The sequence below is a fragment of the Gillisella vitis genome, from assembly GCF_001541345.2.
Lineage (GTDB): Bacteria > Pseudomonadota > Alphaproteobacteria > Rhizobiales > Rhizobiaceae > Allorhizobium > Allorhizobium vitis.
This window is the reverse complement of sequence record NZ_LMVL02000003.1, coordinates 514,127-571,797: the sequence shown is the minus strand read 5'-3', so window position 1 is coordinate 571,797 and position 57,671 is coordinate 514,127. Positions and strand designations below refer to the sequence as shown.

General features: G+C 58.1%; 52 protein-coding genes (2 of these 52 running past the window's edge). 16 read left to right on the top strand and 36 right to left on the bottom strand.

What is annotated here, in order from left to right:
• The 4 genes from ASB66_RS12840 to dusB form a co-directional block, all read right to left on the bottom strand.
• Nucleotides 1-377, bottom strand: the start of a protein-coding gene (locus ASB66_RS12840; protein ID WP_060715578.1) for a sensor histidine kinase NtrY-like. 1,903 nt of this gene lie to the left of the window's left edge; only the first 377 of its 2,280 coding nucleotides appear in the window; it begins with the start codon at nt 375-377; its stop codon lies off the left edge, out of view.
• A gap of 206 nt (nt 378-583) precedes the next feature.
• A complete protein-coding gene (gene ntrC, locus ASB66_RS12835; protein ID WP_060715579.1) occupies nt 584-2,035 on the bottom strand; it encodes a nitrogen regulation protein NR(I) in 1,452 nt (483 codons plus the stop codon).
• Complete coding sequence (locus tag ASB66_RS12830) at nt 2,032-3,201, bottom strand: two-component system sensor histidine kinase NtrB (RefSeq protein ID WP_060715580.1); 1,170 nt, start codon at nt 3,199-3,201, stop codon at nt 2,032-2,034. Before ASB66_RS12830 ends, ntrC begins: the two co-directional genes overlap by 4 nt.
• Nucleotides 3,198-4,196 carry a tRNA dihydrouridine synthase DusB gene (gene dusB, locus ASB66_RS12825; protein ID WP_060715581.1) on the bottom strand — a complete coding sequence of 333 codons (999 nt, stop codon included), beginning with the start codon at nt 4,194-4,196 and terminating at the stop codon, nt 3,198-3,200. Before dusB ends, ASB66_RS12830 begins: the two co-directional genes overlap by 4 nt.
• Nucleotides 4,197-4,361: 165 nt before the next feature.
• On the opposite strand from dusB, the gene ASB66_RS12820 reads away from it, so the two are divergent.
• Together ASB66_RS12820 and ASB66_RS12815 are read left to right on the top strand one after the other, a co-directional pair.
• Nucleotides 4,362-5,585, top strand: coding sequence for a bifunctional 2-C-methyl-D-erythritol 4-phosphate cytidylyltransferase/2-C-methyl-D-erythritol 2,4-cyclodiphosphate synthase (locus ASB66_RS12820; protein WP_060715582.1), 1,224 nt, complete (start codon nt 4,362-4,364; stop codon nt 5,583-5,585).
• Nucleotides 5,582-6,076 (top strand): CinA family protein, encoded by a 495-nt coding sequence (locus ASB66_RS12815; RefSeq protein WP_060715583.1) that lies wholly within the window; start codon nt 5,582-5,584, stop codon nt 6,074-6,076. The genes ASB66_RS12820 and ASB66_RS12815 overlap by 4 nt, the downstream gene beginning before the upstream one ends.
• A 12-nt stretch (nt 6,077-6,088) precedes the next feature.
• On the opposite strand, the gene ASB66_RS12810 is transcribed toward ASB66_RS12815, so the two are convergent.
• A complete protein-coding gene (locus ASB66_RS12810) occupies nt 6,089-6,541 on the bottom strand; it encodes a type II toxin-antitoxin system RatA family toxin (protein ID WP_060715584.1) in 453 nt (150 codons plus the stop codon).
• 242 nt (nt 6,542-6,783) lie between these two features.
• Between ASB66_RS12810 and ASB66_RS12805 the strand changes: the two genes are divergently transcribed.
• Complete coding sequence (locus ASB66_RS12805; RefSeq protein WP_060715585.1) at nt 6,784-8,109, top strand: MFS transporter; 1,326 nt, start codon at nt 6,784-6,786, stop codon at nt 8,107-8,109.
• Between the two features lie 14 nt (nt 8,110-8,123).
• On the opposite strand, the gene ASB66_RS12800 is transcribed toward ASB66_RS12805, so the two are convergent.
• The 17 genes from ASB66_RS12800 to ASB66_RS12720 form a co-directional block, all read right to left on the bottom strand.
• Entirely contained in the window at nt 8,124-8,693 is a 570-nt protein-coding gene (locus ASB66_RS12800; protein ID WP_060715586.1) for a P-loop NTPase family protein, read from the bottom strand.
• Between the two features lie 2 nt (nt 8,694-8,695).
• The gene (locus ASB66_RS12795) at nt 8,696-9,271 is read right to left on the bottom strand and encodes a P-loop NTPase family protein (protein ID WP_060715587.1); all 576 of its coding nucleotides are present in this window, start codon (nt 9,269-9,271) and stop codon (nt 8,696-8,698) included.
• A gap of 78 nt (nt 9,272-9,349) precedes the next feature.
• Complete coding sequence (lipA, locus tag ASB66_RS12790) at nt 9,350-10,321, bottom strand: lipoyl synthase (protein ID WP_060715588.1); 972 nt, start codon at nt 10,319-10,321, stop codon at nt 9,350-9,352.
• 38 nt (nt 10,322-10,359) lie between these two features.
• Nucleotides 10,360-10,608 carry a GlsB/YeaQ/YmgE family stress response membrane protein gene (locus ASB66_RS12785; RefSeq protein ID WP_015915932.1) on the bottom strand — a complete coding sequence of 83 codons (249 nt, stop codon included), beginning with the start codon at nt 10,606-10,608 and terminating at the stop codon, nt 10,360-10,362.
• Nucleotides 10,609-10,700: 92 nt separating this feature from the next.
• Nucleotides 10,701-12,146: a dihydrolipoyl dehydrogenase gene (gene lpdA, locus ASB66_RS12780; RefSeq protein ID WP_060715993.1), complete on the bottom strand. Its 1,446-nt coding sequence runs from the start codon at nt 12,144-12,146 to the stop codon at nt 10,701-10,703.
• A 78-nt stretch (nt 12,147-12,224) separates the two neighbouring features.
• Nucleotides 12,225-12,491 carry an HP1242/YdcH family protein gene (locus ASB66_RS12775; RefSeq protein WP_060715589.1) on the bottom strand — a complete coding sequence of 89 codons (267 nt, stop codon included), beginning with the start codon at nt 12,489-12,491 and terminating at the stop codon, nt 12,225-12,227.
• A 96-nt stretch (nt 12,492-12,587) separates the two neighbouring features.
• Nucleotides 12,588-13,226, bottom strand: a complete 639-nt coding sequence (locus ASB66_RS12770; protein ID WP_060715590.1) for an SGNH/GDSL hydrolase family protein — start codon at nt 13,224-13,226, stop codon at nt 12,588-12,590.
• 63 nt (nt 13,227-13,289) lie between these two features.
• The gene (locus ASB66_RS12765; protein WP_060715591.1) at nt 13,290-14,624 is read right to left on the bottom strand and encodes a pyruvate dehydrogenase complex dihydrolipoamide acetyltransferase; all 1,335 of its coding nucleotides are present in this window, start codon (nt 14,622-14,624) and stop codon (nt 13,290-13,292) included.
• A 15-nt stretch (nt 14,625-14,639) separates the two neighbouring features.
• A complete protein-coding gene (locus tag ASB66_RS12760; RefSeq protein WP_060715592.1) occupies nt 14,640-16,025 on the bottom strand; it encodes a pyruvate dehydrogenase complex E1 component subunit beta in 1,386 nt (461 codons plus the stop codon).
• 20 nt (nt 16,026-16,045) lie between these two features.
• A complete protein-coding gene (pdhA, locus tag ASB66_RS12755) occupies nt 16,046-17,092 on the bottom strand; it encodes a pyruvate dehydrogenase (acetyl-transferring) E1 component subunit alpha (RefSeq protein WP_060715593.1) in 1,047 nt (348 codons plus the stop codon).
• Between the two features lie 367 nt (nt 17,093-17,459).
• Nucleotides 17,460-17,771, bottom strand: a complete 312-nt coding sequence (locus ASB66_RS12750) for an FtsB family cell division protein (protein WP_060715594.1) — start codon at nt 17,769-17,771, stop codon at nt 17,460-17,462.
• A gap of 181 nt (nt 17,772-17,952) precedes the next feature.
• Entirely contained in the window at nt 17,953-19,227 is a 1,275-nt protein-coding gene (gene eno / locus ASB66_RS12745; protein WP_060715595.1) for a phosphopyruvate hydratase, read from the bottom strand.
• A gap of 86 nt (nt 19,228-19,313) precedes the next feature.
• A complete protein-coding gene (gene kdsA, locus ASB66_RS12740; RefSeq protein WP_060715596.1) occupies nt 19,314-20,168 on the bottom strand; it encodes a 3-deoxy-8-phosphooctulonate synthase in 855 nt (284 codons plus the stop codon).
• Nucleotides 20,165-21,016, bottom strand: a complete 852-nt coding sequence (locus tag ASB66_RS12735; RefSeq protein ID WP_060715597.1) for a VOC family protein — start codon at nt 21,014-21,016, stop codon at nt 20,165-20,167. The genes kdsA and ASB66_RS12735 overlap by 4 nt, the downstream gene beginning before the upstream one ends.
• A gap of 252 nt (nt 21,017-21,268) precedes the next feature.
• Nucleotides 21,269-21,949: a hypothetical protein gene (locus ASB66_RS12730; protein ID WP_060715598.1), complete on the bottom strand. Its 681-nt coding sequence runs from the start codon at nt 21,947-21,949 to the stop codon at nt 21,269-21,271.
• A gap of 99 nt (nt 21,950-22,048) precedes the next feature.
• Nucleotides 22,049-23,269, bottom strand: a complete 1,221-nt coding sequence (locus tag ASB66_RS12725) for an amidohydrolase family protein (protein ID WP_060715599.1) — start codon at nt 23,267-23,269, stop codon at nt 22,049-22,051.
• Between the two features lie 117 nt (nt 23,270-23,386).
• Nucleotides 23,387-24,586 (bottom strand): amidohydrolase, encoded by a 1,200-nt coding sequence (locus tag ASB66_RS12720; protein ID WP_060715600.1) that lies wholly within the window; start codon nt 24,584-24,586, stop codon nt 23,387-23,389.
• A gap of 235 nt (nt 24,587-24,821) precedes the next feature.
• On the opposite strand from ASB66_RS12720, the gene ASB66_RS12715 reads away from it, so the two are divergent.
• Nucleotides 24,822-26,375 (top strand): gamma-glutamyltransferase family protein, encoded by a 1,554-nt coding sequence (locus ASB66_RS12715; protein WP_060715601.1) that lies wholly within the window; start codon nt 24,822-24,824, stop codon nt 26,373-26,375.
• 287 nt (nt 26,376-26,662) lie between these two features.
• Here the strand turns inward: ASB66_RS12715 and uvrB are convergent, their stop codons facing one another.
• Together uvrB and ASB66_RS12705 are read right to left on the bottom strand one after the other, a co-directional pair.
• The gene (gene uvrB / locus ASB66_RS12710) at nt 26,663-29,665 is read right to left on the bottom strand and encodes an excinuclease ABC subunit UvrB (protein WP_114386586.1); all 3,003 of its coding nucleotides are present in this window, start codon (nt 29,663-29,665) and stop codon (nt 26,663-26,665) included.
• 140 nt (nt 29,666-29,805) lie between these two features.
• Nucleotides 29,806-31,743 (bottom strand): putative bifunctional diguanylate cyclase/phosphodiesterase, encoded by a 1,938-nt coding sequence (locus ASB66_RS12705; protein ID WP_147274037.1) that lies wholly within the window; start codon nt 31,741-31,743, stop codon nt 29,806-29,808.
• A 346-nt stretch (nt 31,744-32,089) separates the two neighbouring features.
• Between ASB66_RS12705 and ASB66_RS12700 the strand changes: the two genes are divergently transcribed.
• Nucleotides 32,090-32,443 carry a VOC family protein gene (locus ASB66_RS12700; protein ID WP_060715604.1) on the top strand — a complete coding sequence of 118 codons (354 nt, stop codon included), beginning with the start codon at nt 32,090-32,092 and terminating at the stop codon, nt 32,441-32,443.
• A gap of 117 nt (nt 32,444-32,560) precedes the next feature.
• Here ASB66_RS12700 and ccoP read toward each other — a convergent pair whose 3' ends face one another.
• The 4 genes from ccoP to ccoN are packed head-to-tail and all read right to left on the bottom strand — an operon-like array spanning nt 32,561 to nt 35,981.
• Nucleotides 32,561-33,424: a cytochrome-c oxidase, cbb3-type subunit III gene (gene ccoP, locus ASB66_RS12695; protein WP_015915914.1), complete on the bottom strand. Its 864-nt coding sequence runs from the start codon at nt 33,422-33,424 to the stop codon at nt 32,561-32,563.
• 2 nt (nt 33,425-33,426) lie between these two features.
• Nucleotides 33,427-33,588, bottom strand: a complete 162-nt coding sequence (locus tag ASB66_RS12690) for a cbb3-type cytochrome c oxidase subunit 3 (RefSeq protein ID WP_049777167.1) — start codon at nt 33,586-33,588, stop codon at nt 33,427-33,429.
• A 10-nt stretch (nt 33,589-33,598) separates the two neighbouring features.
• Entirely contained in the window at nt 33,599-34,330 is a 732-nt protein-coding gene (ccoO, locus tag ASB66_RS12685) for a cytochrome-c oxidase, cbb3-type subunit II (RefSeq protein WP_060715605.1), read from the bottom strand.
• Between the two features lie 10 nt (nt 34,331-34,340).
• Nucleotides 34,341-35,981: a cytochrome-c oxidase, cbb3-type subunit I gene (ccoN, locus tag ASB66_RS12680; protein ID WP_114386665.1), complete on the bottom strand. Its 1,641-nt coding sequence runs from the start codon at nt 35,979-35,981 to the stop codon at nt 34,341-34,343.
• A gap of 88 nt (nt 35,982-36,069) precedes the next feature.
• On the opposite strand from ccoN, the gene ASB66_RS26235 reads away from it, so the two are divergent.
• On the top strand, nt 36,070-36,219 hold the full coding sequence (locus ASB66_RS26235) for a hypothetical protein (RefSeq protein WP_156541621.1): 150 nt from the start codon (nt 36,070-36,072) through the stop codon (nt 36,217-36,219).
• A gap of 493 nt (nt 36,220-36,712) precedes the next feature.
• On the top strand, nt 36,713-37,219 hold the full coding sequence (locus tag ASB66_RS12675; RefSeq protein WP_060715606.1) for a hemerythrin domain-containing protein: 507 nt from the start codon (nt 36,713-36,715) through the stop codon (nt 37,217-37,219).
• A 151-nt stretch (nt 37,220-37,370) separates the two neighbouring features.
• Here the strand turns inward: ASB66_RS12675 and ASB66_RS12670 are convergent, their stop codons facing one another.
• The 4 genes from ASB66_RS12670 to rpiA form a co-directional block, all read right to left on the bottom strand.
• Nucleotides 37,371-38,747 (bottom strand): class II 3-deoxy-7-phosphoheptulonate synthase, encoded by a 1,377-nt coding sequence (locus ASB66_RS12670; RefSeq protein WP_060715607.1) that lies wholly within the window; start codon nt 38,745-38,747, stop codon nt 37,371-37,373.
• A gap of 197 nt (nt 38,748-38,944) precedes the next feature.
• Nucleotides 38,945-40,333 (bottom strand): glutathione-disulfide reductase, encoded by a 1,389-nt coding sequence (gor, locus tag ASB66_RS12665; protein ID WP_060715608.1) that lies wholly within the window; start codon nt 40,331-40,333, stop codon nt 38,945-38,947.
• Nucleotides 40,334-40,558: 225 nt separating this feature from the next.
• Nucleotides 40,559-41,152 carry a DUF2059 domain-containing protein gene (locus ASB66_RS12660; RefSeq protein ID WP_060715609.1) on the bottom strand — a complete coding sequence of 198 codons (594 nt, stop codon included), beginning with the start codon at nt 41,150-41,152 and terminating at the stop codon, nt 40,559-40,561.
• A 138-nt stretch (nt 41,153-41,290) separates the two neighbouring features.
• Entirely contained in the window at nt 41,291-41,989 is a 699-nt protein-coding gene (gene rpiA, locus ASB66_RS12655) for a ribose-5-phosphate isomerase RpiA (RefSeq protein ID WP_060715610.1), read from the bottom strand.
• Nucleotides 41,990-42,210: 221 nt separating this feature from the next.
• Between rpiA and ASB66_RS12650 the strand changes: the two genes are divergently transcribed.
• The gene (locus ASB66_RS12650; RefSeq protein ID WP_156545211.1) at nt 42,211-42,924 is read left to right on the top strand and encodes an HAD family hydrolase; all 714 of its coding nucleotides are present in this window, start codon (nt 42,211-42,213) and stop codon (nt 42,922-42,924) included.
• A gap of 66 nt (nt 42,925-42,990) precedes the next feature.
• Here the strand turns inward: ASB66_RS12650 and ASB66_RS12645 are convergent, their stop codons facing one another.
• The gene (locus tag ASB66_RS12645) at nt 42,991-44,835 is read right to left on the bottom strand and encodes a L,D-transpeptidase family protein (RefSeq protein ID WP_015915904.1); all 1,845 of its coding nucleotides are present in this window, start codon (nt 44,833-44,835) and stop codon (nt 42,991-42,993) included.
• Between the two features lie 396 nt (nt 44,836-45,231).
• Here ASB66_RS12645 and fumC point away from each other — a divergent pair, with 396 nt between their 5' ends.
• Nucleotides 45,232-46,623 carry a class II fumarate hydratase gene (gene fumC, locus ASB66_RS12640; RefSeq protein WP_060715612.1) on the top strand — a complete coding sequence of 464 codons (1,392 nt, stop codon included), beginning with the start codon at nt 45,232-45,234 and terminating at the stop codon, nt 46,621-46,623.
• A 136-nt stretch (nt 46,624-46,759) separates the two neighbouring features.
• Here fumC and ASB66_RS12635 read toward each other — a convergent pair whose 3' ends face one another.
• Nucleotides 46,760-47,206, bottom strand: coding sequence for a hypothetical protein (locus ASB66_RS12635; RefSeq protein WP_060715613.1), 447 nt, complete (start codon nt 47,204-47,206; stop codon nt 46,760-46,762).
• A gap of 187 nt (nt 47,207-47,393) precedes the next feature.
• On the opposite strand from ASB66_RS12635, the gene ASB66_RS12630 reads away from it, so the two are divergent.
• Both ASB66_RS12630 and ASB66_RS12625 read left to right on the top strand, forming a co-directional pair.
• Nucleotides 47,394-48,998, top strand: a complete 1,605-nt coding sequence (locus ASB66_RS12630; protein WP_060715614.1) for a fumarate hydratase — start codon at nt 47,394-47,396, stop codon at nt 48,996-48,998.
• Nucleotides 48,999-49,181: 183 nt separating this feature from the next.
• Nucleotides 49,182-50,249 carry a GGDEF domain-containing protein gene (locus ASB66_RS12625; protein ID WP_060715615.1) on the top strand — a complete coding sequence of 356 codons (1,068 nt, stop codon included), beginning with the start codon at nt 49,182-49,184 and terminating at the stop codon, nt 50,247-50,249.
• Between the two features lie 18 nt (nt 50,250-50,267).
• Here ASB66_RS12625 and ASB66_RS12620 read toward each other — a convergent pair whose 3' ends face one another.
• Nucleotides 50,268-50,633, bottom strand: coding sequence for a gamma-butyrobetaine hydroxylase family protein (locus ASB66_RS12620; protein WP_060715616.1), 366 nt, complete (start codon nt 50,631-50,633; stop codon nt 50,268-50,270).
• Between the two features lie 276 nt (nt 50,634-50,909).
• On the opposite strand from ASB66_RS12620, the gene moaA reads away from it, so the two are divergent.
• The 4 genes from moaA to mobB all read left to right on the top strand — a co-directional run bounded on the left by moaA (nt 50,910) and on the right by mobB (nt 54,078).
• A complete protein-coding gene (gene moaA / locus ASB66_RS12615; RefSeq protein ID WP_060715996.1) occupies nt 50,910-51,911 on the top strand; it encodes a GTP 3',8-cyclase MoaA in 1,002 nt (333 codons plus the stop codon).
• 102 nt (nt 51,912-52,013) lie between these two features.
• Nucleotides 52,014-52,907 carry a DMT family transporter gene (locus tag ASB66_RS12610; RefSeq protein WP_060715617.1) on the top strand — a complete coding sequence of 298 codons (894 nt, stop codon included), beginning with the start codon at nt 52,014-52,016 and terminating at the stop codon, nt 52,905-52,907.
• A 15-nt stretch (nt 52,908-52,922) separates the two neighbouring features.
• Entirely contained in the window at nt 52,923-53,564 is a 642-nt protein-coding gene (gene mobA, locus ASB66_RS12605) for a molybdenum cofactor guanylyltransferase MobA (RefSeq protein WP_060715618.1), read from the top strand.
• Nucleotides 53,551-54,078: a molybdopterin-guanine dinucleotide biosynthesis protein B gene (mobB, locus tag ASB66_RS12600; protein ID WP_060715619.1), complete on the top strand. Its 528-nt coding sequence runs from the start codon at nt 53,551-53,553 to the stop codon at nt 54,076-54,078. The genes mobA and mobB overlap by 14 nt, the downstream gene beginning before the upstream one ends.
• A gap of 47 nt (nt 54,079-54,125) precedes the next feature.
• On the opposite strand, the gene ASB66_RS12595 is transcribed toward mobB, so the two are convergent.
• The gene (locus tag ASB66_RS12595) at nt 54,126-56,675 is read right to left on the bottom strand and encodes an OmpA family protein (RefSeq protein WP_114386582.1); all 2,550 of its coding nucleotides are present in this window, start codon (nt 56,673-56,675) and stop codon (nt 54,126-54,128) included.
• A 289-nt stretch (nt 56,676-56,964) separates the two neighbouring features.
• On the opposite strand from ASB66_RS12595, the gene ASB66_RS12590 reads away from it, so the two are divergent.
• Nucleotides 56,965-57,671, top strand: partial view of an ABC transporter substrate-binding protein gene (locus ASB66_RS12590; protein WP_060715621.1) — the 5' portion only. It continues 70 nt past the right edge of the window; 707 of the gene's 777 nt are visible here — the first part of the coding sequence; its start codon is at nt 56,965-56,967; its stop codon lies beyond the right edge, outside the window.

Below are 57,671 nucleotides of genomic sequence, written 5' to 3'. Positions count from 1 at the left end.
AGGGTAATACTGGCGAAAATCGCCACCAGGATTGCTGGCGTAATCGCCACAATCGAAAACAGCACGACGATGCGAACATGCAGCCTGGCCGCCGCCCGCCCCCGACGTCGTGCTTTGACGAGGCGACTGACCTCCCGACCAATCAGGAACAGCAGACCAAGCACGAAAAGCGTATTGATGACGACAGAGCCGATCAGCACATTCGAGGTCGGCGCAATCGGAGTGAGACCGAGAAGGACCGGCAGGGTGAACATGGCACAGGCTAGCGCGCCCCCGGCCAGAATCAGGCCTGGCAAGGCAAAGGAGGACTTGCGCTCCTGCAGCAGTGTCAGTGCTGCTTCCTCTTCGGTCTGCCCCGCAGGCCGCCGCGTTTTCATCCAGTCTCGTCTCCGCAAACGGAAAGATGAGATGCCTTATCGGCAAACTAAGTCTCTGCTGCACCCTGATGATACGGGATGCAGACAGAACCGCGTCCCACGACCGAAGACGCAGGATCACGAAACGAAGCCTTACCGTTAAAGCTCTCCACCGTTGCTATTGAGCAACGCATTGTGGCGAAATTGCAACGCTTGTCAGGCGAATGTCAAGCACTCCGCGAGCTTCTGTAAACCGAAACACCCAATTCGCGGATTTTCTTGCGCAGCGTATTTCGGTTCAAACCCAAAAGATCGGCGGCCTTGATCTGGTTTCCACGGGTGGCGGTCAGGGCCGCCAGGATCAGTGGATATTCCATTTCGGTCAAAACCCGGTCGTAAAGGCCGGGCGGCGGCAGGTTATCGCCAAAGGACGCGAAGTAGCTGCGCATATTTTCCTCGACCGCCTGGGCAATGGTCATATGACCGCCGCCCGAACCGGCTTTGGAAAGCGGGCTGTCGGTAATGTCCGAGCGCAGTTCCTGCTCGATGATTTCGCGGGTGATAACATCCTGTGGATAAAGCGCCATCAACCGGCGCACCAGGTTCTCCAGCTCACGAACATTGCCGGGCCAGGCATAGGATTTCATCACTTCGAGCGCTTCCTGCTCGAATCGCTTGGCGTCCAGACCTTCCTTCTCACCCTGCTGGATGAAATGGCGCACCAGATCGGCAATATCCTCCGCCCGGTCGCGCAACGGCGGCAGGCGCAGCGGCACGACGTTCAGGCGATAGTAGAGGTCTTCGCGAAACAGGCCCTGGTTGATCGACTGTTTCAGATCCTTGTTGGTGGCTGCAACGATGCGCACATCGGTACGGATCGGCGTGCGCCCGCCGACCGTGGTATATTCACCCTGCTGTAAAACGCGCAGGAGCCGGGTCTGGGCATCCATCGGCATGTCGCCAATTTCGTCCAGAAACAGCGTGCCGCCCTCGGCCTGCTCGAAACGTCCGGTGGAGCGGTTCTGCGCCCCGGTAAACGCACCCTTTTCGTGGCCAAACAGCTCTGATTCGATCAGGTCACGCGGAATAGCCGCCATATTGATCGCCACGAAGGGACCGTTACGGCGCTTGCCGTAATCATGCAGCGCCTTGGCGACCAATTCCTTGCCCGTGCCGGATTCGCCCGTGATCATCAGCGTCAGATCGGTCTGCATCAGCCGGGCCAGAACCCGGTAGATTTCCTGCATGGCGGCGGAACGACCGACCAGCGGCATACCGTCCTGCATGTCATCGCCCAGCCGTGCCGGCTTTTTCTTCGGCTCGGCCAGAGCTCTGCCGATAATGGCGATCAGTTCCGTCAGGTCGAAGGGCTTGGGTAGATAGTCATAGGCGCCCTTTTCCGAAGCGCGGATGGCGGTCATAAAGGTGTTCTGGGCGCTCATCACCAAAACCGGCAGGTCAGGCCTGGCCTTCTTGATGCGCGGCAGGAGATCGAAGGCGTTTTCATCCGGCATGACCACATCGGTAACCACAAGATCGCCCTCACCGGCTGAAATCCAGCGCCACAGGGTTGCGGCATTCGACGTGATGCGGACATCGTAACCAGCACGGCTCAGCGCCTGGTTCAAAACGGTGCGGATCGCAGCATCGTCATCGGCAACAAGGATAGTGGCTGTCATCTTGATCTTCCCACGGATTTCGCAAAGGGAGCGTCGTCATCAACCGTTTCCTTGGAAACCGGCATCAACACGCGGAATAGTGTCCGGTTGCCCTGACTGTCGCATTCAACAATACCGCCGTGGCCGCCGATGATCTTCGCCACCAGGGCAAGGCCCAGCCCGGACCCGTTGGTCTTGGTGGTGATGAACGGATCAAACAGATGCGGCAGAAGGTCGGATGGCACACCCGGCCCGTTATCGGCGACGCAGAATTCCAGCGGCAGCGAGATCTTTTCCCGCGATCCGGCAACCGACAGCCGTATGCCGGGGCGATAGGCCGTGGTCAGCTGGATTTCGCCATCGGCCCGGTCGCCCACCGCCTCGGCGGCATTCTTGATCAGATTCAAAAACACCTGGACCAGTTGATCCCGGTTGGCAAACACCGGCGGCAGCGACGGATCGTAGCTCTCGGTGATCTTCAAATGCCGGGCAAAGCCTGCTTGGGCGATGGCCTTCACATGGTCCAGCACCGAATGGATATTGATCGAGGTGCGGTCCACGGGCCGCTCGTCGGAGAAGATCTCCATACGGTCGACCAGCGAGACGATCCGGTCGGTCTCGTCGCAGATCAGCCGGGTCAGGCTGCGATCCTCGGGAGGCACGGAGCTTTCCAGCAATTGCGCCGCCCCGCGAATGCCGGACAGCGGGTTCTTGATTTCATGGGCAAGCATCGAGGCAAGACCGGTAACAGACCGGGCTGCGGCGCGGTGGGTGAGCTGACGATCGATCTTGTCGGCCATCGAGCGTTCCTGAAACACCACGACGACAGCGCCCGGCTCGACAGTGACCGGGGCAACGTAGAGATCGACCAGCTTGTCCTGGCCAAGCCGGGGGGAACTGAGATCGACACGGTATTCATTGACCGGTGCCCGCCGCTCCCGCACCTGATCGATCAATTCCAGCAACGGGCTGCCAAACGGAATGAAGGTGGAAATCTTGTGACGGGCGAGATGGCTGGCACTGGCGCCGAAAAACGCCTCGGCCTCCCAATTTGCAAAAACGATATGTCCCTCGCCATTGACCATGACCACCGGGTTCTGGATGGCGTTGAGCACAGCCATTGCCAATACATTTCCAGCGGCTGGACCAGCCCCTGAGCCATCGCCGGGTTTCGTATCACTGCTCATGCGGCCTCCTCAAGCGGGTTTGGTGCCGCGCCAGCCAGCGCCGCAAACAGGCGGTCGGCGACATGGTCGGGATCTTTCGATGTCATCAGCGCAGTCTTTTCGGCAGGATCAAGCTGCACACCATGCCGCTCCAGATACCAGCCGACATGCTTTCGCGCATGGCGAACGCCGACATGCGCGCCGTAATGATCCAGCATGGCACGGTAATGGGCGACGGCAATCGCCGGAATTTCATCCGCGCTTGGTGGCGCGTGGCCAGCCAGCACACCCGCATGCCAGGGACGACCCTGGCAGGCACGCCCCAGCATAATCGCATCGGCACCAGACCGGCGCAGAATCTCCTGCGCATCATCAAGGGTGTCGATATCGCCGTTGGCAATCAAAGGAATGGAAATCGCATCACGCACGGCAGCAATCGCATCCCAATCGGCCCGGCCTTCGTAAAACTGCATGCGGGTGCGGCCATGCACGGTGATTGCCTGCACACCGGCATCCTGCGCACGGCGCGACAGGTATGGCGCGTTGATCGAATCGGAATCCCAGCCAAGCCGCATCTTGACGGTGACGGGGACTGAAACGGCCTTCACCGTCGCCTCGATCATCGCCAGCGCAATCTCCGGCTCGCGCATCAGCGCCGATCCCGCATAGCCGCCAATGACTTTCTTGGCCGGACAACCCATATTGATGTCGATAATATCGGCGCCATTGGCCTCGGCAATTTTCGCGGCCTCCGCCATCCAATGCGGATCACGCCCGGCCAATTGCACCATATGCGGGGTAAGGCCTGCCCCTTTCAGCCGCGACCAGCTTTCCGCCGCGTTGAACACAAGTTCGCGGCTGGCAACCATTTCCGTTACCACCAGCCCTGCCCCATGGCGAAAGGCCAATTGCCGAAACGGCAGGTCGGTGACGCCGGACATCGGCGCAAGCACGACGCGGTTGCGAATGGCAACCGAGGCAATGCTAAACCCTGTCTGGAGATCCGGCTGCGGCAAATGTCTATCTTTCGGGCAAGATACTAATTTGCCCGATTTTTAGACATAAAAAAGATCATTGCCAAGCTCTTTCCAAGCGATACCGACAATTTTTCGGGCAAATGCTGGAAAACTTTTGACCGCACCGATAGACAGGCGGAAATCTGTTTCAAACACTGGAATGACATGGTGCATATTCAAGCGGACGGGGCAAGGTCAACAGCGGTGATATTGGTCGCGGCAGGCCGAGGAGAGCGCGCTGGCGCCTCCAGCGAAGGACCGAAGCAATATCGGAAGATTGGCGGAAAACCGGTAATTGTCCATAGCCTATTGGGCTTCAAAGATCTTCTCCCGCAGGCGCGCCTGATCGTCGTCATTCATCCCGACGACGAGGCTTTGCTGGCCAAGGCTCTCGCCCCCCATCCGCAGCTCGCTGCCTCGCTGACCATCACCCATGGCGGCAAAACCCGGCAGCAATCGGTTCTGGCTGGCTTGAAAGCCTTGCGGGATCAAAAGCCGGATTATGTGCTGATCCATGACGCGGTTCGTCCGTTTTTCGATCAGCCGATGCTGCAACGGATTATCGCCAGGCTTGACGATGGCGCCGAAGCTGTCTTGCCCGCCATCCCAGTGACCGATACGCTCAAACGTGGTGATGAGAATGCCCGAGTCGTCGATACCGTGGGGCGCGCCGGGCTTTTTGCGGCCCAGACACCGCAGAGCTTCGTCTACGCGAAGATAGCGACTGCCCATGAAGACGCAGCAACCGCCGGGCGGGACGATTTTACCGACGATGCGGCCATCGCCGAATGGGCGGGACTGACCGTGCATCTGGTGGAAGGCTCGCCCGACAACATGAAACTGACCGTGAAACGGGATCTTGAAATGGCCGATGCCCGCCTCTCCCATGCTGCCCTTCCCGATGTGCGCACCGGCAATGGCTATGATGTCCACCAACTGGTGCCGGGCGACGGCGTAACGCTTTGCGGCATTTTCATTGCCCATGACCAGGCCTTGAGCGGTCATTCCGATGCCGATGTCGCCTTGCATGCGCTGACCGATGCGCTGCTGGCCACCTGCGGCGCTGGCGATATCGGCGACCACTTCCCGCCGTCAGACCCGCAATGGCGCGGTGCCGCCTCCCGGATCTTTCTGGAGCATGCCGCCAACATCGTGCGCGACGCGGGCGGCACGATTATGAATGCCGATATTTCGCTGATCGCCGAAGCCCCGAAAATCGGCCCGCATCGCCAGATCATGCGCGAAAAACTCTCCGAGATTCTCGGCATTGCGCTGGAGCGCTGCTCGGTCAAAGCCACGACCAATGAGAAAATCGGCTTTGTCGGCCGGGGCGAAGGCATCGCGGCTATCGCCACTGCGACCGTGGTTTTTCAAGGAAAGCCGCAATGAGCCTGTTTCCCGACGATCTGGAAAAGGCCGCCCGGACCATCATTGAAGACTTCACCAGACGCGGCTTGACCATTGCCACCGCCGAATCCTGCACCGGCGGATTGATCGCTGGCCTGCTGACCGAAATTGCCGGATCATCCGCCGTAGTGGATCGCGGCTACGTCACCTATTCCAACCAGGCCAAGATGGACATGCTCGGCGTGCCATCGCTGACGCTGGAAACCTATGGCGCCGTATCGCGCGAAACGGCGCTGGCCATGGCCCACGGCGCCCTCTACCGCTCCGGCGCCTCCGTTTCGGTTGCGGTGACCGGTATCGCCGGGCCGGGCGGTGGGAGTGACGAGAAGCCGGTGGGGCTGGTGCATCTGGCATCGGCCAGCCGATCCGGCGCAATCCTGCATCACGCAATGCGTTATGGCGACCTTGGACGTGAAGGCATACGGTTGGAAACCATGCGCACTGCGCTCACCATGCTGACCGAAATTGCTTAACTGCACGGCGCTTTAAGCGGTCCCATAAACCTTATTGGCCCTGGTCTCGAACGCCTCGGAAAACATCCGGAATGCCCGGTCGAACATCGAGCCCATCAGGGCACCGAGAATCATGCTTTTGAACTCGTAATCGATGTAGAAATTCACCGCGCAGGTGCCATCCTCGAGGTCTTCGAAACGCCAGCGATTGTCGAGATATTTGAACGGGCCTTCTAGATATTTGACATCGATGGCCCGCTCGTCCGGCTTCAACAGCACTTGAGAAACGAAGGTCTCGCGGATCGCCTTGTAGCCCACGGTCATATTGGCGATCAGCAAAGTCTTGCCGTCGCGCTCCTTGCGCGATTGCACGGCAAGTTCCTCACAAAGCGGCACGAATTCGGGATAGCGCTCGACATCGGCGACGAGCTCATACATGCGATCGGCTGAGTGCTGGACAATACGGCGGGTTTCAAACTTCGGCATAAGCCGCACTTAATCCTGCGCAACGGCAAGATCAAGAAGTCGCGTCTGTGGTTTGGGAAATTTACAGGGAAATTCCTCAAAACAGCACCTGAAATATCGTCCTGATAAAAATTCACAGCAAAGTGAAACCGAAATTTCCGGTTGCTGGCAACGCCTCATCTGAGATGCTAGCCTTCCCTCATTCAAAGTCACGAAGTCGCTAAGCTGTTTTAGAATCGAATTATTTTAGCAAGGAACCGCCAATGGCCGCTCCCAAGACCAACGACAATATAGCCACACCTAAACCTCTCCAGGGCAAGGACCTCCGCAAGATCATGCTGGCCAGCGTGATCGGCACCACAATCGAGTGGTACGACCTGTTCATTTTTGCCACCGCCTCGGCGCTGGTGTTCAACAAGGTGTTCTTTCCCAGCGTCGATCCGCTGGTCGGCACCCTGCTGGCGTTCAGCACCTTCGCCTCCGCCTACCTGTCACGCATGGTGGGCGCAGCGCTTTTCGGCCATTTCGGCGACAGGCTGGGGCGAAAATCGACATTGATGCTATCACTGAGTCTGATGGGTATTGCCACTTTCGCCATCGGCCTTTTGCCCGGCTATGAAACACTCGGGGTATGGGCTCCTATCCTCCTCGTCGTGCTGCGGCTTTTGCAGGGGCTGGCGCTGGGCGGAGAATGGGGTGGAGCAGTGCTTCTGGCGGTGGAACACGCACCGCAAAACAAGCGCGGGCTTTACGGGTCCTGGGTGCAGATCGGCGTTCCCGCCGGTACGTTTCTGGCCAATTCTGCCTTTCTGATCTTATCCTCGGTCCTCTCGGAACAGAGCTTCCTGCTCTGGGGTTGGCGGGTGGCGTTTCTGATCAGCATCGTGCTCGTCGCCATCGGGTTCTATGTCCGCCTGTCAGTGAGCGAAACCCCAGCATTCGCCCGCCACAGACAACAGGCAGAGACGCAGCGCCTGCCGCTCGCCGATCTCATGCGGCGGCATTGGGCAAAGGTTCTGCTTGGTGGCTTTGCTACCCTGTCTATCGGCTCATCTTTCAATCTGATCGCGGTATTCGGGCTGTCCTACGGCACACAGACGCTGCATTTTCCCAAGCAGGAGGTATTGGCGATGATCCTGATCGCCTGCGCGGTCTGTGTTGTGCTTCTGCCGGTGTTTGGCGCACTTTCAGACCGGGTCGGTCGCCGAAACGTTATTCTCGCCGGGATTTTTGCGGAAATCCTGTTTGCCTTCCCGATGTTCTGGCTGATGGATCACGGCGGATTGCCGGGCGTACTTCTTGGATTCCTGCTGATGATGAGCGCCTTTGCCGCCAATTTCGGACCGATTGCCACGTTTCTGTCAGAACTGTTCGAGACCGGCGTGCGCTATACCGGCCTATCGATCTGCTACATGCTGGCCGGCGTGCTGGGCAGTGCAATGACCCCAATCATCACCTCCTGGCTGGTGGCCACCACAGGCAGCGCTGCTTCCGTGGCATGGTATATCATGGGAGCTTCCGCCGTTTCCGCCGTGACGCTGCTGGTGCTTTCCAGCCGCAGGCAACCGGCGGCAGCGTTTGCAGCGTAAAGCGGAAGAAGCCCCTACCCTGAAGCGCCGGCGAGGTCGAGAAACCGCGCGACCTCTCGGCGGGATTTCAGCACCAGAACCGGAACGTCCTGGCCGTGAAGGTCGAAATTGCGGATGAAGATCGGGGCGTGCTTGCGCTCAAAATTCCAGATGTAAGAAAGGAATTCGCGATCAGGCAACGGCTCCTTACAGCCTTCGGCCATGGCAACGCGCACTTTTCCATAGTTACGCAACACGCGTCCGGCGATACCCCGAAGGCAAGCCATCCGAGACATTTTTACCCAGATCACCAGATCTGTCCGAGGTAATCGCAAATCGAACGTCGAAGGGCCACTCCCGTCCATGACCCAACGATCATGTGAGACCAATTCAGCAATAATGTCTCGCTGAGCGTGCCTATCTCTTTGCTGCCAGCCGGGAAGCCAACGGACATCCCGATCAATCGATTGATAGTCGAGATTAAAGCGAGACGCGAGCTTTTGCGACAAGGTGGTTTTGCCACCTCCCGAACAACCGACAACCATGATCCTGTTGCTGCGACCAAGAAGATCGGCGGCGGCAGGTGTATCTACGTAGCGAACCATATCTACCTCCGCTCGCTAGCACCAAAAGCCGTTAGAAACTCGTTGGTCTGCCGATGCGACCTGAGAACGACGATGGGAAGATCGGCCCGCGCATTGTCAAACTGCGCCTGAAACTGCGGCACTTCTTTCGCCTCGAAATTCCAGACGTATTGGAGAAACGGCCAATCGATCTTTTCAGGACATCCCGGTGCCATCTCTGGCCTTACCTTTCCGCGATGTTTCAGCCAACGCTTCAATACACCGTAGATCGATCGGTGGCGCGGCGGACGCATCCAAATGACCATGTCGGCGCGCGCCAGCCTGGCTGGCAGGCTGCCGGGGCTGTTGCCGTCGATAATCCACCGCTCACCGGCCACGAACTGCTGCATCCGCTCAAGCGCTTCCGGCCTGGGCCGCAGCTTCCAACCGGGCAACCAGAAAACGTCGCGATCCAAGGAGATGTAGTCGAGGCCCAGCCGCTCGCACAGAATTTGCGATAGTGTACTCTTGCCGCTGCCGGAGCAGCCGACAACGCAGATGCGCTTGGCCGAGGTCAACAGTGCTGCCGCATCGTCAAGCTTGTCGATATATCGGGCCATGCATCACCCCGCAAACGTGAAAGCCCGACGCTTATAGGCGACGGGCTCCAATCTCGGCAAGCATCATGTAGCGGAAATCTACTCCGCAGCAGCAAGCAATTTCTTTTCGCGGTTGGCCTTCAGCCGGGCAAAATCGTCACCGGCGTGGTGAGAGGAGCGGGTGAGCGGGCTGGAGGCAACCATCAGGAAGCCCTTGCTATAGGCGATATCCTCATAGGACTTGAACTCTTCCGGCGTCACAAAGCGTTCCACCTTGTGGTGCTTGCGGGTCGGCTGGAGATATTGGCCAATGGTCAGAAAATCCACGTCCGCAGTGCGCAGGTCATCCATCAATTGCAGCACTTCGTTGCGCTCTTCGCCAAGACCGACCATAATGCCGGATTTGGTGAATATCGTCGGGTCGAGTTCCTTGACCCGCTGCAACAGCCGAACAGAGTGGAAGTAGCGGGCGCCCGGACGGACCGTGAGGTAATTGCCTGGAACGGTTTCCATATTGTGGTTGAAGACGTCAGGCTTGGCAGCAACGACGCGCTCCAGCGCACTAGGCTTTTTCAAAAAGTCTGGCGTCAGGATTTCGATGGTCGTGGCTGGCGAAGCTTCGCGGATGGCCCAGATCACCTGTTCGAAATGCTCGGCACCACCATCGGCCAGGTCGTCGCGGTCTACAGACGTGATGACCACATGAGAAAGGCCCATCTGCTTGACAGCCTTGGCCACATTGGCAGGCTCTTCGCGGTCAAGCGCATTCGGCTTGCCGGTTGCCACATTGCAGAAGGCGCAGGCGCGGGTACAGATCTCACCCATGATCATGAAGGTGGCGTGCTTCTTTTCCCAGCACTCGCCGATATTCGGGCAGCCGGCTTCTTCGCAGACGGTGACCAGCTTGTGGGAACGCACCAGTTCGCGGGTTTCCTGATAGCCCTTGGAGGTCGGAGCTTTCACCCTGATCCATTCCGGCTTGCGCAACACTTCCGTATCGGGCTTGTGAGCCTTTTCCGGGTGGCGGATGCGCTTGTCGTCCGGCTTGGTTCTATCGAGGATGGTAACCATCGTGTTTCCTTTGCCGCCGATGAGCGGGTTTTAAGTATTTATTTCCGCACCAGCTTGGCGACGAACAAAAGAATGCAGGCGCCGATAAAGCTGGTAATCAGGTAGCCCACCCAGTCGCTGGCGACGAAAATGTCAAAGCGCCGGAAGATGGCATTGGCGATGACCGAGCCGATAATGCCGATGACGATGTTCATGAAAATGCCGAAGCGCATGTCCATCAACTTGCCTGCCAGCCATCCGGCCAGACCACCCACGAAGATCGCCGTCAACCAGCCCACATTTTCCATCGTCTACCCTTTGTTGCCCGCCCCGTTGGCGGGCTCGCCCGGCCCCTATATAGCGAGCCGGGCAATGTCTCGCAACGTCACTGTCCAAAGGGTCAGGCGTTCAGGACTTTGCCGTAGGCATCAAGCACGCTTTCCTTCATCATTTCCGACAGTGTCGGATGCGGGAAGATGGTGTGCATCAGCTCTTCTTCTGTGGTCTCCAGGTTCATGGCAACCACGAAGCCCTGGATCAGCTCGGTCACTTCCGCGCCGACCATATGCGCGCCGATCAACTCGCCGGTCTTCTTGTCGAAGATCGTCTTGATCATGCCATTGTCTTCGCCCAGCGCGATGGCCTTGCCATTGGCGTTGAAATTGTAGCGACCAACACGAATCTCGCGACCCTGTTCTTTTGCCTTGGCTTCGGTAAGACCGACCGAGGCGACCTGTGGGTTGCAATAGGTGCAGCCAGGGATCAGAGACTTGTTCATGGGATGAACATGCGGCAGACCGGCAATCTTCTCGATGCAGACCACGCCTTCATGCTCAGCCTTATGGGCCAACATTGGCGGACCGGCAACATCGCCGATGGCATAGAGGCCCGGAACATTGGTCTTGCCATAGCCGTCGATGACGATGCAGCCGCGATCCGTCTTGACGCCCAGCGCTTCCAGACCGAGATTTTCGATATTGCCCTGCACACCGACAGCCGAGATCAGCCGGTCAGCCGTAATCTGCTGTACCTTGCCATCCTTGGTCTCGACATGAGCCGTGATGGAGTTGGCACCCTTTTCGACCTTGGAAACCTTGGCCTCGGTGATGATCTTCAGGCCGCGCTTTTCCAGTGCCTTGCGGGCGATGGTGGAGATTTCCACGTCTTCCACTGGCATAATATTGGCCATCAGCTCGACCACAGTGACATCGACACCCATCGAGCGATAGAAGGACGCAAATTCGATGCCGATGGCGCCAGAACCCATAACGACGATGGATTTCGGCATGAAATCCGGCTTCATCGCTTCAAAATAGGTCCAGATCAGCTTGCCATCTGGCTCAATCCCCGGCAGAGCGCGCGGACGCGCGCCGGTGGCGACGATGATATGCTTGGCGGTATAGGTCCCCTCGCCCAGCACGCCCTTCGGAACCGGGTTCTGCGGCTGTACGGCCGGTTTCGACGATGCGCCGACGACGATCTCGTTTGGCTTGGTGAGCTTGGCCTCACCCCAGATCACATCGATCTTGTTCTTCTTCATCAGATAGGCAACGCCGCCGTTAAGGCGGGCCGATACGCCGCGAGACCGGGCAACAACGTCTTTCACATCGGCGGTCATGGTGCCGTTCAGCGTCAGGCCGTAGCTCTTGGCGTGATTGGCGTGATCGAGAATTTCCGCTGACCGCAGCAGCGCCTTGGTGGGGATACAGCCCCAGTTGAGGCAGATGCCGCCAAGATGCTCGCGCTCGACAATCGCGATTTTCAGGCCAAGCTGGGCGGCACGGATCGCAGTCACATAGCCGCCAGGGCCGGACCCGATGATGATGACGTCATAAGCATTCGACATGGGCGCTTCCATTCCTCGGTTTCCTTGGGGCCAGGCCCTAAAGCCCAACCCGTGACGGGACTGGAAGCGCAACCGGCTTTATAGCACCGGCGTCTCGGCCTCCGGTTCATGACGAACCAGCATCCCGTAGATTTCGTCCTTGAGCCGCATCCGCTTCTTCCTGAGGTCTTCCATATGGAAGTCGTCGAGCGGCTCTATATCGGTTTCAGCGCGGTGAACCTGCCGGTTGATCTCGTGATAGGCATCGAACAGCCGGACGAAATGGCCGTCCGTTTCCTTCAAATGCCGCATCAGAGTCACAAATTCCGGAAATTCCTCTGCCAGTTCATGCGGAGTGTTGGACATGATCTTTCCCCCTTCAAGGTTGCAAGATCACTTTAAACCCGCCACATGGTCATTCCTTGATTCCAATCAACCCGCGTTACCGTCGATGCTTTCCCTTCACAGGCCCAGCATCATCCGCACCACCGGCTCCAAACCGCGCCCGATGGCGCGGGTATTGTCAGCATCGAGATGAATGCCATCCAGCGGCGTGGTCTTGGCCACCGAACCGGCATCGAAAAACCCGCAGCCCAATTCATCCGCCGCATCGCGGTACATGCTGGCCAGCATTCCGCCTTCCTCGATCGAATGATTGAACATTGCTCCGAACATCACATTGGCGGTCTCGCGGATCGGCGGCGGCGACACAATCAGCACATCCGGGCCTTCGAAATCGAAGCCCCAGTCATGCTGATGAACCAGCTTCACCAACCGCTTGATACCGCTCGTCGCGCCAATCGCCGTACCCTGAATGCCGCGCTTCAAATCATTGGTACCCAGCATCAGGATCACCAGATCCAAAGGCTTGTGGGTTTCAAGAATGCTCGGCAACAGCCTCACGCCATTGCGGTCGCAATCCGCCAGATGATCGTCATAAGCAGTCGTGCGCCCGTTCAAACCTTCGGCAACGATCCTCACGCCATGACCAAGCGCCTTTTGCAACACGCTGGTCCAGCGGTCCTCATGGGCGTGACGGCCAAGGGCGACTGGGTCATATCCCCAGGTCAGACTGTCGCCGTATGCGAGAACGGTTCTCATTCGTGGCCCACCTTGCAGAAACGAGAGGGGAAAGGTGAATAAAGCCACCCCTCCCCAATTTCATCAGACCAGCATGCCCATCGGGTTTTCGATGTAGCGTTTGAACGCACCGAGAAGTTCGGCACCCAAGGCTCCATCAACCGCACGGTGGTCGGTGGACAGCGTCACCGTCATGACATTGGCGATTTTCATTTCGCCCTTCTTCACGACAACGCGCTCTTCACCAGCACCGACTGCCAGAATGGTGGCATGCGGCGGGTTGACCACGGCGGCAAAGTTCTTGACGCCCATCATGCCCATATTGGAGACCGCTGTTGTGCCGCCCTGATATTCTTCAGGCTTCAGCTTGCGGCCCTTGGCGCGTGCGCCCAGATCCTTCATTTCGTTGGAAATGGCGGACAGGCTCTTCAACTCGGCCTGGCGGATGATCGGGGTGATCAGGCCGCCGGGGATCGACACAGCCACGCCGACATCGGCATGCTTGTGCTTGACCATGTTGGTGTCGGTCCAGGAAACGTTGGCATCCGGCACATCGCGCAGCGCCAGAGCCATGGCCTTGATGACCATGTCGTTGACCGAGAGCTTGTAGACCGGCTTGCCGTCCTTTTCGGGAGCGGCGGTGTTGAGCTGGGCGCGAAGCGCCAGCAGGGCATCCAGTTCGCAATCCACGGAGACGTAGAAATGCGGAATGGTCTGCTTCGATTCCAGCAAGCGCTTGGCGATGGTCTTGCGCATGCCGTCATGTGGCACAAGCTCGTAGGAACCTTCGGCAAACAGCTTGAGCACGGCATCGTCAGACATGCCCTTGGCCAGCGCCGGAGCAGGTGCCGCGCCAGACGCCGCAGGAGCGGCAGCAGGCTTTGCACCACCGGTGCTGACAGCCTTTTCGACGTCGCTCTTTACCACTCGGCCCTTCGGACCAGTGCCGGAAATCGCCTTGAGATCAAGACCGGCTTCCTTGGCGAGACGACGGGCAAGCGGTGACGAGAAGACACGGTCGCCGGAGGCGGCTGCCGGAGCAGCGGCCTGAGGGGCAGCAGCAGGAGCATCTGCCTTGGCAGCAGGAGTTTCGGCCTTTGGAGCTTCGGCCTTGGGTGCCTCAGCTTTTGCTGGAGCGGCTGCACCGCCACCAGCCGCAGCAGCCGAGACATCCTCGCCTTCAGCGGCGAGAATGGCGATCAGCGCATTGACCTTGACGCCTTCGGTACCAGCGGGAACAACGATCTTGGCAACGACGCCTTCATCGACCGCTTCCACTTCCATGGTTGCCTTGTCGGTTTCAATCTCGGCGATCACGTCGCCAGACTTGACGGTATCGCCTTCCTTGACCAGCCACTTGGCCAGATTGCCCTCTTCCATCGTGGGAGAGAGGGCCGGCATGGTGATATTGATCGGCATATGCCTCGCCTCCCCTTATTTGTAGCAGACGGATTTAACGGCCTGGACCACTTCGCCGACATTCGGCAGAGCGAGCTTTTCAAGGTTGGCCGCGTAAGGCATCGGCACGTCCTTGCCAGCCACGGTCAGAACAGGTGCATCGAGGTAATCGAAGGCTTCGCGCTGAATGCGGTTGGCCACGAAATCGCCCACGGACGACTGCGGATACCCTTCTTCCACCACGACCAGACGACCGGTCTTCTTGACCGATTCGATTACCGTCGGCAGATCCATCGGACGGATGGTGCGCAGGTCGATCAGTTCGACATCGATGCCAAGCTTGGTCAGCTCTTCCACGGCCTTGGTCGCATAGGTCATGCCAATGCTCCAAGATACGATGGTGACATCCTTGCCGGTCTTGTGAACGCGTGCCTTACCGATGGGCAGAACGAAATCATCCAGCTTCGGCACATCGAAGCTGTGACCGTAGAGAATTTCATTTTCGAGGAAGACCACCGGGTTCGGATCGCGGATCGCGGCTTTCAGCAGACCCTTGGCATCAGCTGCCGTGTAGGGCGAAATCACCTTCAGACCGGGGATCTGGCTATACCATGCGGCATAGTCCTGGCTGTGCTGGGCGCCGACGCGGGCCGCAGCGCCGTTCGGGCCACGGAACACGATGGGCGCGCCCATCTGACCGCCGGACATGTAGAGCGTCTTGGCAGCCGAGTTGATGATCTGGTCAATCGCCTGCATGGCGAAATTGAAGGTCATGAACTCAACGATTGGACGCAGGCCCGCCATGGCGGCACCCACGGCCACACCGGCAAAACCATGCTCGGTAATCGGGGTATCGACCACGCGGCGGTCGCCGAATTCAGCAAGCAGGCCCTGGGTGATCTTGTAGGCACCCTGATATTCCGCCACTTCCTCGCCGATGATGAACACATCGTCATTGGCGCGCATTTCTTCGGCCATGGCTTCGCGCAGCGCTTCACGCACGGTCATCGACACCATTTCCGTTCCGGCCGGAATGGACGGATCGCTTGCAGCACTGGAAATCGGCTGCGCCGGAACAGGCGCAGAAGCCGAACCGGTTTCTGTCGGCTTTTCTTCCTGTGCAACGGCAGGTGCTGCTGCTTCTTCAGCCTTGGGAGCCGAAACGTCGGAAGCGCTTTCGCCATCCTGCAACAGCACCGCAATCGGCGTGTTGACCTTGACGTTCTGGGTTCCGGCTTCGATCAGCAACTTGCCAATGACGCCTTCATCCACGGCTTCCACTTCCATGGTTGCCTTGTCGGTTTCGATTTCGGCGATCACATCGCCGGATTTTACGCTATCGCCTTCGGCTTTCAGCCATTTGGACAGCGTGCCTTCCTCCATTGTCGGAGACAGGGCGGGCATGAGAATATTGATTGGCATGGGCTAACCCTCCCTCTCGCTTACAACAGGATGTCGGTGTAGAGCTCGGATGCATCCGGCTCCGGATCGGCTTGGGCGAAATCGGCGCTGTCGGCGACGATATCGCGCACGTCCTTGTCGATCAGCTTGAGATCGTCTTCGTTGGCCCAACCCTTTTCCAGGAGACGCAGCCGGACCTGTTCGATCGGGTCATGCTCGGAGCGCATTTTCTGCACTTCGTCCTTGGAGCGGTATTTGGCCGGGTCAGACATGGAGTGACCGCGGTAGCGATAGGTTTCCATTTCCAGGATGACCGGGCCCTTGCCGGCGCGGCAATGCTCGACCGCCTGCACGGCAGCAGCCTTGACGGCGCGCACATCCATGCCATCCACCTTGAAGCCGGGGATGTTGAAGGACACGCCGCGCTGGGAGAAATCCGTCTGCGCCGAGGCGCGGGCAACGGATGTACCCATGGCATAACGGTTGTTCTCGATCACATAGATGACCGGCAGGTTCCACAGGCGCGCCATGTTGAAGCTCTCATAGACCTGGCCCTGGTTGGCCGCGCCATCGCCGAAATAGGCGAGAGAGACATTGTCATTGCCGCGATACTTGTTGGCGAAGGCCAGACCCGTGCCGAGCGACACCTGGGCGCCGACGATGCCGTGACCGCCGTAGAAATGCTTCTCCTTGGAGAACATATGCATGGAGCCGCCCTTGCCCTTCGACAAGCCGCCGCGACGCCCGGTCAGTTCGGCCATCACACCGCGTGCGCTCATGCCGCAGGCCAGCATATGGCCGTGGTCACGATAGCCGGTAATGACCTGATCACCAAGCTTCAGCGCCATCTGCATGCCGACAACGACAGCTTCCTGGCCGATGTAGAGGTGACAGAAACCGCCGATGAAGCCCATGCCGTAAAGCTGACCGGCCTTCTCCTCGAAGCGGCGGATCAGAAGCATTTCGCGATAGGCTTTCAGCTCCTTTTCGCGGTCGAATTCTTCAATCGTCCCCACAGCGAAATCACCTTTTACAGGCTTTGCTGCCGGTTTGCGGCCTGAAGCAGTCGCGTTTTTGCGCGGTGCCATTCATCCCTCCCTGAGTTGTGTAAGGGTTTTTGATTGGCACACACCATATGCAAGAATGGGACAGGCCGCAATGCATTAAATGCATGCCTTCTATTCCGTATAAACACCAGATATTTAATAATTTTTTCCGATTAACTGGATTTCAGTTAATTAATAATACCCTAAATATCACGGGCATTATCGCGAATGGAATGTTTCAAACTAGTGGAATGAATTTGACATTTGATACCCCCTTGCCGCACCCTCGAGGATCAAATGTCAAATTCTTAAATTCCACTAGAAAACATAGGCTTGCTAGTGGTCCTGGAGATTCCGACATTTGCTCTCGAGGGTGCTGCAAACGGAGGCAAATGTCGGAATCGGACCACTAGCGATTGAAAATTACGATCTCGTCAGGACGCGACATATTCAGCTGATAGCGGGCTTTCTCATCGATCATATCGCGCTCAAGCGAGCCATCGCTGAGTAATTTTACCTGCGTTTCCAGCTTTTTGCGGTCGTGAATGAGCACTGCCAGCTCTTTGCTCCGCTCGGCCCGCACGACATCGAAATGCTCACCGGCCTTCAACCCGTAATCGCCATGAATGCTGTGATAGCCGAAATAGCCAATAAAGGCGATGGTAACGGCAGGAAGGACCAGGCGTCCAAATTTACGGTTCTTATGGTGACGTGTCCACATTCTCGATTTGGCCTTGCAACGCACAACATCTTTGCATCGACATTAGAGCCATTTGCTTAACCGAGTATTGACCTTGTTGCGAAAAAGTTCGGCCCCAGTTCAATGCAAAAAGCCCGCACCGTTTGCACGGCGCGGGCTTGAGTGAAAAATCGTTGCGGAACAACCAGCTCCGCCAGCCGGATCAGGCCTTCAGAATCGACGTACCGGCATAAGCGGCCTGCGGTCCAAGCAGTTCCTCGATGCGGATCAGCTGATTGTACTTGGCCAGCCGGTCGGAGCGCGACAGCGAACCGGTCTTGATCTGTCCGCAATTGGTGGCAACGGACAGGTCGGCAATGATCGAGTCTTCGGTTTCGCCGGAACGATGCGACATGACGGCGGTATAGGCAGCCTTATGCGCGGTCTCAACCGCATCGAGCGTTTCCGACAGCGAACCGATCTGGTTGACCTTGACGAGGATCGAGTTGGCGACACCCATGCGGATACCGTCGCGCAGGCGAGCGGAATTTGTCACGAACAGATCGTCGCCTACCAACTGAGTCGTCGCACCGATCTTGTCGGTCAGATATTTCCAACCATCCCAATCGTCTTCGGCCATGCCGTCCTCGATGGAGATGATCGGATATTTGGCAGCCAGTTCAGCCAGATAGTCAGCCATGGCTTCCGGCTCCAGCGTCCGGCCTTCGCCTTCCATAACGTATTTGCCGTCCTTGAAGAATTCGGTCGAAGCGCAGTCGAGCGCCAGATACATGTCTTCGCCCGGGCGATAGCCAGCCTTTTCGATAGATTTCATTATGAAATCAAGAGCTTCCGGCGCACTCTTCAAGCCCGGCGCGAAGCCACCTTCATCGCCGACATTGGTGTTGAAGCCCTGCGCCGACAGTTCCTTCTTCAGCGTATGGAACACTTCCGAGCCCATGCGCACGGCGTCACGGATATTCTCCGCGCCGACAGGCATGATCATGAATTCCTGGAAGTCGATTGGATTGTCAGCATGTGCGCCGCCATTGATGATGTTCATCATTGGCACAGGCAGGATGCGGGCGTTCGGACCACCGACATAGCGATAGAGCGGCAGGCCGGAGGCTTCTGCAGCGGCCTTGGCAACGGCCAGCGACACGCCGAGAATGGCATTGGCGCCGAGGCGCGACTTGTTCGGTGTGCCGTCCAACTCGCGCATGATCGTGTCGATCTGGATCTGGTTTTCAGCGTCATGGCCGCCGATGGCGTCATAGATTTCGCTGTTGACGGCTTCGACGGCCTTTTCGACGCCCTTGCCCAGATAACGTGTGCCGCCATCGCGCAGCTCAACGGCTTCATGGGCGCCTGTGGATGCGCCCGACGGAACCGCTGCGCGGCCCATGCTGCCATCTTCCAGATAGACATCGACTTCGACGGTCGGGTTGCCGCGGCTGTCGAGAATCTCGCGGGCAATAATGTCGGTAATAGCGGTCATGGTCACTCCCTGCTGTAAAGGCTGAACAAGGCTCTGTTCGCCCTGTCTTAGCCGATGAATTGAAAATTACAATGACATGGTCTAGGTCAGGCCGCCTTGGTGACGGCGTCGAACGCCAGCAGCTTTTCCAACAAGCGCTCAAGGTCCTTCAGGTAAACCATATTGGGACCGTCAGACGGCGCATTGTCAGGGTCCTGATGCGATTCGATGAAGAGGCCCGCCACGCCAACCGCCACGGCGGCGCGTGCCAGTGTTTCCACGAATTCGCGCTGGCCACCGGTGGAGCCACCCTGCCCGCCCGGTTGCTGTACCGAGTGCGTGGCATCGAAAATCACCGGCGCACCCATGCCTGCCATGATCGGCAGCGAGCGCATGTCAGAGACCAGCGTGTTATAGCCGAAGGACGCGCCGCGCTCGCACAGCATGACATTGGGGTTACCGGACAGCGTGATCTTTTCCATCACATTCTTCATGTCCCAAGGCGCTAGAAACTGGCCCTTCTTGACATTCATCGCCCGGCCCGTTTTTGCCGCAGCAATCAAAAGATCGGTCTGGCGGCACAGGAAGGCCGGGATCTGTAACACATCGACCACTTCAGCCACTTCGGCGCACTGGTCTTCGCTGTGAATGTCAGTCAGGACAGGAAAGCCAAATTCCTTTTTAAGGTCGGCAAAGATCGCCAGTCCCTGCTCGATGCCAATACCGCGTCCAGCCTTCAGCGAGGTGCGGTTGGCCTTATCGAAAGAGGACTTATAGACAAGGCCAATGCCGAGTTTGTCGCAGATTTCCTTGATCCCGCCCGCCATCATAAAAGCGTGCTCGCGGCTTTCCATCTGGCAGGGACCGCAGATCAGCGAAATTTTAGCACTGTTGGAGAAGGAAACCGTCTTGGCGCCTTCGCCAATGGTGACGGTTGCATTCGGCAGGGCAGAAGCGGTCATGGCGTATTCTCCTCAAACAGAAAGGCAACGCCCTGTCCGGGCGCAGCCGGGACGGTAATGCCGCCCGCTAGTCTCTCATGGGCAACGCCATTAGCAGCCAGAACCGCCGCTGTCACCTCAAGATCAGCAACCGTAAACACCAGTGCCTCGGCCACCAGGGCCTTGTTCTTGGTCTCGCCGGAAATGATTTCCATCGACAGGTTTGCGGCGTCGAAGGCCATTCCATTGGTGGTTTGCCTGCCCTTGGCACCAAAAACCGTCTGCCACCATCCAGCATAAAGGTCCGGCTGGGGCGCATAAAAAAACACTCGTCTCAGTCCTGTGACACCATTGGCATGGCTTTCAAGCGCGCTGCGATCGGCCGGAAGCGGATCGATCCGCTCGCAGGTGAACAGGAAGAATGGCTCCACCTCCCGAGCTGCGAAGGCGAGTCTGAAACTGGCAACCGTTTCGCTGCCATCCGGCAGCCGCACAGGCCGCGAAAATTCCAGCATTTTGCCGCCCTTCATTCCGGCAGCAACAAAAACTTCATGGTCGGCGCTGGCATCGTTGGAGGCCGTGACGATAGCCGAGACGCCCTCGGCATGCCCTTGGCGGAATATCCGGTCATGCGCCAAAAATGCATTGCCTTCAGCATAGGCCACATCGACAGCATTGCTGTCGCCGATCGCCAATGGCTCCAGATAGATCCCATCGGCCAGAAACACACAGGCATTGATGGTGCCGAATGGATGACGTCCGTCCGGCGCGACCGTGAAGCCAAGAGCGGTCAGGCGGTTTCGCGCCGCCTCCAGCGTTTCCACGGAAAGCACCAGATGATCGACAGGACGAGCATTTGTGTTGGACATTTTGAAAACTCACTGTGGAGCGATGACGTTAGGTTACGGCGAGCTTAATGCGCCATATATTGTGAACTAAGCTTTATATCTGCTGCATAATTTTCTTCTTAAACCGCAACCGATTCAAGGAATGACGCAGCAAGGCTCGAAGATATGAACACATCCCCGAGCCCTGAAAGCACTACAAATATCTCAAATACATCAAATGCTTGAGATATTTTCAAAAGGCATACGAACTGCCGATCGTCAACGATATCGGTACTAATTGGTATCGAACTTCGGTGGCGTAAAATCAAGCAGGTCGCGGCGATAGGTTTCCACCACCATGCTGATCGGCGTTCCATCCGGCACACTCAGCAATGCCTTGTGCTGGAGAACATAGTCCGGCACCGACAAGGGATTGCCGCTGGCCGGTGGCACCGAGCTGCCCATCTCCCATCCTTCGGGCAGCGGCTTCCACAACAGCTCGGCAGATATCGTGTGCCGCTGGAAATGCAAAGGCTGCACCACCCTGCCAAACGCACCATCGGTCGTGTCGAGCACCTTGTTCATGTCATCCGTCAACCGGGCCGGCACATACCAATTGTCGGCTTCAGACAGGATACGGTCGCCGCATTTCAGCCGCACGCGGCGATAGCCGACCTTGTCACCATCGGCGACTTTGAGCGCCGCGCGGATCTCACCCGTGGCGGGCTTGTCGACATCCTTTACCCGCTCGGCAATAATTTTTGCTCCATCCGCTAGCTTATGGGTGCTGCACCAGCGGTCCAACGTCAGCGTCGCACTGTCATGGCTCAGCAGGTCGGCATTCAGCGTTTGCAATACGGCAAGCGCCTGCAACCGCGACACAGGCGTATCCGGCCAGGAGGCGGGCGCGGCAGCAAGGCTCAGGGAAGAAACGGTCATGGCGGCAACCACAGCTGGCAGGAATAACAAACGCATGCAAGCTCCTGAAATAGAAGGAAAAACTCTAACGGAAAATCAGAAGGACATCACCATGAAAACATGACGGAGAGATGACCGCATTCCGACATTTCGATGTTACCGATAGAGCTGCGGCGGCTTGCGTTCGAACGTCTTTACCCCGCCTTTCCAACCAGTTACCGCAGGCGCAATCGTCGCCACGGCCTCGGCACCGGAGACGGCATCAAACAGGACAAGATCAGCCGCAGCCCCGACCTTCAGTTGCTCATCCAAGCCCATCAGCCGGGCCGGATAGCGGGTGATCATCTCGAAGACCTGGTTCAGATCCGCAGGCGTCGCCAGTTGGGCAACATTGGCGTAGAGATTGGCCATCCGCATCAGCGAGACATCGCCGAACGGCGTAAACGGGTTGAGGACATTATTGGTCGAGATGGTGACATTCACCCCCTGACGAGCCAGAAGATGTGCCGGAGCAACTCCCCTTGGGCAAAGATGGTCGATATCCCGACCAGTCAGAAACAGGTCGGTGGCAGGCAGAACCGTCACGGTAATACCTGCTTCGGCCAATCGCTTTGCCACCCGCTCCACTTCGTCGGGAGAAATTGCGGAAAGCTTGGTGACATGGCCGACGGACACCCTGCCTTGGTAGCCACGTGCCAGCGTCTGGGCAATGACCGTCGGCAGGTTTGAACCGGAAGGATCGAGATCGAAATCAAGGTGGAAATCGGCAGGCACATCGAAGCGTTGCGCGAGCTCGAAAATTCGGGAAATATGCTCGGCGGGCCTTGGATCGGTGTAAGGGCAGCCACCAATCAAATCGGCTCCTTGCGACAAGGCGATTTCCAACATCCGCTCGGTTTCCGGCTCATTGGTCAACCCTTCCTGGGCAAAGGCGCAGATTTCGATATCCACAAGATGGGCGTAATCGGCCTTCAGCTTGCGGATAGCCGAAAACGACCGGAAACCGGCGCGTGGATCGATTTCCACGAATGTCCTGATCCGGGTCGTGCCTTGGACGATCGCCCGTTCCACGACATCGGCGGCGCGGGCATAGACATCCTCCTCGGTAAAGGCCTGCTTGGCTTTCGAGGTCTCCGACACGGCTTCCGCCAGCGTTCCGCTACACACCCGGCAGCGCCCGATGATGCCTGCCTTGTCGAGATGAAGATGGGTTTCGATCAATCCGGCGCAGACCAACCGGCCTGCCGCATCCTCCTGCGGCGCATCACAACGGAAATCCGCTTCGAGCGCAACGATCCGTCCCGACTCGAAAGCGATGTCCAGCGGCTGCGCCGACAACGGCAGCCTGGCGCGGCGCAACACGAAATCAATCGCCATGCGTTTTCATTCCCCTCTTCGGCTGGCAATCACCCAGCCACCGTCTCTGCCGCATGAAATCTCTTCCCATCTGCAAACGATATCCCATGACCACGACATCCCATGGATTAGCGACCGTCACGAGACGACAAGATTACCGTTGCTGGCAACCAGCACGCCCGCGTTGAACACCATGCGCTCCATCGGGCGCGCTGCCACAGCTTCAGCAATCGAGGCCACCGGTAGGATGATGAAATCCGCTGGGCTGCCTTTGCCGAGTGCCGCACTGCTGCGTCCTAAAACCTGCGCCGACAGGGTGCTGACCATCGCGAAGGCATGTTCAAGATCGGCATCGGCGCGAAAATTCTGTCGGTCGCAGAGAATGCTCGCCCGCTCCAAGAGGTCACCATTGCCGAGTGGCGACCAAGCATCGCGGATATTATCATTGCCGGAAAATACCCGCACGCCCGCAGCTTTCAGCCGCTTGATCGGCGGCATGCTGGTATCGCCAGGACCGGTGGTCATGATCGCCACATCGGCGCGCGCCAGCGCTTCCGCTGTGCGCCCGAAATCCATATCATCCAGCGCGCCCAGGCAATAGGCATGGCTGACGGCGCATTTGCCTTGAAGGCCATGCGCCAAAGCCCGTTTGGCGATCTGGCGGATTTCGAACGCGCCGAGCGGACCCGGATCGTGCAGATGCAGATCCACTCCCACGCCGTGACGGCCTGCGATGGCAAAAATCGCGTTGAGATGGCCGGTGATGTCATCGTCTATTCCGGCTGGGTCGAGACCACCGATCAGGTCCGCCCCTGCCTTGACCGCCTGCTCCAGCAGATCGGCGGTGCCAGGATCGGCCAGTACGCCGGACTGTGGAAACGCCACCGTTTGAATATCCACCAGATGACCATGGCTTTGCTTGAGGGACAGAATGGCTTCCAGCCCTGCCAACCCGACCTCAGTATCGATATCGGCATGGCTGCGGCAGGCAACTGTGCCGTAAGCCGCCATTTTCTCCAGCAGCTTTCCACCCCGCACCTCGACCGGCAAGGGCAGCGAGCGGCGAAGCGCTTTTTCGGCCCGGATCCGCTCGGCGACCGTGCCTCCTGGAATATGGGCAATGAACGGCATGCCGATCAGCGTCTTATCCAGATGCACATGACCATCGACCAGTCCGGGCAGGACCAGACCACCACGTGCATCGATCCGTGGCTTTTCCGTTGAAACGCCCTCACCCGCCGCTGGACCGATAGCGGCAATTGTAGACCCGGCAATAACGATATCAACGGGATCACCGAGACCATTGCGGGCATTGAAAACGACGAGAGTTGCGCTCATGGAAGGATTGGCTTTCAGACAGATGGGCAATCAAACAGGCGTAATACGGGGCGGATCATGGCGTATTTCCTGGCCGGAGGCGAGGTTTAAAGCAAAGTCAGGATTGCGGTAATTTGGTGTTCCGTGTCAGGCTTGGAGTTGATTATTCCCCGCCTCTTGCCGGAACGTACCCATGCCCTCTGCATCTCATCCCATTTCCCCCACGACACACGCTGCTTCCGGCCCTGACACTGGAATGGTCACCAGCCCGCATCCGCTGGCAAGCGCTGCCGGACTGGCCGTTCTGGAACGCGGCGGTACCGCAGCGGAAGCGGCCATCGCCATGGCCAGCACCATTGCCGTCGTCTACCCGCATTTCTGCGGCCTTGGCGGCGACTCAGTCTGGGTTCTGGCCGACCGGCAGGGCCGCCAGACCTGTTTTATGGGAATCGGTCAAGCAGCCGCAAAGCTACCGGATTTTACCGGCGACAGTATTCCGTTGCGTGGTCCGTTTTCGACCCTGACCACCGCCGCCACCGTCGATGCCTGGGAGGCCGTTCACCGCTATTCCACTGAGTATTGGGGTGGCAAACAGGTGTTCGGCGATCTGTTGCAGGATGCCATTCACCATGCGCATCAAGGGTTTCCCGTCAGTCGTTCGCAAGGCTTCTGGCTCGATATGCGCAAGGACGTGCTGGCCGACTGGCCAGGCTTCATCAACCTGTTTTTCAACAATGGACAGCCCTTTGCCCCAGGGGAAATCTTTCGCCAGCCTGAGTTGGCCCGCTCCCTGGAGGATATTGCCAGCCATGGCGCGCGCAGTTTTTACCAAGGCACCCTCGCCCAGCGCATCGCCGAGGGGCTTAGGGCAGCCGGATCACCGCTCACCCTTGCCGATCTGGCGGCAACACGCACGCGGCAGGTAGAACCGGCGCGTCTATCCTATCGCGGGCTGGAGCTTCTCGCGCCGCCACCGCCAACACAAGGGATCTCCACTCTTGCGATCATGGGCATTCTCCAGCATTTCGACCTTTCCGCCCTCGCTCCTGGCAGCGCCCAGCATCTGCATCTGGTCGTTGAGGCGGTCAAACAGGCTTTCCTGACCCGCGACCGGATCGCCGATCCGGATTTTGCCGATCAACCCGTGCAGCAATGGCTGTCGGCTGAGCGATTGCAACAGGCCGCCAGGGCCATCAACCCAGACCGGGCGCTGGACTGGCCAAATCCCTACCGAACCGGAGACACGGTGTTTTTCGGCGCCACCGACGCTGCGGGTCAAAGCGTCAGCACCTTGCAAAGCACCTATTTCGATTGGGGCAGCGGCGTTGTCGTTGGCGATACCGGCATTCTCTGGCAAAACCGGGGTGCGGCTTTCTCCCTTGATCCGCAAAGCCCCAATTTCCTGCAACCGGGAAAACGACCGTTCTACACCCTCAACCCCGGACTTGCCCTGCACGACGGCAAACCGGCGCTGATCTATGGCACCCAAGGCGCCGACGGTCAGCCGCAAACTCTGGCGATGCTGCTGACGCGGCTGATTGATTATGCGCAACCTCCCGCGCAAGCCTTGGCTGGACCACGGTTCTTACTGGGCAAAACGTTTTCCGACAGCCGCGACAGTTTGAAAATCGAAGCCGATTGCGGCCAGCCCGTCCTCGACCGTCTCGCCGATCTCGGCCACCAGCTCGCACCCATCGAGCCGCAAAGCCCAATCGCCGGTCAGGCAGGCGTTATCGCCATCACCCCAGATGGCAGCATGGCAGGCGCTCACGACCCACGCGGTGAAGGCGTGGCGCTCGTCGCGTATTGACCAATTGCGTTGAGATAATCGACAAGGTTTGGGACAGAATTTTGGAACCAACCGCCGCACAAGCTAGATCCTATAGCATCGTACCGGTTTCGGTTTTTACACGATGCTATAGGATTCAACCGAAAGGGGGGCTTTTCGGTTGAATCCTGTTTTCATCTATCTGGAGATGTGTCAACGGTTTTTACGTTTTCTAACAAAATTTACACACCTTCAATGCCTCACGGAGACACTAAACGTCTCTATCTATTTGTTTTTACAAATTTTCGGACCGAAAAATACAACTTAATTCACCGTCCCGGCTTGCCAGTTTTCCCCTTGGTGCGTGTCTTGCGCTTCTGATCCCCGGCGTCTTCATAGGAACCGGCGCCCGATTTGGCGCGGACGATAGGGCGGGGATCGTCAAATTTTGCATCGCCGATTTTCTGACCCGGCTTTTCAGGAAGCTTGCCGGGAACAGGCTTTTCTGTCCGACCGACCGTCATTTCATCCAGGCTGTTCTTACGAAACAGTGGCTTGGCCGTGTCCGTGCCGGGACCCATGTCATCCAGGGATGGTTTGGCGAAATAGGAGCCGGTGTCACTGGATTCCTGACGGGAATCGTCTGCTGCACCGCCAGCGGCTTGGCTTGACCCGGCTTGCTCTTGGGCCCGGGCCGCTGCCTTTTCGCCTGGATCACCCATGCTGGCTAGTTCGACTTCCTTCAAACGCTTGATTTCGTCGCGCAAACGAGCAGCAGTTTCGAAGTCGAGGTCGGCGGCAGCGTCCCGCATCTGTTTTTCCAAAGCCGAAAGATGGGCCTGGAGATTGTTGCCAACCAGATGACCGCCAGCGGCAAAGCCCTTGCCGCTCGCACCGGAAATGTCGGCGCGGACATGGTCGCGCTCGTAGACCGAATCGAGAATGTCGGAAATCTTTGCCTTGACCGATTCCGGCGTGATGCCGTGTTCGAGATTGTAGGCCACCTGCTTTTCCCGGCGGCGCGACGTCTCGTCCATGGCGCGCCGCATAGAGCCGGTGATCTGGTCGGCATAGAGAATGACCTTGCCATCGACATTACGCGCCGCGCGGCCAATCGTCTGAATCAGCGAGGTTTCTGAGCGCAGGAAGCCTTCCTTGTCGGCGTCTAGAATGGCGACGAAGCCGCATTCGGGAATGTCCAAACCCTCGCGCAACAGGTTGATACCAACCAGTACGTCAAAGGCACCAAGCCGCAGGTCGCGCAGGATTTCGATGCGTTCCAGCGTGTCGATATCCGAATGCATATAGCGCACCCGCACGCCCTGCTCGTGCAGATATTCGGTCAGATCCTCGGCCATGCGCTTGGTCAGCACCGTCACCAGTGTCCGATAGCCCTTCAACGAGGTTTCCTTGATCTCGCCCAAGACGTCATCGACCTGGGTCTTGGCGGAGCGCACTTCGACCGGCGGATCGATCAAGCCGGTGGGGCGAATGACCTGCTCGGCAAACACGCCGCCCGATTGTTCCAGTTCCCAACTGCCGGGTGTCGCCGAAACCGCAACAGTCGGCGGACGCATGGCGTCCCATTCCTCAAACCGCAATGGCCGGTTATCCATGCAGGACGGCAGCCGGAAGCCGTATTCGGCTAGCGTTGCCTTCCGCCTAAAGTCGCCCCGATACATGCCGCCGATCTGGCTGACGGAAACATGGCTTTCATCGATAAACAGCAAGGCATTGTCTGGAATATATTCGAACAGGGTCGGGGGCGGTTCACCCGGCGCACGGCCCGTCAGATAGCGCGAATAGTTTTCAATGCCGGCGCAGGAGCCGGTCGCTTCCATCATTTCGATATCATAGCGGGTGCGCTGTTCCAGCCTTTGCGCTTCCAGCAGACGCCCGCCCTTTTCCAACTCGGCCAGCCGTTGCTTCAACTCGTCCTTGATTGCCTTGATCGCCCCATTCAGCGTCGGGCGAGGCGTGACATAGTGCGAATTGGCATAGATCTTCACCGACTTCATATCGCCGGTCTTGTGGCCGGTCAGCGGATCGAATTCCGTGATCGCATCGATTTCGTCGCCGAACATCGAAATGCGCCAGGCGGCATCCTCCAAGTGGGCCGGGAAGATTTCAATTGTATCGCCCCTCACCCGGAAAGAGCCACGCACGAAATTGATGTCCTGTCGCTTGTATTGCTGGGCGACGAGGTCGGCCAGCAATTGCCGCTGGTCGATCCGGTCGCCGACCGACATCTGGAAAGTCATGGCCGTATAGGTTTCGACCGAGCCGATACCGTAGATGCAAGACACTGAGGCGACGATGATGCAATCGTCCCGCTCCAGGATGGCGCGGGTGGCGGCGTGGCGCATGCGGTCGATCTGCTCGTTGATCGAGCTTTCCTTCTCGATAAACGTATCCGACCGCGGCACATAGGCTTCCGGCTGATAGTAATCGTAGTAGGAAACGAAATATTCAACCGCATTGTCGGGGAAGAAATGTTTGAATTCCGAATAGAGCTGGGCCGCCAGCGTCTTGTTCGGCGCCAGAATCACCGCCGGTCGCTGGGTCGCCTCGATCACCTTGGCCATGGTGAAGGTCTTGCCGGAACCGGTCACCCCGAGCAGGACCTGACTGCGCTCCCCGGCATCGATGCCTTCCACCAGATCCCTGATTGCCGTTGGCTGATCGCCCGCTGGCTCGTAATCCGACACCATGCGGATCGGGATACCACCTTCTGATTTTTCCGGCCTCGCCGGGCGATGTGGCGCCCAGATCTTACCGCCCTTGAACAGCGGGTTGCCGCTTTCGATCAGCGCCGACAGCGCCTCCACGGTCGCCGTCACAGCACCCGGTGCAAGGCTTTGCGCCTCTTCGAGCGAGGTATCCATGCCGGACACTGGGTTGAGACCGGCAGCGGCGCGCGTGGCAGGATCAGAAGATGCGCCGATGGATACGCCTCGAGAGGTGCGCATGGCGCTGCCGCCGTCTTCGCTCTTGGCCTTGGCGGTGCGACCGGCCTTTACGGGGTCGGCCCCGGTCTTGCTGCCCGTGCTTTTCTCAAGCGCTATCTTTTCAGCATGCCGGCGCGCTTCGATCTCGATCTTCTTCCGGTGCTTGCCAGCCTTGGAGGCGAGTTCCCGTTGGCTTTCGATGCCCCCGGCTTCCGCTTCGGCTTCCAGCTGCTTCACCCAGTCCGCGACACTTCCGCTCAAGGGCGCTCCTTCGAAAGCAGCCTGCGGCGCCTCTTCAAACCCACCGGCATAAGGCGATCCTGCCTCATCCTGCTGTGGGGTGTCATTGTTACGGACGGGAGATTTTTTCGGAGATCTGGCCATGGTCCGAATATGGATAAGACCGCAGTCAAAGTGAAGTGCGCCAGACGAAAATCAGAACAAAAAAGCAACAATTTCGCTAAAGTTTTTACCCATTCGCATTCTCGGAAAAACCAAGGGCTCATGTCCCTGACTGGCCTCCCTCAGGCCACGGCGCGTCGTGATTTTTTCTCACTCAGTTGCTTTTTTTTAGAATCGAGCCATTTGGGCAGCATATCCGCAGGCATGGGCCGGGAGAAATAATAGCCCTGGCCTATCGTGCAGCCGATTTCGGTCAATGTCCTGGTATCTGCTACCGTTTCAACGCCCTCCGCCACGATATCGACGCCCAGGGCCCGGCCGAGACCGACCAGAGCAACAACCAGTGCCTTGTTCTTTGGAGAGCCGCTCATACCAGTGACGAAACTGCGATCAATCTTCAACCGGGTGATCTTCAGGCTGATCAAATAGGCCAAGGACGAGTATCCCATGCCGAAATCGTCAACGGTCAGCTTGTAGCCGCTGTTTTCAAGCCGGGTCAGCTGTTCACCCGCAACCGCCGGATCCAGAATGGTTTCCTCGGTAATCTCCACTTCCAGGAGGCTTCGATTGACGCCATAGGCTGTCGTAATCCGGTCCAGCATGACAGATACATCATAGAGCGCAAATTCGCGCGGTGACACGTTCAAGGCGACGGTCGTCTCCGACAGTCCAAGCTCTTTCAGCCTGTTGAGAAGTCGGCAGATATTTTCCGTCACGAATCCGGTCAGCGCCTCACACATTTGCATGGCTTGGGCGGCGTTGACGATTTCAGGCGGAGCAATCGCCCCGAACTCCGGGTGGAACCAGCGGACCAGGGCCTCGAAGCCGACGATCTGGCCCGTGGCAAGATCGATCTGCGGCTGAAACCAGGTCTCGAGCGAACAATCACGAAGCGCCGCCGGCAGATCTTGCTCAATACGGCGCTGACGATCGATGCGCTGTTTGATCTGATGATCGAATTCCCGCAACTGCCTGCGACCGTCTCGCTTGGCATCCGACAGTGCCATGCTGGCGCATGTAAACAGACCATCGCCATCCTCCGCATGGTCGGGGAAAAACGCAATCCCGGCGCTCAGGCCGGGAGTAACCTGCGTGCCATGGACGATAATCGGAACCATGGACGCGGCGATGACGGTCTCGGCAAGCGCCCGGCAATCCTGGCGCACATCGCCGCTTCGCAACAGGATTGCAAATTCATCACCGCTGATCCGGGCGGTGACGGCATCAGCGCCAGCGGCATTTTTCAACCTTTGCCCCAGGATAGCCAGAAACTGGTCTCCACCGCGATGGCCAAAAGCATCGTTGAGCAGCTTGAACCGATCGACATTGACCAATAACAGGCCGATTTCCCGGCGCCCGACTTTGGCGGCGGCGATTTCCCCCGCGAGCCGTCCATTGAAGTAGATTCTGTTGAACAGCCCCGTGACGGGATCACCGTTGGCCAGAACCTCCAGCCGCAAATTCTTGTGCTGAATATCCTCATGGGCAATGGTCAGCGATTGCGTCGCGGCCTGGTTGCTCAGCTTGGCCATTTCGCTTTCCATAAATGTCCTGTCCGCCTTCAACAGCAGATGCGACATGAATATGGCCAATACGATGAAATTAAACGTCGATACGGTCGCAATGATGCCACCATGAATCGAGAAATTCCACAATATCGCTAGAATCATCGGAATACAGTAGCTGAAGGCCACCTGACTGGTGCCGGCCTGGCGGAACATGGCTGTCGCCACCAGACCGCCGATAACCACCAGAATAGACGCATTACGGCCCAGCAAGTCCATATCGACCGCCGCTGTCGGCAGTAGAGCCCAGACGATCCCTTGCAGACAGGCCGTGATGCACATCAGCCGAAGCACGTCATCCGGATTGGAAGAGGCATAGTGACGGTGCTGCAGATGGCGCGACAACAGGAAGCGAAATAGCGTTGCGACAGCCAACGCGATCATCCAGCCGATAACGACGCTCACGTCATTCGCCTCGGCCAGAAGCAGAATGGACGTGGATAGCCCAGCCATCACATTGTAAACTGCCGCCGCTCCACTGCCACGCAATGTCATGGATGCCCGCGCCTTATGGGCAGACGACAGCAAAAATGCTTTTTGATCCGCAGTTTCTGAAAACAAGACTATCTCATTCTTCAAACTAGGCGCAATAATTGTTTTTTTCAGGAGCCTGCCGCTAAGATTGCGCTTTTCCGGTAAGAAATAATGAACAATGCAGTTAAAAATTGCGCAACGCCCTATAATTAATCATCACTAAAACAGATAAAATAAATATACATCCTGCGGGTGCACTAAGGTTCACTTTTGCGTCCTTATAGTTCCGCATAACTTTCACCTTAACAGCAAACGATTTAAAGAGATTAGCCAACAGGACAATACAAACCAGTGGAGATGGTCAAGCATGACGCAACGGAACGATCAAATTGATTATATCGAATTCAACGTGCGCGACATTTCGGCCTCAAAGCACTTCTACGCCACGGCCTTTGGCTGGTCCTTTATCGATTACGGACCGGATTATACCGAATTCAACGATGGCCGGCTGAAAGGTGGATTGACCACGACCGCTCCGGTTTCGGCGACCGGCGGACCGCTGGTCATCCTGTTTGCCGATGATCTGGAACAGGCCTTGAACAGCGTGGAAAGCGCTGGCGGCACCATCACCCGCCCGATCTTTTCCTTTCCAGGCGGTCGGCGATTTCACTTCCGCGACCTGGATGGCTATGAGCTGGCTGTTTGGTCGGACACTCTCTAATATCGGGCATAAAGTTGCAATTGGGATGATGCTGTACCTGGCCTGCCTTCGCCAAACCAGTCTTCATGCAAGACCAAAGGAGAGCCGCCGGGATTATTGAGCCCCGGCGGCTCTTTATCACTCCCCGCCGCCGAGTGAGTGGACGTAGACGGTCAGTTCCTTGACCGTCGTATCGCCTAGACGCGCTGACCATCCGGGCATGACGCCATGCTTGGGATGAGCCACCTGCTGGATGATTTCCTGCTCGCCTTTGACCTTCAGCCAAATGGCATCGCCGAGATTGGGCGCACCGAGATCGCGGTTGCCCTCGGCCTTTTCACCGTGGCAGGCAACACAATTGTCCATGAAGACCTGCTTTCCAGGCGCAACCAATGCGTCGTTGGACGGCTTGCCCGTCAGGCTGACGACATAAGCAGAAACCTGGCGGATTTCCTCGGGCTTCAGGATGTCGGCGAAGGCTGGCATTTCCGACGCCCGGGTTTCCGGATCGCTCGTATAGCGAATACCGTGTTGCAGCGTCGTGTAGATGGCATCGACACTGCCGCCCCACAGCCAGTCATCGTCATTCAGGTTCGGATAGCCGGGGCCACCGGCCGCACCAGAACCGTGACAGGGGGTACAATTGACCTTGAAGGCCGCAGCACCGCCAGCGGTGGCGAATTCGGTCAGATCCTTATCGGCCAGGATATCCTTGATCGGCAGGGCCGCGATCTTGTCGGTGAATACCGATTGCGCTGCTTTAGCGTCGGCAAGCTCGGCGGTGACGGCTGCACGGTTGGTGTAACCGAACAGGCCCTTGGTATTGGTGGAGAGCATCGGCCAGGCCGGATAGACCACCGTATAGCCAATCGCCCAGACGATGGTGGCGTAGAAGGTATAGACCCACCAACGCGGCATCGGATTGTTCAGCTCGCGGATGCCGTCCCATTCATGGCCCGTGGTTTCGACACCGCTGATTTCGTCAATGTGTTTGTCAGACATGATCAGTCCTCCCGCAAGGGGATAGAGGCAGCATCTTCCGCCCGCTCTTTGGCGCCCGGACGAAAGACGAAGAGAATGGCGCCCGCGAAGAACAGCAGCATGGCGAGCATGCCCCAGCTGTCAGCGAAATGGCGCATGGCCGTATAGATTTCGGTTCCTTCCATGACGCCCTCCTCAACGGTAACCGGTTGCGTCGTCATATTTGGTGAAGTCCACCAAAGTGCCGATCATTTGCAGATAAGCGATCAGCGCGTCCATTTCGGACAGGACCGCCGGGTTGCCGTCGAAATCGCCGACTTTCGCCTTGGGATAGCGGGCCAGCAATGCCGTGGTATCGGCATTCGGGTCCGCCTGGGCGGCCAGATCGGCCTTGGCATTGTCGATCATCTCCTGGGTATAGGGTACGCCGACTTCGCTATTGACCTTCAGATCCATGGAGACATTGGTGATCTTCAGCGGGGTCTCTTTCAGGAACGCATATTTCGGCATGATCGATTCCGGCACCACCGAGCGCGGATCACTCAGATGCTGGACATGCCAGTCATTCGAGTAGCGATCCCCAACCCGGGCCAGATCCGGCCCGGTGCGCTTGGAACCCCATTGGAACGGATGGTCGTACATCGATTCCGCCGCCAGGGAGTAATGGCCGTAGCGCTCCACTTCGTCACGGAACGGACGGATCATCTGGCTGTGGCAGAGGTAACAGCCTTCGCGGATGTAGATGTCGCGACCGGCCAGCTCGAGCGGCGAGTAGGGCCGCATGCCCTCCACCTTTTCGATGGTGTTTTGCAGGTAGAACAGCGGCGCGATTTCGACGATGCCGCCTATCGCAACCACCAGCAGCGAACCCAAAAGCAGCAGGCTGGCATTTTTTTCGATGATCTTGTGTTTATCGAGAATGGACATGGTGCCCTCCTTACTCCGCCGGTTGCAGGACAGGCGCCATGGCCGAACCTGCAAGAGGCGCCTCGTTGCGCTGGTGGCCGAGAATGGTCATGGTGATGTTCCAGGCCATGACCAGGCTGCCGGCGAGATAGAGCCCGCCGCCGACGGCGCGCATGACATAGTAGGGGAACATGGCCTTGACGGTTTCCGCGAAGGAATAGACCAGGAAGCCCTGCGCATCATACTCGCGCCACATCAGACCCTGCTGGATACCGGCCACCCAGAGCACGGCGGCGTAGACGACGATGCCGAGCGTGGCGAGCCAGAAGTGCCAGTTGACCATCCGCATCGAATAGAGGCGGTCGCGGTGCCAGAGCTTGGGCGTCAGGTAGTAGATCGCGCCGAAGGTGATCATGCCGACCCAGCCGAGTGCGCCGGAGTGAACGTGACCAATGGTCCATTCGGTATAGTGGCTAAGCGAATTGACCGTCTTGATCGACATCATCGGGCCTTCGAAGGTCGACATGCCGTAGAAGGCGATGGCCATCACCATCATTCGGATGATCGGATCGGTACGGATCTTGTCCCAGGCGCCCGAAAGCGTCATCAATCCGTTGATCATCCCGCCCCAGGACGGCATCCACAGCATGATCGAGAACACCATGCCCAGCGTCTGCGCCCAATCGGGCAGCGCGGTATAATGCAGGTGATGCGGACCGGCCCAGATATACATGAAGATCAGCGCCCAGAAGTGGATGATCGACAGCCGGTAGGAATAGACCGGGCGACCGGCTTGCTTGGGCACGAAGTAGTACATCATGCCCAGGAAGCCCGCCGTCAGGAAGAAGCCGACGGCATTATGCCCGTACCACCATTGCGTCAGCGCATCCTGCACCCCTGAAAAAGCCGAGTAGCTTTTGACGCCGAGGAAGGAGACCGGGATCGCCAGATTGTTGACGATATGCAGCATGGCAATGGTGACGATGAAGGCCAGGTAGAACCAGTTCGCCACATAAATATGCGGTTCCTTGCGGGTCAGGATCGTACCCAGGAAGGCAATGAGATAAGCGACCCAGACAATCGTCAGCCAGATATCGACATACCATTCCGGTTCCGCATACTCACGGCCCTGGGTGATCCCGAGCAGATAGCCGGTGGCCGCCATGACGATGAAGAAATTATAACCCCAGAACACGAACCAGCCGAGCGTGCCGCCGAACAACCGGCTGCGACACGTACGCTGTACCACATAAAACGATGTGATGATCAGGGCATTGCCGCCAAAGGCGAAAATCACGGCAGACGTGTGCAATGGCCGCAGCCGCCCGAAATTGAGCCAGGGGCCGAAATTCAGATCGGGAAAGGCCAGTTGCAGAGCGATGACCAGCCCGACAAGAAAGCCAACGACACCCCAGAACACTGTGGCGATGACGCCATAGCGAATGACTTCGTCGAAATATTCAGACTTGGGCTGGGCCGCTGCACGACTCGACACACCAGCCGTCACCGGCGCAAACCGGATATGGCGCAACATGACGACCGTCGCCCCCAGAAGTACGAAAAAGGCCACCCACATATGGGCAGCAAACAGGCTGTCATAGGCGAAACCCGCCCCGAGCAGCGCGGCAAAGGCCAGAATGGCCAAAACCATGGTTTCGAAAGTATAATTCATTGTTGGCATCCCCCAACGGCTTCGTGTCGGCACGGCCCCTCCTTACGGGAAGGGTTCCGCCCTGATTTGTGGTTTGCGCAGTCGCTCCATGAGAAAAGCCATTCCGTTTCCGGAACGTTTTTCTGACAGCGCCAGATTATTTCCAGCAAAAGTACGTAAAAACAGCGAGATAGAGCGTTTTGCATTTCGAGGAAAAGCAGTATTGCTCGCCGCGCCATGCCGCCTGCCGGATGGATAGACTTCTGCGTCGAGTCTCTGTTTGACATTCCGCAGCCTCTGCAACCTTGATTCAAATCAAGGCAGTCTGTGCAAAGGCGGCGATATATAAAGGACGGCAATGGCATTGTGTCGCAGGCATCGGACAAGCATCCAATGCGGAGACATTGCGAACCGGCAGTTGCGGCGAAATACCGGATGGCCTGGAAAGGGTCTCTGACGTTTCCCAAGGGACCCTTTCAGTACGCGTTACGCATTCTGATCGGGAAACGGTCTTCAAGGCACGATTTTTCGCGCCCTTGCACGATGCGGCATTGCCATGTTCAGAGCCCGGCGCTGCGACCGACGCCCATGGCTCTTTGAAAATGGCCCTGGCATTTCATTTCCGGGCATCTCAAGCCTTTGATGTATTTGAGATATTCGGCATTCGTGCAGGGCGAAGATGTGGCTCACACCTTCGCACTCGTCAATAACGCCCTACGCATGTGCCGGGCCGGCAAAAAAGGAGATGCGGAATGCAGAGCAATTTGGACAAGACGGGTTTTCCGAAGACCAGAGATGCTCGGCCCCTTGCTTTGCCGCCATGTGAGACCAGTCTGGAATGGCTACATCATGCCCATGGGGAGCAAATGGCGCTATGCGCAGAACTGGAAGAGATCGCCGATTCGCTGCCGAACAATATCAACCGGCAGAAATGCATCTACGCGGCCAAGGCGCTGACCCCGCTCATCAAGGGCGTCCACCACTATGAGGAAAGCATCCTGTTTCCCTGGCTCGAAACATCGACACACAGCAGCGTCGGCATGCACGAGACGCTGAACCGGTTGCGCTTCGAGCATTGCGAGGACGAGTGTTTTGCCGAGGAGTTGACGGATGCCCTGCTGAAACTCGGCAGCGGTCGCGAGGTCAACATGGAGGCGGTGGGCTATATGCTGCGTGGCTTCTTTGAAGGGCTGCGGCGCCATATCGCCTTCGAGAGAGAACACATTCTCTGCCAGATCGGCGAAACCCAGCTATCCTGACGGCTAAGCTTTTGCCGTTGATCACAACGGTGACCGTGCCTCTCTCTTCGGTCAATAAAAAACCCGTCACTCCATGAACTGCCCCAGGTTGATGTCCAACTTTCGGGGGGGAGTTCATGCAGTGACGGGTTTTTGGTTTGAGCCTAAACGATCACGCCCCGACTGATCTCAGCCGCTTCTCGTCGCGTCCGCCCTTCATGCGCTCGGCCAGAAGGAAGGCCAGTTCCAGCGCCTGGTCCGCATTGAGACGCGGATCGCAATGGGTATGGTAGCGATCCTGCAAGTCCTCAGCGGAAACAGCACGTGCGCCGCCGGTGCATTCGGTGACGTCGTTGCCGGTCATCTCGATATGGATGCCGCCCGGATGCGAGCCTTCGGCGCGGTGGATCTGGAAGAAGCTTTCTACTTCCGACAGGACACGGTCGAAGGGCCGGGTCTTGTAGTGGTTGAGCGTGATGGTGTTGCCATGCATCGGATCGCAGGACCATACGACCTTGCGCCCTTCCCGCTCTACCGCGCGGATCAGGCGCGGCAGATGGTCGGCAACCTTGTCGTGGCCGAAGCGGCAGATCAGCGTCAGACGACCCGCTTCATTCTGCGGATTAAGAATGTCGATCAGATTGAGAAGATCGTCAGCCTGAAGCGACGGGCCGCATTTGAGACCCAGCGGGTTCTTGATGCCGCGGCAATATTCGATATGGGCATGATCTGCCTGACGGGTACGGTCGCCGATCCAGATCATGTGGCCTGATGTGGCGTAATGATCGCCAGATGTCGAATCGACGCGGGTCAGCGCCTCTTCATAGCCAAGAAGCAGCGCTTCATGGCTGGTGAAGAAATCGGTTTCGCGCAGGCTGGCATTGGTTTCCGCCGTGATGCCGACCGCCTTCATGAAATCCATAGTCTCGGAAATCCGGTCGGCCAGCTTGCGGTAACGCTCGGCCTGCGGGCTGTCCTTGACGAAGCCCAGCATCCATTGATGAACGTTTTCAAGATTGGCATAGCCACCCATGGCGAAAGCGCGCAGCAAGTTCAGCGTCGCGGCGGACTGGCGATAAGCCATCAACTGACGATGCGGATCCGGAGCACGAGACTCTTCGGTGAAATCGATGCCATTGATGATATCGCCGCGATAGCTCGGCAATTCGACATCGCCCTGACGCTCGAAATCCGACGAGCGTGGCTTGGCGAACTGACCGGCGATGCGGCCGACCTTGACGACCGGAAGCTGGGCACCGAAGGTCAAAACAACGGCCATTTGCAGGAATGCGCGGAAAAAGTCACGGATCGTGTCGGCGCCGTGTTCGGCAAAGCTTTCGGCACAATCGCCGCCCTGAAGCAGGAAGCCATTGCCATCAGCCACATTGGCAAGCGCCTTTTTCAACCGGCGCGCTTCACCAGCAAAGACCAGCGGCGGATAGGTCGCCAGCTTTTTCTCTGCTACGGCCAATGCGGCCTGGTCCGGATAGGCCGGAGCCTGCTTGATCGGCTTCTGCCTCCAGCTTGTCGGGGTCCAATTCTGCGCCATTGTCTTCACCTAAACAAAACGCGGCCATGCCTGCGGGCCGCTCGGATTGGCGGCTTATAAACGCTTAATGGAAGCTTGAAAAGCAATACCTTGCTGTCAAATTGGCCTTCCATAGGTGAAAACCACTCTGGAAGGATTTTGGACAACAGGGAAGCAGTAACCTGCCTCCCTGTATATTGAAGGGGATTCGTGTTTTTTTAAACTCGCTCGCCGTTCCTGATCCGGTAGCTCGGATTATACATGGTGACCAGTTCTTCTGATGCCGTCGGATGCACAGCCATGGTGCGATCAAAATCATCCTTGGTGCAGCCGGCCTTGAGGGTGATGCCGAGCAATTGCGCCATTTCGCCAGCGTCATGGCCAAGAATATGCGCGCCAACCACTTTTCGGTCAGCCGCATTGACGACCAGCTTCATGATCACTTTCTCCGTACGGCCCGATAGCGTCGCCTTCATCGGGCGGAACTCAGCCTTGTAGATCTCGACCTCCGGGAACTTGCGGGCCGCCTCTTCCTCGGTCATGCCGACCGTGCCGATTTCCGGCTGCGAAAAGACCGCCGTGGCAATCAGGTCGTGATCCGGCGAGGTCGGATTGTCTTTGTATTCCGTCTCGATGAAACACATGGCCTCGTGGATTGCCACCGGCGTCAGCTGCACCCGGTCCGTCACGTCCCCCAGTGCAAAAATACCCGGCACGTTGGTGCGTGAATATTGATCGACGATGATGGCGCCGCGCTCATTGACAGCAACGCCCGCCGTCTCTAGGCCAAGGCCCTTGGTATAGGGATCGCGGCCCAAAGCCAGCATGACCGTTTCAGCGGAAATCACCCCATTGTTGCGGGTGTGGACGGAAAGGCTGCCTGCGGCCATCTTCTCGACTTTTTCGATCACATCCGTGCAAAGAATACGGATGCCCTTGGCCTCCATGGCCTGGTGCAGGCCACGGCGGATATCCTGGTCAAAGCGAGACAGGATTTCCTTGCCACGATAGATCAGCGTCGTATCGACGCCGAGACCATGGAAGATATTGGCGAATTCCACAGCGATATAACCGCCGCCAGCAATCACGATCGAGCGGGGCAACGCCTCCAGATGGAAAGCTTCATTGGAGGTGATGCATAGCTCATGCCCCGGCAAGGAGGTGTGTGCATTGGCCGAGCCGCCGACCGCAATGATGATCCGCTCGGCCGTCACTTCGCGTCCGGTCGCCAGCAGACGGACGCGGTTGGGGCCGGTCAGTTCCGCCCGGCTCTCAATCAGTTCCGCACCGGCGCTGTTGAGGCCCTTTCTGTACAGGCCTTCCAGACGTTCGATTTCCTGATCCTTGGCGGCGATCAGCTTTTTCCAGTCGAATCGGCTTTCGCCCACCGTCCAGCCAAATCCCGCCGCATCCTCGAAATGCTCGTGAAACTGCGATGCATAAACGAACAGCTTTTTCGGCACGCAGCCCCTGATGACGCAGGTGCCGCCAAACCGGTATTCCTCGGCAATCGCCACTCGCTTGCCCATGGATGCAGCAAGCCGGGCGCTGCGCACACCGCCGGAGCCGCCGCCGATGACGAACAGATCATAATCGAATGATGACATGGAAAACTCCCGCAAGACGGACGGCCAAAGCGTCCCTCGAAAATTTCAGTGGATCGGCCGGACTGGCAAAGAAGGATGACTGCTGGCCAAAAACATAAGATCATCCATCCCCAATATGGGAATGGATACGACAACGACAACGGAATGCCGCCGGATCATTACCGACCGGCCCAACGATAAAGCCCGGAACCAGGTCCGGGCTTTTCTTTGATCGGTATTATTAGATCAAGGCTTCGGGGCGGGTGCTGGAGCAGCCGGGGCCGGAGTCGGTTCGGAAGCAGGCATCTGTGCCTTCAACTGTGCACCGGCCACCTTGACCAGGGCATCATTGGTGTTCTTTTCGAGATCACGCGCCACACCGGCAGCCCAGATATCGGCGGACTTGCCGAGTTCACGATTTGCAACCGGCTGATCCTTGATCAGCTTCTTGCCCGCCGGGCTGGAGAAGAAAGCCGCAATCTGCTTCAGCTCTTCTTGGGTGAACGCCTTGGCATAAACCGTTGCCGCTTCCTTTTCGAGATCGCCACGGCGTGCAGCCAGCGCGATAGCCTGCTGGTCAACAGTCTTGTCGATCTGGTCTTCAAGGTTAGGATAAGCCTGGATGAGCTGCGCCTTCAACCGAGCGGCGACATTCGGCAGGATATTGTCGAATACATTGGTAACGCCGAGCGCCGTGATGGCCTGACGGGCGGTATCGATCTGCGCATCCGTCACATCCTGTGCGCGAGCGGCCGGACCAGCCAGAAGCGAAGCTGCGATAACCGCACCGGCAACCATGTGACCGAGATTAAGGCGACCGAGACCCTGATATTTGCTCATAAAACTCATGCTCCTGTTTGTGTCCCCAGCGCTCGCCTCCAACGGCAGCGCTGAATTGTCATATTGGTATTATCGATGCACATGGCCGCAGCGTAAACGTGCGCCAGACCATGACCATCGGCTATCAAGCCGCGTCAATCACGCCACAGGCTCGATCACCCGCGCACCATCAGAGCCAGCCACGACGGCCAGCGATGCCATGCCGATGAACAGACCGTGCTCCACCACCCCGGGTATAGCATGCAATGCCTGAGAAAGGGCCACTGCATCAGGAATGCGGCCAAAAGAAGCATCGAGAATATAATGCCCACCATCTGTCATAAACAGATCGTCACCAGACATGCGCAGGCCAATCGTCCCCGACAGGCCGAGTTTGGCGGCGGCCTTTTCAATGGAGATGCGGGTTGCGACGCCACCGAATCCATTGATCTCGATGGGAAGCGGATAAGCGCCCAGCGTCTCCACCAATTTTGTTTCGTCGGCAATGACAATCACCCGCGACGACGCGGCAGCAACGATCTTTTCGCGCAGCAGCGCTCCACCGCCGCCCTTGATCAGGGTCAGGTGACGATCAAGCTCGTCGGCGCCATCGACGGTTAGGTCGAGTTCCGGCAATTCATCGAGCGACATCAGCGGCACGCCCAGTTCCAGGCAAAGTCTTGCGGTGCGCTCCGACGTTGGCACGCCTTGAACCTTGAAACCGTCGGCCACCTTTTCAGCCAGCAACCGCACGAACTCCTCGGCGGTCGAACCGGTACCGATGCCGAGCCGCATCCCATTTTCGACATAAGACAAAGCCAGTTCCGCAGCTTTGATCTTCATTTGACGAACGTCCATGCTGCCCGCAACTCCTCTTGCAACACTCGGCCAAGGCCTTTTGAAACTGCGGGTTAATGAAGCAAACCTTGCCGGTTTGCCAAGCATTCCGCAGAAAGTTCTCGCTGTTTACACGGGTCGCAAGCCAAACGAAAGCCCCTTTCGACGCCTTCCAATCTTGCATTCCGGCCTGAAAAACCTTAGCCCTGCCCCCCTAAACCCAAGGCTTTAAAGTGCAAACCATGGAAAGTCATCCCGTGTCCCCAGCAATCAACGCCGCCCCCGCCACCATTGTCTTCGACCTGGATGGAACCCTGATCGATACGGCCGAGGACCTCGTGGCAAGCCTCAACCATACCATCGCCGCTGCTGATCTGGCGCCGCTGGAGGCCGATGACCTCAACCATCTGGTCGGACACGGTGCGCGGGTGATGATTGAGCGGGCCTTCAGCCTGCGCGGCAGGCCGATTTCCGAGGATGCGTTCCAGCCCCTGCTTGAACGGTTCATCGACCACTACAAAGAGCATATGCCCGGCAAAAGCCAGCCCTATCCCGGCCTACTGGACGCCCTGGAGCGGCTCGACACGGCAGGCCACAGGCTAGCGGTCTGCACCAACAAGATGGAAGGCCTCGCCCGGCCACTGCTTGACGGCTTGAACCTGACCGACCGGTTCGCAACCATTACCGGCGGCGATACGTTTGAGATGCGCAAGCCCGATGCCGGCCATCTGCTCGGCACCATCGCCAAGGCCGGTGGCGACCCGCGCCGGGCTATCATGGTCGGCGACAGCCGCAACGACATTCTGGTGGCGCGCAATGCCGGTATCCCCTCCATTGCCGTGCCTTTCGGCTATTCGGACGTACCGGTCGCCGACCTTGATCCCGATGTGGTCATTACACATTTCAATGAATTGACCCTGGATCTGGTCGACAGGCTCCTCAACAAGGCCAACTGAAATCCCAAAACACAAAAGGCCCGGATCAACCGGGCCTTTGCTTATTAATGCTTTGTTTCGGGATTGTTAGCTCTGCACGCCGCGCGAGGTCGATGTCACGTCGAAGGCCTTACGGGTCGCTTCATCACGGCCATAGACGTCGTCGTAATAGCGGACCACTCCATCCTTATCCGGCCAGGCGGTGAAATAGGCGACATAAACAGGGAACTTCTGCGGCACTTGCACGGCGCGGTTCTGGCCGGAGGCAATCTGCGCATCAATGTCTTCAACCGTCGTGCCCATCACGGCTGCGGCCATGACACGCGGCTCGGCCAGACGCACACAGCCGTGGCTGAGCGCGCGCATATCGCGTTTGAAGAAGCTTTTCGCCGGTGTGTCATGCATGTAGATGGCATGGGCGTTCGGGAACAGGATCTTCAGATCGCCCAACGCATTGTCGCTGCTTGGCGGCTGGCGTACATCGACGTCGCTGGTGGTGTACCAATCAACCTGCGAGGAGGCCACCTTGCGGCCCTTATAGCTGACTTCATAGCCGAGACGGTCGAGATAGCTCGGGTCCTGGCGCAGTTTGGGCAGCATTTCGTTGACGATGATCGACCGAGGAACGCCCCAGTAAGGGTTGAATTCTACCGTCTGAATCATGTTCTGGAAGAAGAAGGTCTGGTGCTGGGGCGCACCGACCACGACCTTCATGGCAATCTGCTGCTGGCGGTCGTTGAAATAATAGGCCTCGAAAGCCGGTTGGTTGATGAACACATAGCGCGGCCCCAGATCGGCAGGCAACCAGCGCAATTGCTCCATGGCAACCACGAGCTTTTCGATCTTCTCGGCATTGGAATGTCCGACCATGGTGCGGACCGTTGCCTGGCCAATGACGCCATCCGGCTTCAAGCCGCGTTCCTTCTGGTAGCTCTCGACCAGCGCCACCAGTTCCGGTGTGTAATCCGGCGTGCCAGTATAGTCGGTCAGCGTCAGCGCATGCTCGGTCTTCAGCGCGTCGCTGCCATAGGTCTTGATGCCTTCGACAATATTGGCAAGCTCTGGATTGCTGCCGCCGGGCTTCAATACGCCGGTCAGATTGATCTTGACGGGCTTGCTCTGCTGCTGATTGGCCTCTGCCACCAACTTGGCAAGCTCAGCCTTCAGCGCCTGGAACTGCGGGCTGGCCGGATCTCGACCGTGCAGATAGGCGGCAATATCCGGGCTCGAACGCACAAGATCCAGCACCGGATCGAGATTGACGGTCTTGCGCTTGAAATCGTGATAGCCCGAAATGCGGTTCGGATCGAGCCTGCCGCGCACCGTATCCTGAACATAGGTCAGGATCTTGGCCGACAGGTTGAGTTCGAAGGCCATCAACGCCTGGCGGCGGGCGTCCTCGGGCATGGTATCGAGACCATCAGGCACTTTCACCGCATAATCGGCTGGCTCAAGCCCGGCCGTATCCGCCGTTGCCAGGGCGGCAACCGCCGACTTCGCCTTGTCGGTTATGGCGGTATCGCTGGCCCAGATCAGCGCGCCCTTGTTGTTATAATAGTTTTCCACAGCCTGCGCCACGTCGGGCGTGGCTTCGACCTTAACCTGCGACATGGCGAGATGGGCGACGGCCAGGGCATGGTCTTCACCAAAAACCGGGATCGGCATGTCCGGCGCCTTGATGGAGATCGCACGCTTGTTCTCGGCCTTATAGGCATAATAGCGAGGTGCGGCGACCTTCTGGATCGGCTCTGGATCGCGCAATTGGGCCTGGGGAATGATTTCCGCCGGCGCTGGCTGGCGGCGCTCCTCCGACCTGCCGCGCAGCAGATCCATCAGGGTCGTGGCGCTCGCCGTCTGCGGCAGGGCGGCCACAACCGTGGACGTGGTCAGGAGGACTGCAATCAGCGCCCGGTTCAGTGAAGGTTTCTGCAACTGCTTTCCCCATTCAGAAAGGTCAAGGTCGGGATTCGAAGTCGGTCCCCGAATATTAGCCGGTTCCCTAGCCGATTGCATCGGCTTTGGAAAGTTAACCATGCTAAAATGCTTGAAAAGCAGAGGGTCAACTTTAAGTGACCGATCAGCGCGCAGCCATGGTTAACACGACGTCAAGGTTAAGCCGGGAATTGGTTAAAATTCAGTAACCGCAGATCCTTTCTTCCACCAAACTTTGATGACATTACCGCGATTGCACAACCGACCTGGCCTGTAACCGGGATGCTTTGACGCGGGCGCGAAAACATGTATCAAAGCGTCATGTTTTACGGCGACCGTCATCGAGCCGGTCAACCGAGCGATTGCGTATTCAGACCCTTCAGTTGGAGACACATCATGACTGCAACCCGTACCGAAACTGATACATTTGGCCCTATCGAGGTTGCCAGCGATCGATATTGGGGCGCGCAGGCGCAGCGCTCCCTGGGCAATTTCAAGATCGGCTGGGAAAAGCAGCCCCTGCCGGTGGTGCGGGCGCTGGGCATCGTCAAGCAGGCGGCGGCCCGCGCCAATATGGCGCTTGGCGGGCTGGACTCGACTCTCGGTGAAGCAATCATCAAGGCGGCACAGGAGGTGATCGACGGCAAGCTCAACGATCATTTCCCACTGGTGGTGTGGCAGACCGGCTCCGGCACGCAATCCAACATGAACGCCAATGAAGTGATCTCCAACCGGGCGATTGAAATGCTGGGCGGAGTGATGGGTTCGAAAAAGCCTGTTCACCCCAACGACCACGTCAATATGAGCCAGTCGTCCAACGACACCTATCCGACCGCCATGCATATCGCCTCGGCCGAATATGTCGTGCATCATCTCATCCCTGGCTTGAAGCATCTGCATGCGGCACTGGACGCCAAGGCCAAGGCTTTTGAACACATCATCAAGATTGGCCGCACCCATACCCAGGACGCGACGCCGCTGACACTCGGACAGGAGTTTTCCGGCTACGCCGCACAGGTCGCCTCCTCCATCAAGCGGATCGAGCTGACGCTTCCCGGCCTTTATGAGCTGGCGCAAGGCGGCACCGCTGTCGGCACCGGGCTGAACGCCCCCATCGGCTTTGCCGAAAAGGTCGCCGAAGAAATTGCCGCGATCACCGGCCTGCCCTTTGTCACCGCACCCAACAAATTCGAGGCGCTGGCCGCCCATGACGCCATGGTGTTTGCGCATGGAGCGATCAATGCGGCGGCGGCGGCCTGCTTCAAAATCGCCAACGACATCCGCTTCCTCGGCTCCGGCCCACGCGCGGGTCTGGGCGAACTGGCCCTGCCAGAAAACGAACCCGGCTCCTCCATCATGCCCGGCAAGGTCAATCCAACCCAGTCAGAAGCCATGACCCAGGTCTGCGCCCATATCTTCGGCAACAATGCCGCCCTGACCTTTGCAGGCAGCCAGGGCCATTTCGAGCTGAATGTCTATAATCCGATGATGGCCTATAATTTCCTGCAATCGGTGCAACTGCTCGGCGACGCCGCCGTCTCCTTCACCGACAATTGCGTCGTCGGCATTGAGGCCCGCGAGGACAATATCAGGAAGGGCGTCGAAAACTCACTGATGCTGGTGACGGCGCTCAACAGCAAGCTCGGCTACGACGCCTGCGCCAAGATCGCCAAAACCGCTCACAAGAACGGCACGACTTTGCGCGAGGAAACCGTCGGCGGAGGCTATTTGACCAATGAGGAGTTTGATCAGTATGTCCGTCCGGAACTGATGATCGGGCCGAAGTGATCCGTCACCGCCTCCTTTGAATCTAATTAAATCCGTAGGTGCCCTCAGATTTTAACGCCTGAGGGCACTCTATTTCCGGGATAGACCCAGGTTAAGCCGTAAGCTCAATGTTACCGTTGCTATCGAACCGACAGCATTAGTCAGAGCTTGAACCGATCAGGATTGATGCGTTCGACGCCGATAAAAACAGAAATGCAAAATCCCAGAATACTGGATATGCCGGGTGGCCATCCTGCAACTGAAACAAGTCAATTGTCTGTGTTGCATCGATCAGATCACGGACCTGACTTTCCAGTTCATCCATAAGGGCGACCAGATGTTGCGATTTCAATACAAGCGCGTCAGGACCGGAAGCCTCATCACCCCTGAAGAACAAATGTTCCTTCAGGATGGGCCACACCAACGCTTTGTCAATTTTCTTGATGTCGTCGAGCGTTGCCTTAGGACCCAACAACGCTTTTATAATAAGTTGTTTTTCGAGCAGCTCATCCAAAGGCATCTCGAAAAGCCTCAAGAACACGTTGTAATTCAACGCACCATCATTCAAGACGCCGGTAATTTGGTCGAGAAGCCGCTGATCCATTTAACCTCACAAGCCTATCGCCGAGCCGCGTTCGCGCGCCCGCGATAACAGCATAATAAACGAATAGAAAATCTATTTTCTCACGTTAAATGTTGCATCGCACTGTCCACTTTAGAATCATTTGCAAAGCGCTTGTCGCCGAACTAGACCAAATGCCGAAAATCCGTTTGGCAAAAAGGCTCTTTCGATGGCTGACGATCTCTTTCCCTTTGGCGAAGACACCACTCCCTACCGCAAACTGACCGCCGATTACGTCTCGGTCGAAACCTTCAAGGGCCAGGAAATCCTGACCGTTGATCCGGAAGGCCTGCGGCTTCTGGCCGAAACCGCGCTGTCCGACATCAACCACCTGCTGCGCCCCGGCCACCTGAAGCAATTGGCCTCCATTCTCAAGGACCCGGAAGCCACCGACAATGACCGTTTCGTGGCCTATGACCTGTTGAAAAACGCCAATATCGCCGCCGGTGGTGTGCTGCCGATGTGCCAGGATACCGGCACCGCCATCGTCATGGGCAAGAAGGGCCGCCGGGTCTGGACGGATGGCGGCGATTATGAGGCTTTGGCCCATGGCGTGCGCGATGCCTATGAAAAGCGTAATCTGCGCTATTCGCAGCTGGCACCCTTGAAGATGTTCGAGGAAAAGAACACCAAGACCAACCTGCCCGCCCAGATCGACCTCTACGAAGAGGGCGAGGATGCCTATAAATTCCTGTTCATGGCCAAGGGCGGCGGTTCTGCCAACAAGACCTTCTTGTATCAGGGCACACCTTCGCTGCTGACCCATGACCGGATGATCGATTTCCTGAAGGACAAGATCCTGTCGCTCGGCACGGCAGCCTGTCCCCCCTATCATCTGGCAATCGTCATCGGTGGGCTTTCGGCAGAAATGAACCTGAAAACGGTGAAGCTCGCTTCGGCCCGTTACCTCGATGGCCTACCCACCGAAGGCTCCGAAAGCGGCCATGCTTTCCGCGACATCGAGATGGAACAGGAAATTCACAAGCTGACGCAATCGCTCGGCGTCGGCGCCCAGTTCGGCGGCAAATATTTCTGTCATGACGTGCGGGTCATCCGCCTGCCGCGTCATGGCGCCTCGCTGCCGATTGGCCTCGGTGTCTCCTGTTCCGCCGACCGCCAGGCGATGGGCAAGATTACCCGCGACGGGATCTTTATCGAACAGTTGGAAACCGATCCGTCGAAATACATGCCCGACATCGACGAGGCCGCCCTCTCCTCCTCCACGGTCAGCATCGACCTTAATCAGCCAATGAGCGCCATCCTGGCCGAACTGACGAAGCATCCCGTCAAGACCCGGCTGTCGCTGACCGGCACGATCATCGTCGCCCGCGATCTGGCCCATTCCAAGATCCGCGAACGGCTCGAAAACGGCGAAGGCATGCCGGATTACATGAAAAACCACCCGGTCTATTATGCCGGCCCCGCCAAGACGCCGGAAGGCTTTGCCTCCGGTTCCTTCGGGCCAACCACGGCAGGCCGTATGGATAGCTATGTGGACCAGTTCCAGTCGTTTGGCGGCTCGATGGTCATGCTGGCCAAGGGCAATCGCTCACGCGCCGTGCGCGAAGCCTGCAAGACCCATGGCGGCTTCTATCTCGGCTCCATCGGTGGACCAGCCGCCCGACTTGCCCAGGACTGTATCCGCCATGTTGAAGTGCTGGAATATCCGGAACTCGGCATGGAAGCCGTCTGGAAGATCGAGGTCGAAAACTTCCCGGCCTTCATCGTCACTGATGACAAGGGCAACGATTTCTTCCAGGAATTCAACCTCTGATCGTTTAGTCCACGTGCAAAGGCAACAATTTGGCTTTGCACGTGGACGATGATAGTTTACTGTGGATTTTCATAGAATAAATAACAATTTTACAATTACCGGCGTTCTTTACTTATTGCTTTAAATATTTGCTCACCATTCAGTCCTAATCCTGAGTGGGGATTATCGGATGGGGCTAGCAGGATGAACACCGCAACATTGGCGCGATCGCAGGGGCTCGATATCGCAACGCAAATTTCCTTTGCGATGCGCTCTATGGGCATTTCGCCGCTGCCAAGAAATTACGAGCTGTTCTATGAGGCCTATATCGGGTCCAACCCGGTTCTGACCCGCAGGGTCACCGCTCTTGGAAGCCGCGCCACCCAGGATGACCTCGACCGGATTGCCGAGGAATTTTTCGGCCACAATTCCAACCGCATTATCGAAAATGCCCATTCAAGGCTGGTGTCGGAACTGGATAATCTGCTGCGGCTGATGAAGCAGGAGCAAAGCTCGCTGGAGACCTATAACAAGCTGCTGGATGAGACCTGCTCACGCATCAATGCCAAGAGCAGCGGCAGTGTCGATCTGCTGCGCAATGCCATCGCACTCTTGACGCGGGCAACAGACGATACGCTGGCCCATGGCGAAAAGACCGCAGAAAGCTTTACCCAGAAATCCGTTGAAATGGATGCCGTACGGCGCGAACTGGACGAATACAAGCGGATCGCCAATACCGATTCGTTAACCCGGCTTGCCAATCGCCGCGCCTTCGATGAGCGGATGGCCGGTCTGTTCAACTATCCCTCGACACTGACGACAACGTCGCTCATGCTGATCGACATCGACCATTTCAAGAAGATCAACGATACATTCGGCCATCCGGTCGGCGACAAGATCCTGGCGACCGTTGCTGGCGTCATCCGCGCCAATGCACCGCGTGATGCCTTCGTGGCACGGGCGGGTGGCGAGGAATTCGCCATCATCGTCGAGGGCATGCCGGATACCGAAGTGTTCGGGCTGTGCGAACGCATCCGCACCAATCTGGAAAACACCCTGTTTCGCAATTCCCGCACCGGTGTCAATTACGGTCCAGTCACAGTCTCCATCGGTTTTGCCCTGGCCGCCAATTGCCAGGACCCAGGCGAACTCTACAGCCGCAGCGATATCGCCCTTTACTGCGCGAAGAATGCCGGGCGCAATTGCAGCAGGCCGTTTGAGCCCGGCATGCGCAAGGATTTCGCCAAGGGCTGGCTCATCTACAAGGGGTGAGACCTGGTATAAAAGCGCCTAAAGCTTATCGCGCGACAGGCCCTTTGCCTCCATGTCGCGCAGATACTCCCCAAACTTCGTCTCACCGGTTTGCCCAAGCTCGCGCAGATAGGCCCAGGTAAAGATGCCGGTATCATGGCCGTCGTCAAAACCGATCCGCACCGCATAATTGCCGGTCGGAATAAGCTTGGCAATCGTCACATTGCGCTTGCCGGGCACGGTGATCTTCTGGCCCGGCCCATGGCCTTGTACCTCCGCGGACGGTGAAAGCACCCGGAGCATTTCCGCCGCCACACTGACGCTTTCCCCATTATCAAACACCAGCGTCAAAAGCCGCCGATCCGGTGACACCCTGATTTCCTTCGGCCAAACTTCGCTCACCACATTCTCCCTGCATTGTTTTAAAATAGCTCTCGCAAAGCAATATGACGAAACCGCTTCGCACTTTTCGGTCTGATGCTGTATCACCCGATTTAGTCCGATCCAACTTATTCCAGTCGTCCAGCCTGTTGCCTTGCTTGACGGATCGCAATGCGCGCACCAGATTAGTGAGCAATCATGGAGGTTCGCTTGGATTATGCCCCCCGCCTGCACCAGCCGGCGCCAAACTTGCAGGAAAATCAAACCTTGCAGGCCCATACCGGTCTACAGCCAGCGCAGATGCCAGACAAAATGGTCGATCCCTTCGGTCGGGCCGTCACTTATCTGCGGATATCGGTGACGGACCGCTGCGATTTCCGCTGCACCTATTGCATGGCGGAAAACATGACCTTTTTGCCGAAAAAGGACCTGCTGACACTGGAGGAACTGGACCGGCTCTGTAGTGCCTTCATCGCCAAGGGCGTGCGCAAGCTGCGCCTGACCGGTGGCGAACCGCTGGTGCGCAAGAACATCATGTTCCTGGTCCGCAGCCTGTCACGCCACTTGCAAAGCGGCGCGCTCGAGGAACTGACGCTGACCACCAATGGCTCGCAACTCGCGCGCCACGCAGCCGAACTGGCCGACGCGGGCGTGCGCCGCATCAATGTCTCGCTGGATACGCTGGACGCGCAGAAATTCCGCACCATCACCCGCTGGGGAGACTTGGCGCAGGTCATGAAGGGCATCGATGCGGCGCAGGCGGCTGGCATTCACATCAAGATCAATGCGGTCGCTCTGAAAGGTTTCAATGAGGACGAACTTCCGGATCTGATGCGCTTTGCCCATGGCCGGGGCATGGACCTGACGTTGATCGAAACCATGCCAATGGGTGAGATCGACGAAGACCGCACCGATCGCTATTTGCCGCTTTCCGAGGTTCGGCAAGGGTTGGCAGAGCATTTCACCCTCCAGGATCTCAACTATCAGACTGGCGGCCCGGCCCGCTATCTCCGTGTCGAGGAAACCGGTGGCAGGCTGGGTCTGATCACTCCCCTCACCCATAATTTCTGCGAGAGCTGCAACCGCGTTCGCCTGACCTGCACCGGCACACTCTATATGTGTCTCGGTCAGAACGATGCAGCCGATCTTCGGACCGCCTTGCGGTCCAGCGAGGATGACGCACTGCTGTCTGCGGCCATTGATGAGGCGATCCTGCGCAAACCCAAGGGCCATGATTTCATCATCGACCGCACCACCCGTCGCCCTGCCGTATCGCGCCACATGAGCGTCACCGGCGGTTAACAGGCATTTTCAAACCTTTGCATCTATTGGTTTTCTGGATAGAACACCGCATCTAACTCCGGGCAAAGTGGCCGGGTGGACTGTTTGGAAAGCTTTTACTTGATGGTGCTGACCCGAAATATGAAGGGCGCTATGTTCATGGCTGCGGCCATGGCTGGCTTCACCATCAACGACGCCCTGTCGAAATCGCTGACCGAGGTGATGAGCGTTGGGCAGATCATGCTGGTGCGCGGCGCGCTGACCACGCTTCTGGTTTATGGCATTGCCCGTCAGGCCCGCGCCGTGATTTCACCCAAACTGCTCGGCAATCCGCTGATCATGACCCGCGTGCTGTGTGAGATTCTGGCCTCGATCACCTATCTCACGGCACTGTCTGCCATCCCGCTCGCCAATGCCGCCTCCATCCTACAATCGCTACCGCTGGCCGTCACGCTTGGTGCTGCGGTGTTTCTGCGCGAGCCGGTCGGCTGGCGACGCTGGCTTGCCATTATCGCTGGCTTTATCGGGGTGATGATCATCATCCGGCCCGGTCCGGAAGGCTTTACCCTGTCGGCGCTCTACGTGCTGGGCAGCGTGTTTTTCGCCGCCACCCGCGATCTGGTGACCACACGGATCGACAGGGCCACGCCATCCATCGTCATCACCCTGATGACCGCTGCCGGCAACGCGCTGGCGGGGGCGGCGCTCATCCCGTTCCAGGGTGGCTGGCAGCCGCTCTCTCTCCCGTCGTTCGGGGTACTGATCTGTGCCGCCATCTTGATGTTCATTGGCTATCAATGCATCATTCTCGCCATGCGCACCGCCGACATTTCTTTCATCGCGCCCTTCCGCTATTCGGGCCTGCTATGGGCCATCGGCCTTGGCATTCTGGTGTTTCATGAATGGCCGGACCCCTGGATGCTGCTGGGCATGGCCGTTGTGGTCGGATCGGGTCTTTATACGTTCCACCGTGAACGGCTGCGGAAAATCCGCGATGCCAGCGCGCTGGCGGTTTGAAGCAAGAGTTGCGCCATGGGACCCACGGCAACACCAATCGACCTTCCCGGCGTCATTCTGGCTGGTGGACGGTCGCGCCGCATGGGCGCGGATAAGGCAACCACCATGCTGGCAGGCCGTACCCTGCTGGACCATGTGGCCAACCGGCTGTCACCACAGGTCGGCAACCTCGCCGTCAACAGCAACGACACCACCCTCGTCACCCACTTGCCCCGAATCGGCGATTCGATCACCGATTATGCCGGGCCGTTGGCGGGCATTGCCAGCGCCATGGAATTTGCCCGGCAGGTCTCGTCATCCAGCCATGTGCTTATCTCTCCCACTGACACGCCCTTCCTCCCCGCAGATCTGGCGCAGCGTCTACTGTCTGTGACAGCGGATGAAAAAACCGTTGTGCTGGCGCGTTCACTCGGACGCGTTCACCCTGTCGTCGGTCTCTGGCCGGTCGCGTTGAAAGAGGCAATCGAGCATTGGCTGAGTGCGCCCGACAATCGCAAACTCATGCTCTTCATTGAGGATCATGTGCGTGTAGAGGTCGAGTTTCAGGCCCTTGAAACCACGCACGGCCCGCTTGATCCATTTTTCAACGTCAACAGCCCGGATGATCTGGCCCGGGCGGAAATCCATCTCAAGGCCCTGCTCCATGACATCAAATGATCGCGTTCCTCACAGGGTATTCGGCATTTCCGGCTGGAAGAATTCGGGCAAGACAGGGCTAACCGAGCGGTTGGTTGCCGAACTCACAAAGCGCGGCTTCAGGATTTCCACGATCAAACACGCCCATCATGATTTCGATATCGACAAGCCCGGTGCAGACAGCTACCGGCACCGTCAGGCCGGTGCGGCGGAAGTCGCTATCGTCTCCGGCACGCGCTTTGCCATCATGCATGAATTGCGGGGAAGCCCCGAACCAGGCCTCGATGACATTTTGTCTCGGCTATCGCCCTGCGATCTGGTGCTGATCGAAGGCTATAAACGCGAGGCAATCCCGAAAATCGAGGCGCGGCGTCTGGACGCAAGGAACGGCGCACCGCTTGCCCCTGATGATCCGCATATCGTCGCCATTGCCGCCGACCATCAGATCACCGACACAGACCTGCCGGTCTTCGATCTCGATGACACAACGGCAATTGCCGATTTCATCGCCTCAGCGACCGGTCTTAGCAAATAAAAATGCCGCCGGATCGCTCCGGCGGCATGGTTGAGATCCGAGTGTTATCAGCGCGCCGCCTGCACGGGCCGCACCAGCGGCGTGACACGGCGGACGGTGACACGCCGGTTCTGCTGTTCTGGCCCATAGGTCATAACCTTGAGGAACTGCTCGCCATAACCCTGTGTGATCATGTTTTCCGGCGGAATGCCGTAAACCTGGGTAAGGACATTGGCGACCGATTCGGCTCTGCGGTCCGACAGCACCAGGTTCGACTCAGCCGATCCGACGGCATCGGTATGGCCCTCGATCAGGAAGGTTTCGCCCGGATCGTCCTTCAACACCCGCACAATGGCATCTGCGACCTTTTTCAATGTACCAGCCTGGTTCATGGAAATATCGGCGCTTCCCGTGGCAAACGTCACGGTATCGAGGTCGATCCGGCGCATCTTGTCACGGATACGGGCGGAATTGCGAACCTCGTCAATCGTATAGACACGCTCGACGGGTTCTACCGGCGGCTGCTCTATGAACTTGTAATAATCGCGGTCGGGCGAACTGCCGACATCGATAATATAGTCATTGAGTGGCACACGCAGGCGCATAGGCGCCAGGTCAGCACCCGGATCGCGGTAGGCAACGCGCCGGTCGTCGTCGGCACTATAGAGTTCCGGCGAATAGAACAGCACATATTCCTGGCCACTGGCATCGATGCGCGACCGCTGGATCAACTGGCCATAACGATTGCGAAGGCTGACGATCCGATCGCCGTTTTCTTTGAAGACGGTGATGCGGACACGCTGATGATCCACCTGCTCATAGACCGGCGGGCGGCCATATTGGGCAAAGCGGCGGTTATCGTCGCTACGGATGACGATCTGGCCACCGTAATCCATCACCTCGCGGTCATCGTCAAAGCTGCGCTCGACGCGGACATCGTCAGGATAGACAAATTGCGGCTGATCGCGCAGACGGCGACCCTGATATTGATCGATGGATTCGATGCGGATATCGGGGCGCGGACGGTTGCCGTAATAGTCCTGCTGAGCCTGGGCATCACTTTCGGGAATGGCATAACGATCCTGATCACCGGCCTGCTGACGCAGACGGCGCAACTGGTCTTCGGACATGCCGCGACGCCAATTATTATCCTTGTCGCTATCGAGCACGGGCGCACCGCGATCCACTGGCAGGATGATGGTTTCATCGGTCTGCGACGGCTTGTCGGCCAAAGCCCGCAACCTCTGCAATTCCTTCGGCGAAAATGGCGCTTGTTCCTGCGGCGGCAATTGCGGGCGCAATTGCTGATCGCTCACGGCATCGCCCGGCGCGCCCGGACGACCGGGCTGACCCGGCTGGCCGTTTTGTCCAGCTTGACCTCCCTGACCAGGAGCTCCGCCTTTTCCTCCCTGACCGGGAAGACCGCCCTGCTCGCGAGACTGCGTGGCGTTCATCGGCGGCAACAGGGCCGGGCGAGGCTTGCCCGCTTCGTCATTACCGGGACCGGGCGGTGGTGGCATGGGAGCATCGGCGCGTGGCGCGGCAGGCGCACCAGGCTGAACGGGTGGCTGCGGCGCCTTCGGTGCACCCGGCGCCTCGACAGGCGGCTTCGGCCCACCCGGCAGCGGCGGTTCGGCCACTGGAGGTGCAGGGGGCTTACCTGATGGGTTGCCAGCCGGGGGCTCTGCGGGGGCGTTAGGCGCAGCCGGCTTTACCTGAGGTTCTGGCGCCGTTTTGGATTCGGGCTTGGCTTGCGGTTCCGGTTCGGCTGGCCGCGGAGCTTGCGGCTTTTGCGGTTGGCCTACAGGTGCCTGACCGTCCGCTTGCGGATTTGGACGCTTCTGACCTTCCGGGGTTTTTCCAGCCGGATCTTGTTCAGCCGGATTTTGAGCAGCAGGGTTCGCAACAGGCTTTTTGCCAGCCGGTCTCTGGTCTTCCGGTTTCACGGGCTGCGCTTCGCCCTTGGGCGTACCGGGCTGCGGCGTACCAGGCTGAGGTACGATGCTACGATCACCGACGGGCGGTGTCTGTGCGCCTTTCGGCTCACCGGCGGGAGGCATAGGCGACTGAGCTTCACTCTTCTTCGGCTTCACCGGTTTTTCTTGCGGTTCAGCTGGAGGCTCGGCCATTTTCGGCGGCGGTGCAGCCTTTTGTGGCTCTACTGCCGGCTCCATCGGCTTTTCATGTTTTTTCGGCGGTGGCGGCTCGGCGGAAGGGGCCTCCATTCCGGCGGGAGGCTTTGGCCTGGTCTGTTGAGCAGGTGCTTCTTCCCGGGCAGGCGGGGCGGCCTCATTACGGGCTGGTGGCGCTTCCGGTCGCTTCTCTTCCCTGGGCGGCTTTGCTGCCTCCGGCGGACGCTCCTCGCCAGGCTTGCCCTCTTCCGGCGGCCCCTTCTTTTTTTGTTTCGGCAATTCTTCCGGCGGCGGCTCGGCCTGGGCCATCAGCACGATGCCGTGACCGTCAAGTGTCGTGCCAGCCGACATAGCGCGCATCCGCCCGGCAATATCCTGGCTTGGTGCGAGATTGTCGGAAGTATAAGAAGCGGCAAAGGATGGTGCGGCAACGAGATTTGCAAGTGCAATCAGCACCGATGCCGTTATCCTGGATTGTACTGCCATGGGTTTTCCTCGCAGTTGAAGCATTTTGCCTCGTTGTTCTTGAATTTTATTCTTTAACGACGTGCTTTTACACGCCGGATTCTAGGCAGGAAGATGGCTGGGTTGGAATGAACGAAGGGTGAATGACATGTTCACAGCATGAGGCGGGGGCTGACAAGCATTAGCAGTTGCAATTTCCGCAAAAACGGAAAAACTGGCGAAACGTTCCGGCGAAAATTCAAAGAAATTGCCGGCGCCTGCGCCAGGGGGACCTTCCCATACCCTCCTGGCAACCAACAGAGAGGATCTCATGCGTATCTCGACCCGTTTTCTGGCCGCCGCCTCCCTTACTGCCCTGTCATTGTTTGCCGGTGGCGCCATGGCTGAAGAAAAGCTCGTTATCGGCACGGAAGGCGCCTACCCGCCTTTCAATAGCCTGGAAGCCGATGGTTCGCTGACAGGCTTCGACATCGATATCGCCAAGGCGCTTTGCGAAGAAATGAAGGTGACCTGCACCTTCAAGACCAATGATTGGGACGGTATCATCCCGGCCTTGCAGGCGAAGAAATTCGACGCCATCGTCGCGTCGATGTCGATCACGCCAGAGCGTCTGGAAAAGGTGGATTTCTCCAAGAAATATTACAACACTCCTCCAGCCATCGCCTTGCCGAAGGATTCGCCAGCCAAAAGCGTCGAAGACCTGAAGGGCAAGACCATCGGCGCGCAAAGCTCCACCTCCCATGCCAACTATGCTGAAAAGCACATGGCCGGTTCGCAGCTGAAGCTTTACCCCACAGCCGACGAATACAAGCTGGACATCACCAACGGCCGCATCGATGCAGTCATCGACGACGTCGTGGTGCTGACGCAGTGGGTGAAAAGCGATGCGGGCGCCTGCTGCAAGATCCTGACACCACTGCCGATCGATCCTGTGATCAACGGCGAGGGTGCAGGCATTGCTGTACGCAAGGGCGAGACCGCTCTGGCCGACCGCTTCACCAAGGCCATTGCCGCCAT

Excerpts from the sequence above, each read along its gene's own strand:
- ntrC (WP_060715579.1), bottom strand. The coding sequence starts at position 2,035 with ATGACAGCCACTATCCTTGTTGCCGATGACGATGCTGCGATCCGCACC.
- ASB66_RS12830 (WP_060715580.1), bottom strand. The coding sequence starts at position 3,201 with ATGAGCAGTGATACGAAACCCGGCGATGGCTCAGGGGCTGGTCCAGCC.
- ASB66_RS12820 (WP_060715582.1), top strand. The coding sequence starts at position 4,362 with ATGGTGCATATTCAAGCGGACGGGGCAAGGTCAACAGCGGTGATATTG.
- ASB66_RS12815 (WP_060715583.1), top strand. The coding sequence starts at position 5,582 with ATGAGCCTGTTTCCCGACGATCTGGAAAAGGCCGCCCGGACCATCATT.
- ASB66_RS12810 (WP_060715584.1), bottom strand. The coding sequence starts at position 6,541 with ATGCCGAAGTTTGAAACCCGCCGTATTGTCCAGCACTCAGCCGATCGC.
- ASB66_RS12805 (WP_060715585.1), top strand. The coding sequence starts at position 6,784 with ATGGCCGCTCCCAAGACCAACGACAATATAGCCACACCTAAACCTCTC.
- ASB66_RS12800 (WP_060715586.1), bottom strand. The coding sequence starts at position 8,693 with ATGGTTCGCTACGTAGATACACCTGCCGCCGCCGATCTTCTTGGTCGC.
- ASB66_RS12795 (WP_060715587.1), bottom strand. The coding sequence starts at position 9,271 with ATGGCCCGATATATCGACAAGCTTGACGATGCGGCAGCACTGTTGACC.
- lipA (WP_060715588.1), bottom strand. The coding sequence starts at position 10,321 with ATGGTTACCATCCTCGATAGAACCAAGCCGGACGACAAGCGCATCCGC.
- ASB66_RS12785 (WP_015915932.1), bottom strand. The coding sequence starts at position 10,608 with ATGGAAAATGTGGGCTGGTTGACGGCGATCTTCGTGGGTGGTCTGGCC.
- lpdA (WP_060715993.1), bottom strand. The coding sequence starts at position 12,146 with ATGTCGAATGCTTATGACGTCATCATCATCGGGTCCGGCCCTGGCGGC.
- ASB66_RS12775 (WP_060715589.1), bottom strand. The coding sequence starts at position 12,491 with ATGTCCAACACTCCGCATGAACTGGCAGAGGAATTTCCGGAATTTGTG.
- ASB66_RS12770 (WP_060715590.1), bottom strand. The coding sequence starts at position 13,226 with ATGAGAACCGTTCTCGCATACGGCGACAGTCTGACCTGGGGATATGAC.
- ASB66_RS12765 (WP_060715591.1), bottom strand. The coding sequence starts at position 14,624 with ATGCCGATCAATATCACCATGCCGGCCCTCTCTCCCACGATGGAAGAG.
- ASB66_RS12760 (WP_060715592.1), bottom strand. The coding sequence starts at position 16,025 with ATGCCAATCAATATTCTCATGCCCGCCCTGTCTCCGACAATGGAGGAA.
- pdhA (WP_060715593.1), bottom strand. The coding sequence starts at position 17,092 with ATGGCACCGCGCAAAAACGCGACTGCTTCAGGCCGCAAACCGGCAGCA.
- ASB66_RS12750 (WP_060715594.1), bottom strand. The coding sequence starts at position 17,771 with ATGTGGACACGTCACCATAAGAACCGTAAATTTGGACGCCTGGTCCTT.
- eno (WP_060715595.1), bottom strand. The coding sequence starts at position 19,227 with ATGACCGCTATTACCGACATTATTGCCCGCGAGATTCTCGACAGCCGC.
- kdsA (WP_060715596.1), bottom strand. The coding sequence starts at position 20,168 with ATGACCGCTTCTGCCCTGCCGAATGCAACCGTCACCATTGGCGAAGGC.
- ASB66_RS12735 (WP_060715597.1), bottom strand. The coding sequence starts at position 21,016 with ATGTCCAACACAAATGCTCGTCCTGTCGATCATCTGGTGCTTTCCGTG.
- ASB66_RS12730 (WP_060715598.1), bottom strand. The coding sequence starts at position 21,949 with ATGCGTTTGTTATTCCTGCCAGCTGTGGTTGCCGCCATGACCGTTTCT.
- ASB66_RS12725 (WP_060715599.1), bottom strand. The coding sequence starts at position 23,269 with ATGGCGATTGATTTCGTGTTGCGCCGCGCCAGGCTGCCGTTGTCGGCG.
- ASB66_RS12720 (WP_060715600.1), bottom strand. The coding sequence starts at position 24,586 with ATGAGCGCAACTCTCGTCGTTTTCAATGCCCGCAATGGTCTCGGTGAT.
- ASB66_RS12715 (WP_060715601.1), top strand. The coding sequence starts at position 24,822 with ATGGTCACCAGCCCGCATCCGCTGGCAAGCGCTGCCGGACTGGCCGTT.
- uvrB (WP_114386586.1), bottom strand. The coding sequence starts at position 29,665 with ATGGCCAGATCTCCGAAAAAATCTCCCGTCCGTAACAATGACACCCCA.
- ASB66_RS12705 (WP_147274037.1), bottom strand. The coding sequence starts at position 31,743 with ATGACATTGCGTGGCAGTGGAGCGGCGGCAGTTTACAATGTGATGGCT.
- ASB66_RS12700 (WP_060715604.1), top strand. The coding sequence starts at position 32,090 with ATGACGCAACGGAACGATCAAATTGATTATATCGAATTCAACGTGCGC.
- ccoP (WP_015915914.1), bottom strand. The coding sequence starts at position 33,424 with ATGTCTGACAAACACATTGACGAAATCAGCGGTGTCGAAACCACGGGC.
- ASB66_RS12690 (WP_049777167.1), bottom strand. The coding sequence starts at position 33,588 with ATGGAAGGAACCGAAATCTATACGGCCATGCGCCATTTCGCTGACAGC.
- ccoO (WP_060715605.1), bottom strand. The coding sequence starts at position 34,330 with ATGTCCATTCTCGATAAACACAAGATCATCGAAAAAAATGCCAGCCTG.
- ccoN (WP_114386665.1), bottom strand. The coding sequence starts at position 35,981 with ATGAATTATACTTTCGAAACCATGGTTTTGGCCATTCTGGCCTTTGCC.
- ASB66_RS26235 (WP_156541621.1), top strand. The coding sequence starts at position 36,070 with ATGAGAAAAGCCATTCCGTTTCCGGAACGTTTTTCTGACAGCGCCAGA.
- ASB66_RS12675 (WP_060715606.1), top strand. The coding sequence starts at position 36,713 with ATGCAGAGCAATTTGGACAAGACGGGTTTTCCGAAGACCAGAGATGCT.
- ASB66_RS12670 (WP_060715607.1), bottom strand. The coding sequence starts at position 38,747 with ATGGCGCAGAATTGGACCCCGACAAGCTGGAGGCAGAAGCCGATCAAG.
- gor (WP_060715608.1), bottom strand. The coding sequence starts at position 40,333 with ATGTCATCATTCGATTATGATCTGTTCGTCATCGGCGGCGGCTCCGGC.
- ASB66_RS12660 (WP_060715609.1), bottom strand. The coding sequence starts at position 41,152 with ATGAGCAAATATCAGGGTCTCGGTCGCCTTAATCTCGGTCACATGGTT.
- rpiA (WP_060715610.1), bottom strand. The coding sequence starts at position 41,989 with ATGGACGTTCGTCAAATGAAGATCAAAGCTGCGGAACTGGCTTTGTCT.
- ASB66_RS12650 (WP_156545211.1), top strand. The coding sequence starts at position 42,211 with ATGGAAAGTCATCCCGTGTCCCCAGCAATCAACGCCGCCCCCGCCACC.
- fumC (WP_060715612.1), top strand. The coding sequence starts at position 45,232 with ATGACTGCAACCCGTACCGAAACTGATACATTTGGCCCTATCGAGGTT.
- ASB66_RS12635 (WP_060715613.1), bottom strand. The coding sequence starts at position 47,206 with ATGGATCAGCGGCTTCTCGACCAAATTACCGGCGTCTTGAATGATGGT.
- ASB66_RS12630 (WP_060715614.1), top strand. The coding sequence starts at position 47,394 with ATGGCTGACGATCTCTTTCCCTTTGGCGAAGACACCACTCCCTACCGC.
- ASB66_RS12625 (WP_060715615.1), top strand. The coding sequence starts at position 49,182 with ATGAACACCGCAACATTGGCGCGATCGCAGGGGCTCGATATCGCAACG.
- moaA (WP_060715996.1), top strand. The coding sequence starts at position 50,910 with ATGCCAGACAAAATGGTCGATCCCTTCGGTCGGGCCGTCACTTATCTG.
- ASB66_RS12610 (WP_060715617.1), top strand. The coding sequence starts at position 52,014 with ATGGTGCTGACCCGAAATATGAAGGGCGCTATGTTCATGGCTGCGGCC.
- mobA (WP_060715618.1), top strand. The coding sequence starts at position 52,923 with ATGGGACCCACGGCAACACCAATCGACCTTCCCGGCGTCATTCTGGCT.
- mobB (WP_060715619.1), top strand. The coding sequence starts at position 53,551 with ATGACATCAAATGATCGCGTTCCTCACAGGGTATTCGGCATTTCCGGC.
- ASB66_RS12595 (WP_114386582.1), bottom strand. The coding sequence starts at position 56,675 with ATGGCAGTACAATCCAGGATAACGGCATCGGTGCTGATTGCACTTGCA.